At 69.3% G+C, this 57,671-nt stretch carries 46 protein-coding genes and 1 pseudogene (1 of these 47 running past the window's edge); 32 read left to right on the forward strand and 15 right to left on the reverse strand.

The features are described from left to right. Nucleotides 1-165 precede the first annotated feature (165 nt). From ACIPEK_RS12135 to ACIPEK_RS12175, 9 genes and pseudogenes are all read left to right on the forward strand, one after another. Entirely contained in the window at nt 166-3,231 is a 3,066-nt protein-coding gene (locus ACIPEK_RS12135; protein ID WP_401994081.1) for a lantibiotic dehydratase, read from the forward strand. Further along, the gene (locus tag ACIPEK_RS12140; RefSeq protein WP_401994084.1) at nt 3,228-4,460 is read left to right on the forward strand and encodes a lanthionine synthetase C family protein; all 1,233 of its coding nucleotides are present in this window, start codon (nt 3,228-3,230) and stop codon (nt 4,458-4,460) included. Before ACIPEK_RS12135 ends, ACIPEK_RS12140 begins: the two co-directional genes overlap by 4 nt. Beyond that, entirely contained in the window at nt 4,442-5,431 is a 990-nt protein-coding gene (locus ACIPEK_RS12145) for a thiopeptide-type bacteriocin biosynthesis protein (RefSeq protein ID WP_401994087.1), read from the forward strand. Before ACIPEK_RS12140 ends, ACIPEK_RS12145 begins: the two co-directional genes overlap by 19 nt. 100 nt (nt 5,432-5,531) lie before the next feature. Beyond that, nucleotides 5,532-6,659, forward strand: a complete 1,128-nt coding sequence (locus ACIPEK_RS12150; protein ID WP_401994090.1) for a hypothetical protein — start codon at nt 5,532-5,534, stop codon at nt 6,657-6,659. Next, entirely contained in the window at nt 6,656-7,882 is a 1,227-nt protein-coding gene (locus ACIPEK_RS12155) for a hypothetical protein (RefSeq protein ID WP_401994093.1), read from the forward strand. Before ACIPEK_RS12150 ends, ACIPEK_RS12155 begins: the two co-directional genes overlap by 4 nt. Then, nucleotides 7,879-9,654, forward strand: a complete 1,776-nt coding sequence (locus ACIPEK_RS12160; RefSeq protein ID WP_401994096.1) for an Hsp70 family protein — start codon at nt 7,879-7,881, stop codon at nt 9,652-9,654. The genes ACIPEK_RS12155 and ACIPEK_RS12160 overlap by 4 nt, the downstream gene beginning before the upstream one ends. A gap of 1 nt (nt 9,655) precedes the next feature. Continuing rightward, complete coding sequence (locus tag ACIPEK_RS12165) at nt 9,656-10,993, forward strand: hypothetical protein (RefSeq protein WP_401994099.1); 1,338 nt, start codon at nt 9,656-9,658, stop codon at nt 10,991-10,993. A gap of 189 nt (nt 10,994-11,182) precedes the next feature. Then, nucleotides 11,183-12,333 (forward strand): annotated as a pseudogene (locus ACIPEK_RS12170) (IS256 family transposase); the annotation flags it as partial. A gap of 406 nt (nt 12,334-12,739) precedes the next feature. Further along, on the forward strand, nt 12,740-13,345 hold the full coding sequence (locus tag ACIPEK_RS12175) for a DUF6542 domain-containing protein (RefSeq protein WP_401994102.1): 606 nt from the start codon (nt 12,740-12,742) through the stop codon (nt 13,343-13,345). 82 nt (nt 13,346-13,427) lie between these two features. Here the strand turns inward: ACIPEK_RS12175 and ppgK are convergent, their stop codons facing one another. Next, the gene (ppgK, locus tag ACIPEK_RS12180; RefSeq protein WP_401994105.1) at nt 13,428-14,168 is read right to left on the reverse strand and encodes a polyphosphate--glucose phosphotransferase; all 741 of its coding nucleotides are present in this window, start codon (nt 14,166-14,168) and stop codon (nt 13,428-13,430) included. A gap of 67 nt (nt 14,169-14,235) precedes the next feature. Next, nucleotides 14,236-15,225 (reverse strand): 4-hydroxy-3-methylbut-2-enyl diphosphate reductase, encoded by a 990-nt coding sequence (locus tag ACIPEK_RS12185; RefSeq protein WP_383075843.1) that lies wholly within the window; start codon nt 15,223-15,225, stop codon nt 14,236-14,238. 74 nt (nt 15,226-15,299) lie between these two features. Between ACIPEK_RS12185 and ACIPEK_RS12190 the strand changes: the two genes are divergently transcribed. From ACIPEK_RS12190 to ACIPEK_RS12205, 4 genes are all read left to right on the forward strand, one after another. Next, nucleotides 15,300-16,691 carry an APC family permease gene (locus ACIPEK_RS12190; RefSeq protein ID WP_401994108.1) on the forward strand — a complete coding sequence of 464 codons (1,392 nt, stop codon included), beginning with the start codon at nt 15,300-15,302 and terminating at the stop codon, nt 16,689-16,691. A 71-nt stretch (nt 16,692-16,762) separates the two neighbouring features. Beyond that, nucleotides 16,763-17,974: an exodeoxyribonuclease VII large subunit gene (gene xseA, locus ACIPEK_RS12195; protein WP_383075847.1), complete on the forward strand. Its 1,212-nt coding sequence runs from the start codon at nt 16,763-16,765 to the stop codon at nt 17,972-17,974. Nucleotides 17,975-18,090: 116 nt separating this feature from the next. Continuing rightward, on the forward strand, nt 18,091-18,357 hold the full coding sequence (locus ACIPEK_RS12200; protein ID WP_401994112.1) for an exodeoxyribonuclease VII small subunit: 267 nt from the start codon (nt 18,091-18,093) through the stop codon (nt 18,355-18,357). A 289-nt stretch (nt 18,358-18,646) separates the two neighbouring features. Next, complete coding sequence (locus tag ACIPEK_RS12205) at nt 18,647-19,237, forward strand: malonic semialdehyde reductase (protein ID WP_093896807.1); 591 nt, start codon at nt 18,647-18,649, stop codon at nt 19,235-19,237. Between the two features lie 95 nt (nt 19,238-19,332). Here the strand turns inward: ACIPEK_RS12205 and ACIPEK_RS12210 are convergent, their stop codons facing one another. Continuing rightward, the gene (locus ACIPEK_RS12210) at nt 19,333-19,851 is read right to left on the reverse strand and encodes a DUF4245 domain-containing protein (protein ID WP_401994115.1); all 519 of its coding nucleotides are present in this window, start codon (nt 19,849-19,851) and stop codon (nt 19,333-19,335) included. 142 nt (nt 19,852-19,993) lie between these two features. Here ACIPEK_RS12210 and glpX point away from each other — a divergent pair, with 142 nt between their 5' ends. After that, nucleotides 19,994-21,025 (forward strand): class II fructose-bisphosphatase, encoded by a 1,032-nt coding sequence (gene glpX / locus ACIPEK_RS12215; protein WP_093896805.1) that lies wholly within the window; start codon nt 19,994-19,996, stop codon nt 21,023-21,025. 117 nt (nt 21,026-21,142) lie between these two features. On the opposite strand, the gene ACIPEK_RS12220 is transcribed toward glpX, so the two are convergent. Together ACIPEK_RS12220 and ACIPEK_RS12225 are read right to left on the reverse strand one after the other, a co-directional pair. Beyond that, the gene (locus tag ACIPEK_RS12220; RefSeq protein WP_383075315.1) at nt 21,143-21,526 is read right to left on the reverse strand and encodes a WhiB family transcriptional regulator; all 384 of its coding nucleotides are present in this window, start codon (nt 21,524-21,526) and stop codon (nt 21,143-21,145) included. Nucleotides 21,527-21,725: 199 nt separating this feature from the next. Continuing rightward, a complete protein-coding gene (locus ACIPEK_RS12225) occupies nt 21,726-22,388 on the reverse strand; it encodes a DUF1707 domain-containing protein (RefSeq protein ID WP_401994120.1) in 663 nt (220 codons plus the stop codon). Between the two features lie 187 nt (nt 22,389-22,575). Between ACIPEK_RS12225 and ACIPEK_RS12230 the strand changes: the two genes are divergently transcribed. The 4 genes from ACIPEK_RS12230 (at nt 22,576) to ACIPEK_RS12245 (ending at nt 28,778) form a co-directional block, all read left to right on the forward strand. Then, nucleotides 22,576-24,249, forward strand: a complete 1,674-nt coding sequence (locus ACIPEK_RS12230; protein WP_401994123.1) for a fumarate hydratase — start codon at nt 22,576-22,578, stop codon at nt 24,247-24,249. 136 nt (nt 24,250-24,385) lie between these two features. Next, nucleotides 24,386-25,684, forward strand: a complete 1,299-nt coding sequence (locus ACIPEK_RS12235; protein ID WP_401994126.1) for an RNA-guided endonuclease InsQ/TnpB family protein — start codon at nt 24,386-24,388, stop codon at nt 25,682-25,684. Between the two features lie 151 nt (nt 25,685-25,835). Further along, nucleotides 25,836-27,008, forward strand: coding sequence for an MFS transporter (locus ACIPEK_RS12240; protein WP_401994674.1), 1,173 nt, complete (start codon nt 25,836-25,838; stop codon nt 27,006-27,008). A 468-nt stretch (nt 27,009-27,476) separates the two neighbouring features. Beyond that, nucleotides 27,477-28,778, forward strand: coding sequence for a M18 family aminopeptidase (locus tag ACIPEK_RS12245; RefSeq protein WP_401994129.1), 1,302 nt, complete (start codon nt 27,477-27,479; stop codon nt 28,776-28,778). A 62-nt stretch (nt 28,779-28,840) separates the two neighbouring features. Here the strand turns inward: ACIPEK_RS12245 and ACIPEK_RS12250 are convergent, their stop codons facing one another. Further along, on the reverse strand, nt 28,841-30,370 hold the full coding sequence (locus ACIPEK_RS12250; RefSeq protein ID WP_401994132.1) for a ricin-type beta-trefoil lectin domain protein: 1,530 nt from the start codon (nt 30,368-30,370) through the stop codon (nt 28,841-28,843). Nucleotides 30,371-30,476: 106 nt separating this feature from the next. Between ACIPEK_RS12250 and ACIPEK_RS12255 the strand changes: the two genes are divergently transcribed. The 4 genes from ACIPEK_RS12255 (at nt 30,477) to ACIPEK_RS12270 (ending at nt 36,782) form a co-directional block, all read left to right on the forward strand. Next, nucleotides 30,477-31,901, forward strand: a complete 1,425-nt coding sequence (locus ACIPEK_RS12255; protein WP_383075324.1) for a class II fumarate hydratase — start codon at nt 30,477-30,479, stop codon at nt 31,899-31,901. A 278-nt stretch (nt 31,902-32,179) separates the two neighbouring features. Next, the gene (locus ACIPEK_RS12260; RefSeq protein WP_401994136.1) at nt 32,180-32,878 is read left to right on the forward strand and encodes a DUF402 domain-containing protein; all 699 of its coding nucleotides are present in this window, start codon (nt 32,180-32,182) and stop codon (nt 32,876-32,878) included. A 371-nt stretch (nt 32,879-33,249) separates the two neighbouring features. Further along, on the forward strand, nt 33,250-35,181 hold the full coding sequence (locus ACIPEK_RS12265) for a SpoIIE family protein phosphatase (protein ID WP_401994139.1): 1,932 nt from the start codon (nt 33,250-33,252) through the stop codon (nt 35,179-35,181). A gap of 131 nt (nt 35,182-35,312) precedes the next feature. Then, nucleotides 35,313-36,782, forward strand: coding sequence for a catalase (locus tag ACIPEK_RS12270; protein WP_401994142.1), 1,470 nt, complete (start codon nt 35,313-35,315; stop codon nt 36,780-36,782). 73 nt (nt 36,783-36,855) lie between these two features. Here ACIPEK_RS12270 and ACIPEK_RS12275 read toward each other — a convergent pair whose 3' ends face one another. Next, a complete protein-coding gene (locus tag ACIPEK_RS12275) occupies nt 36,856-39,108 on the reverse strand; it encodes a transglycosylase domain-containing protein (RefSeq protein ID WP_401994145.1) in 2,253 nt (750 codons plus the stop codon). A 223-nt stretch (nt 39,109-39,331) separates the two neighbouring features. On the opposite strand from ACIPEK_RS12275, the gene ACIPEK_RS12280 reads away from it, so the two are divergent. The 5 genes from ACIPEK_RS12280 (at nt 39,332) to ACIPEK_RS12300 (ending at nt 44,252) form a co-directional block, all read left to right on the forward strand. Next, a complete protein-coding gene (locus ACIPEK_RS12280; RefSeq protein ID WP_401994148.1) occupies nt 39,332-40,303 on the forward strand; it encodes an SPFH domain-containing protein in 972 nt (323 codons plus the stop codon). After that, nucleotides 40,300-40,545, forward strand: coding sequence for a hypothetical protein (locus ACIPEK_RS12285; protein ID WP_401994151.1), 246 nt, complete (start codon nt 40,300-40,302; stop codon nt 40,543-40,545). Before ACIPEK_RS12280 ends, ACIPEK_RS12285 begins: the two co-directional genes overlap by 4 nt. A gap of 103 nt (nt 40,546-40,648) precedes the next feature. Then, nucleotides 40,649-41,173, forward strand: coding sequence for a PadR family transcriptional regulator (locus ACIPEK_RS12290; protein WP_361442573.1), 525 nt, complete (start codon nt 40,649-40,651; stop codon nt 41,171-41,173). Continuing rightward, nucleotides 41,170-41,856 carry an ABC transporter ATP-binding protein gene (locus ACIPEK_RS12295; RefSeq protein ID WP_383850597.1) on the forward strand — a complete coding sequence of 229 codons (687 nt, stop codon included), beginning with the start codon at nt 41,170-41,172 and terminating at the stop codon, nt 41,854-41,856. Before ACIPEK_RS12290 ends, ACIPEK_RS12295 begins: the two co-directional genes overlap by 4 nt. Continuing rightward, the gene (locus ACIPEK_RS12300; protein ID WP_401994155.1) at nt 41,853-44,252 is read left to right on the forward strand and encodes an FtsX-like permease family protein; all 2,400 of its coding nucleotides are present in this window, start codon (nt 41,853-41,855) and stop codon (nt 44,250-44,252) included. The genes ACIPEK_RS12295 and ACIPEK_RS12300 overlap by 4 nt, the downstream gene beginning before the upstream one ends. Before the next feature lie 62 nt (nt 44,253-44,314). On the opposite strand, the gene ACIPEK_RS12305 is transcribed toward ACIPEK_RS12300, so the two are convergent. Further along, complete coding sequence (locus tag ACIPEK_RS12305; protein ID WP_401994157.1) at nt 44,315-45,274, reverse strand: hydrogen peroxide-inducible genes activator; 960 nt, start codon at nt 45,272-45,274, stop codon at nt 44,315-44,317. Nucleotides 45,275-45,405: 131 nt separating this feature from the next. On the opposite strand from ACIPEK_RS12305, the gene ACIPEK_RS12310 reads away from it, so the two are divergent. Together ACIPEK_RS12310 and ACIPEK_RS12315 are read left to right on the forward strand one after the other, a co-directional pair. Beyond that, nucleotides 45,406-45,960 (forward strand): peroxiredoxin, encoded by a 555-nt coding sequence (locus tag ACIPEK_RS12310; protein ID WP_031083404.1) that lies wholly within the window; start codon nt 45,406-45,408, stop codon nt 45,958-45,960. Nucleotides 45,961-45,972: 12 nt separating this feature from the next. Continuing rightward, the gene (locus ACIPEK_RS12315) at nt 45,973-46,506 is read left to right on the forward strand and encodes an alkyl hydroperoxide reductase (protein WP_401994160.1); all 534 of its coding nucleotides are present in this window, start codon (nt 45,973-45,975) and stop codon (nt 46,504-46,506) included. A 69-nt stretch (nt 46,507-46,575) separates the two neighbouring features. Here ACIPEK_RS12315 and ACIPEK_RS12320 read toward each other — a convergent pair whose 3' ends face one another. From ACIPEK_RS12320 to ACIPEK_RS12335, 4 genes are all read right to left on the reverse strand, one after another. Next, the gene (locus ACIPEK_RS12320; protein WP_401994163.1) at nt 46,576-48,000 is read right to left on the reverse strand and encodes an AI-2E family transporter; all 1,425 of its coding nucleotides are present in this window, start codon (nt 47,998-48,000) and stop codon (nt 46,576-46,578) included. 135 nt (nt 48,001-48,135) lie between these two features. Then, on the reverse strand, nt 48,136-48,843 hold the full coding sequence (locus ACIPEK_RS12325; protein WP_401994166.1) for a transglycosylase SLT domain-containing protein: 708 nt from the start codon (nt 48,841-48,843) through the stop codon (nt 48,136-48,138). Between the two features lie 390 nt (nt 48,844-49,233). Next, nucleotides 49,234-50,556 (reverse strand): PhoH family protein, encoded by a 1,323-nt coding sequence (locus tag ACIPEK_RS12330; RefSeq protein ID WP_401994169.1) that lies wholly within the window; start codon nt 50,554-50,556, stop codon nt 49,234-49,236. A gap of 478 nt (nt 50,557-51,034) precedes the next feature. After that, nucleotides 51,035-51,796 (reverse strand): isoprenyl transferase, encoded by a 762-nt coding sequence (locus ACIPEK_RS12335; RefSeq protein WP_327273203.1) that lies wholly within the window; start codon nt 51,794-51,796, stop codon nt 51,035-51,037. A gap of 200 nt (nt 51,797-51,996) precedes the next feature. Between ACIPEK_RS12335 and mgrA the strand changes: the two genes are divergently transcribed. Both mgrA and ACIPEK_RS12345 read left to right on the forward strand, forming a co-directional pair. Next, nucleotides 51,997-53,037, forward strand: a complete 1,041-nt coding sequence (mgrA, locus tag ACIPEK_RS12340) for an L-glyceraldehyde 3-phosphate reductase (protein ID WP_401994173.1) — start codon at nt 51,997-51,999, stop codon at nt 53,035-53,037. Nucleotides 53,038-53,842: 805 nt separating this feature from the next. Further along, on the forward strand, nt 53,843-54,994 hold the full coding sequence (locus tag ACIPEK_RS12345) for a winged helix DNA-binding domain-containing protein (RefSeq protein WP_401994176.1): 1,152 nt from the start codon (nt 53,843-53,845) through the stop codon (nt 54,992-54,994). Between the two features lie 99 nt (nt 54,995-55,093). Here ACIPEK_RS12345 and ACIPEK_RS12350 read toward each other — a convergent pair whose 3' ends face one another. From ACIPEK_RS12350 to ACIPEK_RS12360, 3 genes are all read right to left on the reverse strand, one after another. Next, a complete protein-coding gene (locus ACIPEK_RS12350; protein WP_401994179.1) occupies nt 55,094-55,552 on the reverse strand; it encodes a hypothetical protein in 459 nt (152 codons plus the stop codon). 67 nt (nt 55,553-55,619) lie between these two features. Beyond that, a complete protein-coding gene (locus tag ACIPEK_RS12355; RefSeq protein WP_401994182.1) occupies nt 55,620-56,423 on the reverse strand; it encodes a class I SAM-dependent methyltransferase in 804 nt (267 codons plus the stop codon). 78 nt (nt 56,424-56,501) lie between these two features. Next, nucleotides 56,502-57,311: a prepilin peptidase gene (locus tag ACIPEK_RS12360; protein ID WP_401994677.1), complete on the reverse strand. Its 810-nt coding sequence runs from the start codon at nt 57,309-57,311 to the stop codon at nt 56,502-56,504. Nucleotides 57,312-57,414: 103 nt separating this feature from the next. Here ACIPEK_RS12360 and ACIPEK_RS12365 point away from each other — a divergent pair, with 103 nt between their 5' ends. After that, a protein-coding gene (locus ACIPEK_RS12365) for a DUF192 domain-containing protein (protein ID WP_401994185.1) crosses the window boundary here: on the forward strand, nt 57,415-57,671 show its 5' portion. 127 nt of this gene lie beyond the right edge of the window; the window shows 257 of its 384 coding nt (coding positions 1-257); it begins with the start codon at nt 57,415-57,417; its stop codon lies beyond the right edge, outside the window.

Here is a 57,671-nt window from a genome sequence, read left to right on the forward strand (position 1 = left end):
ATATATAATATTTTGTTTTTTTTTTTTTTTTTTTTTTTTTTTTGGGGCCCCCGGGGGGGGGGGGGGGGGGGGGCGGGGGGGGGGGGGGGGGCGCCCGGGCCCCCCCCCCCCCCCCGGCCCCTCTCCCCCTCTCCCCTCCCCCGCGCCGCCTGACGGAAGGGCCTCATGGCTTCCCGAACAGTCGCCGGCTACCAGTGGCAGGGCGTGGCGATGCTGCGCGCCACCACCAGCCCCGGACCGGCAGACATCCCCCGCACCCTCAACCTGGACAACGTGGCCGTCACCCGCGGATGGCTGAACCGCATCTGGCAGCGCGAGGACTTCCGCAGCGCGCTGGAGCTGGCCACCCCCGCCCTGTCCGACGCCATCGAGGCCGTCGTACGGGGCCGGCAGGCCGAGCCCCGTCACGTCCGCCGCACCGCGCTGTCGACGGTCTCCTACCTCCTGCGGTGGCAGCACCGCCCGACCCCGCTCGGCCTGTTCGCCGGCACCGCCCCGGTGACTGTCGGGCCCCGGGCGAGCGCGCGGTGGCGCGACAAGCACCGCGCGGTGATCCGGCCGGACGCCGAATGGGTCACCGACATGGTCCTGCGGCTCCAGCGCACCCCCGCGTTGCTGAAGCGGTTACCGCTCGTCGCCAACAACGCCGCTCACACGCGCGGCGACCGGCTCGTGGCGCCCGGCCCGCCCTCCGACGGCCACGCCGTCCTCCTGGCCCCTGTCGAGATATCCGTCCGCAACGCCCGGCCTGTGGCCGCCGCCATGGACGCGGCCCGCACCCTCATCTCCTACGGCGACCTCCACGGCCACCTGCGCGACAGCTTCCCGCAGGCCACCCCGGAAAAGATCGACGCTCTCCTCCGGGGCCTGGTCGAGCAGCAGTTCCTCATCACCAGCCTGTGGGCGCCCATGACCACCGTGGACGCCTTCCAGCACCTGTGCCGCGAACTGGGCCGGCACCAGGCGGACAGCGTCCCCGAGGTACGGGACCTGGTCCACGCTCTGTACGCGCTGCGCGACGTCGTGTCCTCCCACCAGCCGACACTCTCCGACACCAGCGTGAGCACCCTCGCCGCGCGGATGCGCGCCCTCACCCCCGTCACCCCGACACCGCTGCTCATCGACACCGCCCTCGACTGCGAGACCCAGCTCCCGCAGGCCGTGATCGCGGAAGTGCAAGCAGCCGTGTCGGCCCTGTACCGGACCACCCCGCAGCCCTACGGCTACCAGCACTGGCGCGACTACCACCGCCGGTTCCGGGCCCGGTACGGCGTCGGCGCCCTGGTGCCGGTGATGGACCTGGTCTCCGACAGCGGCCTCGGCCTGCCCGCCGGATATATCGGCTCCGAACGCGGCGCCGCCCTGAAGCTGCGCACCGACCGCGACGAACTGCTGCTCGCCCTGCTGCAACAAGTCCTCCTGGACGGACGCGATGAACTCCGGCTGACGGACGACATGGTCGACGCCTTGGAGAAGGCCGCCGGAAGCGACGAGCGGCTGTTCGTGCCCCGTGTGGAGGCCGCCTTCGAAGTCCACTCCCCCAGCACCACGGCTCTGTCCCGCGGTTCCTTCAACGTCCTCCTCACCGCGGCACCTCGACCCGGCAGCAGCATGGCCGGCCGGTTCGCCCACATCCTGCCGCCCGAGCATCAGGACGCGCTCGCCGCCACGTACCACGGGGAGCCAGGCGTCCTTACAGCGCAGCTCGTGTTCCCGCCGCGCCGACACCGCAACGAGAACGTCACCCGTACATCGCGGCTGCTGCCGCACGTCATCGAGCTGTCCGGCCACCGGGACACGGACGAGACGACGATCCAGCTCGCCGACATCGCCGTCACCGCGGACCCGCGCAGCTTCCACCTCATGCAGCTCTCCACCGGTCGGCGCATCGACGTGCGGGTCCTGCATGCCCTGGAAGGCGGGACCCAGACCCCGCCGCTGGCCCGGTTCCTCTCCGAGGTGGCGAACGGGCGGTTCGCCGCCTACAAGCCGTTCGACTTCGGTGCAGGTTCCCGGCTCCCGTTCCTCCCGCGGGTGCGCTACCGCCGCACCATCCTTTCTCAGGCCCGATGGCTGCTGATGGCCGATGACCTGCCCGGCCGTAAAGCCCCGACCGCGGAGTGGGAGCACGCCTTTGACGCCTGGCGGGACCGGCTTCGGGCCCCGATGCAGGTCGCCGTGATCGAGTACGACCAACGTCTCCCCCTCGACCTGTCCCACCCGATCCACCGCCGGACCCTGCGCGCCCACCTCGACAACGCCCGGAGCCTGGAACTGCGCGAGGTCCCGGACGCAGACGCCCACGGCTGGATCGGACGGGCACACGAGATCTGGCTCTCCCTGGGCCGGTCGCAGCCGGACACCGCCGTAGTGCCCCGGCCGCGCCCCGTCAAGGTGACGGTCCCTGGGCGGCATCTTCCGGGCGCGGGCGACGTCCTGTTCGCGCAGCTCCACGCCCACCCGCGCCGCTACGACGAGATCCTGAGCCGCCATCTGCCCAGCCTTCTCGCCGCGTTCGGCGACACCCCGCCGGTCTGGTGGTTCACCCGGCACCGGGAGATGGCCCGCCCGGACGCCGACCAGCACCTCGACCTCACGCTGCACCTGCCGCCGGACGCATACGGAACTGCCGCCCAGCACGTTCGTAGGTGGGCGGACAGCCTGCACGGGATCGGCTTGGCGGCCGGGCTCGTCCTGGCTCCCTACCAGCCGCAGACCGGGCGCTTCGGCGGCGCGGCGGCCATGGACGCCGCGCACCAGGTGTTCGCAGCGGACTCCGCCGCCGCCCTCGCGCAGATCCACCTCACCGAGCGCACCGACGCCGTCGTCCCGCACGCCCTCGCCGCGGCCAGCGCCCTGCACATCGTCGCCCCCTTGGCACCGGACACAGCGGCGGCCGAAGAGTGGTTGGTGCGCAACCTCCCCCAGGGCACAGGGCGACTGGACCGGGCCCTGCGTACCCAGGTGCTCGAGCTCGCCGCGCCGACCGGCTCCTCCGCGCTCGCGGCCCTCCCCGGCGGTCCGGCGGTCGCCGAAGCATGGCGGGCCCGCGCCGCCGCCGTGGATGCCTACCGGAACACCTTGACCGGTCAGCGTGATCCGCTCGACGTCGCCCGGTCGCTCCTGCATCAGCACCACGTCCGGGCTCTGGGCGTAGACCCGCGCGCCGAGGAGACCACGATCCGGCTCGTACGAACCGCGGCCCTTCAGCACCGGATGGCGTCCCGATGACCGCGCCAGCCGTCACCACCGCGACGATCCTGGACCAGTACACCGCCCACCTCGCACAACCCGCTCCGCCGCCCCCGGACGAGCCGTGGGCGGTGCAGTCCCTCGCCGACGGCGCCGCCGGAATCAGCCTGCTGCACATCGAGATGGCCAGCCGTCACGGCGGCTCTTGGCGCCCCGCCCACCGGTGGATCACCGCCGCAGCCGCTGGGCGCATCAGCGCGGCCGACACCACAGGTCTGTTCCTCGGCGCCCCGGCACTCGGCTTCGTCCTCACCACCGTTCCGCCGTCCTTCCAGCACCTGTACAAACCAGCGCGCCGGACCCTGCACCAGCACATCATCGGCATGGCCCACCGCCGCGTGGACGCCGCGCTCACCCGCATCCGCAAGGGCGACCTGCCCACGTTCGCCGAGTACGACCTGTTCTACGGCCTCACCGGCATCGGGGCGTACCTCCTGCGGACGGACCCCGAAGGGCTCCCCCTGGAACGAGTCCTGCAGTACCTCGTTGCCCTGACCCGCCCCCTCGTCCCCGACGGCCGCGGTCTGCCGGGCTGGTGGGTCCGCCACGACCCGGTTCGCGGTGAATCCCCCCACTTGCCGGGCGGCCACGGCAACTTCGGTGCAGCCCACGGCATCACCGGCCCGCTCCTCCTGCTGGCCCAGGCCATGCGCCGCGGCATCACCGTCAGCGGCCACCGCGAAGCCATATGGAGCATCTGCGAACACCTTGACGCCTGGTGCCAGCTCAGTCCCTCCGGCCCCTGGTGGCCCGAGCACATCTCGCGCCGCGATCTCGACCTCGGGCGCCCGCACCACGACGCTCCCACCCGGCCGAGCTGGTGCTACGGAACCACGGGCATCGCACGAGCCGGGCAACTCGCCGGGCTCGCCCTGCGCGCCCCCGACGTCCAGGCGTTCTACGAGAACGCCCTGTACAGCGCCCTGACCGACCCCGAACAGCTTGCCCACGTCACCGACTCGGGTCTGTGCCACGGCTGGGCAGGCATCTACCAGACCGCCACCCGAGCAGCCGCCGACGCTCTCGACCCCCGCCTCCGTACCCTCCCAGCACGCCTCGGCGGCGCTCTCGCAGCGCACGCCCAGATGCCCGGCCTCCACGCGGCCGGGCTGATCAACGGCGACGCCGGCACCGCGCTCGCCCTCACCACCTACGCCTCACAGCAGGCTCCGATCACCGGATGGGACTCATGTCTCCTGATCAACTGACCCAGACGAAACCGAGCCGGGTCCAAGGCGCGGTCCTCGCTGTCCTCGCCGGACTACCGATCGCCGACGCCGCGCACCAGTACGGGATGGACATCGTGGCCCTGTCCGACGCTGTCAAGCTCTACGACCAGGCCGGCAGAGAAGCCCTCGCCCGCTGCTCCACCACCACCGACTGGTGGCACGCATACCTCCACTTCACCGACTGGGCGAACGCCGACAACACCTTCACCACACACGTCCTGCCTGCCCTGCGAGACGCTGAAGCCGCCGGCGCCATCGACGGCTGGTGGTACACACGCAAGCACCCCTGCTGGCGCCTTCGTCTGCGCGTACGACCCACGATCGGCGCCGAGTCGACTGTCGGTGACGAGTTGGACCGCCTCGTCGCCGACGGGCATCTCCAACGATGGTGGCCCGGCATCTACGAGCCGGAGACCGCGGCATTCGGAGGCGCGGCCGGCATGACAGCCGCGCACACCCTGTTCATCACTGACAGCCGGGAAGCACAGCAGTTACGGCAGCGCGGCGACCTGGCCGTGGGGCCTCGCGAGCTGTCCGTCCTTCTCTGCACGCTCATGATGCGCGCTGCCAAACTGGAGTGGTACGAGCAAGGGGACGTCTGGCACCGCGTCATCACGGACGAACACCGCTCGGCCATCAACGATGTCCCAACTGGCATCCTCCACGCCCGCGCCCGGGAGATCCGGCCCCTGCTCTTCGCCGACAGCAACGCCCTGCTGCGCCCCGGCGGATCGCTGGAGCCCGTCGCCGAGTGGGCTGCCGCCTTCCGCGAAGCGGGGCAGAAACTAGGCCACGCCGTCCAGGACGTAACGCTCGACCGCGGGTTGCGACAGGTGCTCAGCTACCACGTGATCTTCCACTGGAACCGGCTCGGACTGTCCATGCGCGGACAGAGCCTACTGGCCTGGGCAGCCAGGGCAGCGATCCTCCACACAGAGAACGGGGCGTGACCCGCTACGGACAGAGCCTTTTACCTCGCAAAGTCCCCGCGCTCCGACTAGCCTTCCGAAGGCGTAGGGGACGCGGATCAGGAAGCGACAGGAGGGGTTCATGGGGTTCTGGCACACCGGCTACATGGAGTTCCATGAGCCGATCGGATTTGAATCGGTCGGACTGCCAGCCCCGCCAAAGCCCCCTGAGTTTCCCTGCACTGAGTGTGGACTCGTCTTCTCGTCCAAGCGCGCCCGCCGAGCACACCGCTTCGACGGTCATGCGACCAAGCGGCCGGCCCTCCTCTTCAGGGGACGAGAGTGCGGGCGCACACGCTTGATGGTCACGAGCTCCAGTGGCTCCGCCGATTGGGTTACCTCGGATGTCGAATCCATCGCCGTCAACGGCCGCGAAACCTCAACGTCTGAGGCCGCCGGCTTCCTCGCGTCGGTGAAGGTTGGCGTCCAGACAGTGAGTGTTTCCAATGGCCCGCTGGAGCGGACGTTCGAGTTCGACTTCTGCCTTGCAGAAGAAGACGACCTCTGCCTCGTAGACCATGCCTTGGAAAAACTCATCTCCAGCCGTGAGTTGAGTCGCAACGCAATCGACACCTTCATCATGCGTGCCGGCCGCGGGGTGACGGCCCGCCGTTACCGCGAAGGTCTGGCGACATACCTGTACGGCGTGCTTGCACGTGAGGCGGTCGAGGACCCCGGCCGGGTGGACGGGTCGGGTGCGCCGCTCTACGAGCAGCGGTACAACAGCGCTGTCTCTCTACTGTCGACCTTCGACCGGCCTGCAGCGGAGGCGATCTGCGGTTTGGTCGCGTTGCACTACAATCAGTTCGAACTTGCGGTGCGCAAGACCAACAGCCACCGCGTCTCCGATGTCGCAGCGCGGTTCCGATCCCTCCTCACAGGCGGCGTATTCGCCACGACAAGCCTGGCCGACCGGTCGCACGGAAGCCTCGATCAGGCCTTGAGCGACTCCGTTACCGAGGACCTCCTGGACGTCGGTGCAACGGCTTTGGACGGGACACAGTCGTCCATGGTTGCCCATCTGCTGCCCTCACTGGGCGAGCTCCGGCCCCAGGACCAGTTCAAGGTCCGGCTCATCGCAGCTGAGGCGCTGCTCGCCGTGGGAGACATTGATGGTGCATCACGACACGGCGAGGCGCTCAGGCACTCTAAGGAGACCGGCGCCTGGTACGCAGGATTTCGGACCCGATTGCAAGAGGTAGGACGTTGAGCAACGAGACCATTCCAGAGCCCGGCGCGGAGTCGGGGCCGGGCGACCCCGTATCGGCTACCGCCACCGGCGATGGCATCGCCTCGGCCACGCCTACTGACAATGCGCCGGCGGCATCCGTTGCAGAGGAGGGGCCACATCAGGCCAAGTCCAAGGCGAAACCAAAGCCGATCATTACCTCGGTCGAGGACTTGCTGACGTTCGCCTACGAGTCGAACACTCGACTGCTTGAGTTCTCGAAGGAGGCCCTCAAGAAGCTGGCGATTACCGATGAGGGCATCGCGTCACAGAGCGCGCTGGTCCGGTCTCTCGCGCCGACAGACCCAACGTTGTCGACCCCGTTCAAGCTGCTTCAGTACGCGGCGCGTCAGGGGGTCCCGCTCAAGCGCGCCGAGAATGGTGACCTCGCACCGGCGTTGAACCGGCTCTTTGACCTCGCGGTAGTCGCACTGGGCCACAGCCCGGTGTTCCGGGTCTGGGTGAACCAGCTGGTCGATCCCCGCAAGGGTCCGCAGCTCTCGACCGAACACCTGCGCAACATGGCCCGGCAGGTCTGCGCCGACGATCTTGGACTGTCCCCGGAGCAGTTCAAGACCGCTGAGAGTGAGCGCCTCGTCAAGAATGCGATCGCGTGCTACGGCCTCCTCCGCGTGCTCCAGCGTGAGTGGACCCTGGATCAGTTCATCGATGCGTCGTACGGCTCTGTCTGGAGGTACGAGGCCCCGGAGGCAACAGGGCTAGAGCGAGCCGCCAGCGAGGTCGGGGCAAGCCGCGATCTCGACGTGCTCGGGATCGTGGGCGCGAACTACCTAACCCGGATCGCCCGCTTGGAACGGCAGGTCACACAACTCGAGCGTGAGGCTAGCGCTGCTCAGAATCGCGAGACTCGGCTCCGCGGTGAGCTTTCGACCGTCAAGGAGCGTGAGCAATCTGCGATGGCTCGCGCCGACGCGTTTTCGGCCGACGTGGTGCGGCTGCAGAAGGAGCTCGCGGCTGAGCGCGATAACAGAGTGGTCGACAAGAGCCATATGACGGACGACTACGAAACGCTGCGAACGCGCATCATCCGGCGTCTCGGGGGTGAGATCGATCTACTTACCGATGGTCTGCACGCACTCCGGAACGGTGCGCCCAACGTCGCGGAGGAGTTCCTCGACCGTTCCCTGCTTGCCCTCACCCGTGAGGTCGAGCAGCTGAAGGACGCGTCTGGAGGCTTCGCATGATCGTCGGGTTCGACTTCGGAACGACCAACAGCCTGGTTTCGGTGGTAGTTGGTGACCGCGTGATCGACGTGATGGACGTCGAGACTGGCCGGCCACATCCCTCGATCGTCCGGTACGAAGGCGAGCAGGTTGTCGTCGGCCGCGAGGCCAAGGACGCGTTGGGTGCCGCGGGCATCGGGGTGCACGGCAACACGGTGAAATCGCCGAAGTTCCTCCTCGGCGAGGAGGCAATCGCCGTCGGAGGCGTCGACCGGAGCCCGGTGGACATCGTTGCGGACGTCGTGCGCCACGTCCGATCGGAGTCCCTGCGCAGTCCGCAGCGGAACGTGCTCGGCGGCCTCGACAACGCTGTGGTCACGATCCCCGTGACCATGAACGGGCACCGACGCGCGGCGCTGCGAGAGGCGTTCGCGGGGGCCGGGATGGGTGTGGCCCAGTTCGTCCACGAGCCGCTCGCCGCCATGTACGGGTTCATCCGAGGAGCGAACGACCCAGAAGAGATGGCGCGGCGGCTTGCACGACGAAACGTCCTGGTTGTCGACTGGGGCGGCGGAACGCTGGACCTGACTCTCTGCCGGGTCGACGAAGAACAGGTGCGACAACTTCGCAACGGTGGCTCGGCCCAGGTCGGCGGCGACGAGTTCGACAAGGTGATTCGCGACGAGGTCGTGAAGCGCGTTCGGGCTCGCGGAAGTGCCACTGACGACGACCTTGCGATCCCTGAGGCTGAACTCCGGCTCCTCCAAGACGCGGAGCGCAACAAGATCGAGCTCTCGGCCGACCGCGTTGACGTGACGTTTTACCGGCCAAGTTACTTCCAATCAGGTGCGACCTTGCAGTACCAGCTCACGCGTCAAGAGCTGGAAGAGATCACACGGCCGCTCGTGACGGCAGGTATTGACGAGATCGAGTCGCTGCTCGGCAGCTTGTCGATGGCTCCCGGCCAGGTCTCGCTGGTCGTAGTGGTCGGTGGCATGGCGGCCATGCCCGCGATTCGGAGCCGACTGTACGAGATGTTCGGTCCGGACCGAGTCGAGGTGCCGACGAACAGTGCCACGTTGATCTCACAAGGAGCTGCGTGGATTGCACATGACAGGCAGAGGCTCCGGCTGGCAAAGCCCATCGAACTCGAGCTCGCCCGTGGGTCGTTGTTGCCGCTCCTCGCAGCGGGCACTGAAATGCCTCTCGGTGGAGAGGTCAAGCACGAAACGCTTCACCTATACTGCGCGGATCCCACGGACGGGAAGGCGAAATTTCCGATCGCTACTCCGACCGCGTTGTCATCACATCCGCAGGCGAGCGAGCGGCGAACGTCGCTGGGAATGATCACACTCGGCGTCGACGAGACCGCGCCGCCACTGCACGAGCGCCTCGAGCTGAAGGTCGCTCTCGACGACGACTTGGTGTTGTCGGTCGAGGCAACATCAAGCCAGAAGCACGATCGGGTCAAGGAGTCGTACTACGACCTGGAGTTCGGTCTTGGCCTCCCGGCTTTGGCTGTGCCCGCAGGCGCTGCCGCGAACCCAAAATCGCCTGAGGAGTCCATAGCCGTGCCACAGGCGGGACTGGTCGTCCGTGCGAATGTGGCCAGGGACAAGGACCAAGCGACCGTTCCCGGCGACGTGCTGTATCTGCGCAATTCAGGGGCCTTCGCCCGGCACGTGCGTGACGGAGCGACACAAGCCCAGGTACTGGAACACCTGTACTACCAGCCGTGCGCCGTCTGCAAGCGCCAGTGGGGGCACCCGGAGTGTCGATGCGGATCGGCGTGACATGGCGAGCGGCAAGGCACTCGTGCGAGTGCTTGACCACGGAACGGAAGTCGAGTCCGGAGTCCGACGTCCGATTCGTCTGACTCCCGATGGATATGCGGGCGTCGCGTATGCGGGCTCCGTCTACCCGCTCCGGCAGGGCAATCTCATCGACTTGGACGGATCGAGCTGGGAACTGGCGGACTGCGATCGTTTCCTGTTCACCGGAGCAGAGGTTCCGTACGCTCCCATTGTCGGCGAACCGCTGGAGACAGCCAGCGGTTTCGACGTCGAGTGGCACCTCGAAACCAACCAGTACGGGCATTACGTCGTCTTCAACGCGTCGGATCGCGTTGCCAGCAGCTTGGTGTCAGCGCTTGAGGACGCAGATGTCAGCGTCCAGCGCTGGGACGTCAGCCATCGTCCAGCAGATGACGGCAACTTCTACGACTGGTTCGCGCGCCTTCGGTTCAAGGGCAGCCAGGCCGAAGCACTTGCGCTCGTCGGCGCTGTCATCGCACCGCCGTCGTCTCTCGCGCCGGCGGTGCCAGTCACGGATCCGACGACCGCTCGACTCGCTGATGCCGAGGCTCGGATCGAAGAGCTGCTCAACCAGCTGTACGTCGCGACACGCAAGGGCGAGGCGGCTGAACGTGAGCTCGCGCAGCTCCGTCACGATCTTGCGAACGCCGAAGCGAGCGAGCATCGATACCGAGAATCCCTTGCCCTCGCAGAACGCCATCATGCAGATCTGCAAGAGCAACTCGCCGTGCTCCGACAAGGCCTAGGAGGCACGGCTAACACGGCGGAGCTGGTGAAGAGCCTCGCTGACGCCGAGGAACTTCGAGAACTCGCTCTTGCCGAAAACTCCTTGCTGCTGGAGCGTGTGCGAGCGGCCGACTCGGAGACCGCAGAAAGCGGAGCACGCGCAGACGACTTGGCGGCGCAGGTAGACGCACTCCTTGGGAGAGTGACGGAACTCGAGGCGCTGGAGACTGAGCGACTTCGCGTCGCGACCGCGCAACGGCCACGGCGCGGGGGTGTCATTGAGTTCCTGCCTCAGGCGTTCAGCCGCCTCGATTTTGTTCTCGATGCAGTCGATGTGATCGCCAACCTCGACTCGCCGGCATCCACGATGAGAGCACTTACTGAGATCGACTCTGGGCGCCTTGTCGGAAGGGACCTTGAGGGAATGCCTGGCTGGTATGAGGTGACGAAATTGGCGACGGGCATCGCGGGAAGCGAGCGGCTTGGCCGCATCTACTACAAGCCGGACGGCCGTAGAGTGCTTGTCAGTGTGCACATCAAACAGGACGACAAACAGCAGAGACGCCACATCGAGAGGCTGCGAGCCTTCTGACCCCGGTTACCGGCGCCTGAGGGCCCTCGAGGCGGGACAGGTACTCCACGACCGTGGCGCGGGACGTCGAGCGTAGCAACGTAGGTGACCAACGTGAAGCCTCTGGTGGTTACGGACATCCGTCCTACCAGGGGCTTTACGTCTGCCCAGAGCCGGGCCGCCCGGGCTGATCCATCCGGGCATGTCCCGATCAGCCCGCTTCACGGAGATCATTTCGCTGAGAAAACCTCTCTGCGTACGGCGGACGGAAACGAGTTGATCCGTGCCCTGGCCCAGAGGACCCCACGGGAACTCATCGAGGCCGAGGCCACCGCCCACATCGGTGCCGCACCGGGCGAGCACACCGATACCCGCACCACGATGCGCAACTGGCACCGCGAGAAGGCACTGACCACGCAGGCCGGGGACCTGGACCTGGCGATCCCCAAGCTCCGCACCGGATCCTTCTTCCCGTCACTGCTGGAACGCCGGCGTCGATCGACCAGGCCCTCTACACCGTGATCATGGGGAGACGTACGTCCACGGGGTATCCACTCGCAGCGTGGACGACCTGGTCAAGGCCCTGGGCGGGGACACCGGCATCTCCAAGAGCGAGGTCTCCCGCATCTGCGGCGCCCTGGACACGGAACTGAACGTGTTCCGCACCCGGCCCCTGAACCCATCCGCTTCCCCTACATCTACCTCGACGCCACCTACTGCAAGGCTCGGGTCTCCCATCAGATCGTCTCCCAAGCCGTGGTCATCGCCACCGGCATCACCGAGGATGGCGGACGCGAAGTCCTCGGACTCATGGTCGGCGACAGCGAGACCGATGTGTTCTGGACCGAGTTCCTGCGCTCCCTGCGTGAACGCGGCCTGACCGGGGTCCGCCTGGTCATCGCCGACCATCATTCCGGGCTGGTCAAGGTGGTCCGCAAGGTCATGCTCGGCGCCGCCTACCAGCGGTGTCGCATTCACTTCCTGCGCAACGTCATCTCTGTGCGATCAGCAAAGACTCCGGCGAGATGGTGGCCGCGACGATCCACACGATCTTCGCCCAGCCCACCGCCGAACTGGTCCGTTCCAGTTCGACACCGTCGCCGACATGCTCGGACGGCAGTTCCCCAAGGTCAAAGCCATGCTCCTGGAAGCCAAGACCGACCTGACCGCCTTCGCCGAGCGACATTGGAAGAAGACGGGAGATCAAGCGCAGCGTCGACGTCGTCCAGATCTTCCCCAACCCCGCCGCCCTCGAACGGCTCACCACCGCCGTCCTCATCGAGATGCACGACGAATGGATCGCCTTCGCCCGCAGCTACCTCCCCACGGGCGGCAGGGACTCGATCTACCCCACGACCGAAGATCCCCGACGCGGTTACACCACCGCAAGGGACCGGGCTCATGATGCACGACCTGGAAGGCTTCCTCCGCGAGCACTGCCCAATCCGCTCGACGCCGGGGCAGACAGCGGCTCAAGTTTGCGCCTAAGGCTCACCGTCCCGATCGTGAGCGACACGTTGGCGACTTCCTGAGGAGTGAGGAGGAGGGAGGAGGGAGGAGGTGGTGGTGGTGGGACGGGCGGAAAAGCGTCGGGCCCGGGTGGGCCGATTCTCCAGTTTACGGGCGGGGGCAACCGGGCAGCCACGGGTCCGGCCGGGCGTCGATTCGGTTCCCGTTCGGCCGTGTGGCATCGAACTCACCCCTAAGGTCGCCCAAAGCGCGTGTCCCGCACCCGTTTCCTCCCGCCCGGCGACCTACGTTGTCCCGGTGGAGCAGCACAGGACACGTCCCCCGCAGCGCAGGCAGTCTCGGCAGGCCCCGCTGTCCCCGCAGGGCACCATCGACGAAGCCGCCGCCGTCTATCGGGTGATGGACGCGAAGCCGGAGGGCCGGTCCCGGCCGGTACCGCCCGCCGTTCTCGCGCTGCGCAGGCTGCCGAATCCCCGGCTGACCGGCATCGGTGCGGGGCTCTTCGCCGCCGCTTCCATGTTCCTGCTGGCGTGCCTCGACTGGCTGCTCCTCGACGGTTCATCGACCGTGTTCGGGGTGCTGTTCCTGCCGGTCAGCGCGCTGACCGCGCTGTGGGTACGGCCTGCGGACCTGGTGACCGCGCCGATCATCGTGCCGATCGCATTCGCCGTCGGCGTGATCCCGATCTCCGGCGGCACGGGTGGCTTCGGCGGCCAGACCATGGCGCTCGTCACCGCGCTCGCCGTACATGCCGGGTGGCTGTACGGCGGGACACTCATCGCCGGGCTCATCGCGACCGTACGGAAGGTACGGCTGATGCGGCAGCGGCAACGTCAGCGTCGGATGCTGCTGGCCTCGCAGGCGGCGCGGCCCGCCCAGCCGCCCCGTCGCCCCCAGCGGTGACCCGGGACCGATAGAAGGGCGGCCGCGTCGCCCCAGGCGGTGGCCGGGGGCCGCAGGGCAGGGCGAGGCAGCAGGGTGAGCCCTACGCCGTGTTCGCCGCCGCCATCGCCGCTCCCACGATGCCCGCGTTGTTCTGCAGCTCCGCCGGCACCATCTCGGCCCGTACATGCTCGATCAGCGGCAGGAACTTGTCGGCCTTGCGGCTGACTCCGCCGCCGATGATGAAGAGCTCGGGCGAGAACAGCATCTCCACATGGGTCAGGTACTTCTGCACCCGGTGCGCCCAGTGGTGCCAGCTCAGCTGCTCGTCCTCCTTGACCTTGGTGGAGGCGTGCTTCTCCGCGTCGCGGCCGTTCAGCTCCAGGTGACCCAGCTCGGTGTTGGGGACGAGCTTGCCGTCGATGAAGAGGGCGCTGCCGATTCCCGTACCGAGCGTCAGCACGATCACCGTCCCCTTGCGGCCGCGCCCCGCGCCGAACGCCATCTCCGCGATGCCGGCCGCGTCGGCGTCGTTCAGGACGGTGACGGGAAGGCCGAGTCTGTCGCCGAGCAGTCCGCGGGCGTCCACGTCGATCCAGCCCTGGTCGACATTGGCCGCGGTGCGTGTGCAGCCGCTCGTGACGACGCCCGGGAAGGTGATGCCCACCGGGCCCGACCAGTCGAAATGACCGACCACATCCGCCACACAGTCGGCCACGTCCTTGGGCGTGGCCGGGTGCGGTGTCAGTACTTTGTGGCGCTCCTGTGCCAGGTCTCCGCGGTCCAGGTCCACGGGAGCGCCCTTGATCCCGGATCCGCCGATGTCCACGCCGAAGATCTGCATGCAATCCACGGTACGGGCAGGTGGCCCGGCTCACTTCCCGGAACGGGAAGCCGTCGACACGAAGCCGTCACTTCTCCATGAGCGCCGCGGCCTCGGCGCGCAGGTCGCGGCGCAGTTCCTTGGGCAGCGAGAACGTGATGGACTCCTCGGCCGCCTTCACGATCTCCACGTCCTCGAAACCGCGCTCCGAGAGCCACGCCAGGACGCCGTCGACCAGGACCTCGGGAACGGACGCGCCCGAGGTGACGCCGACCGTGGAGACACCCTCCAGCCAGGCCTCGTCGATTTCGTCGGCGAAGTCGACCAGATGGGCGTCGTTCGCACCGGCGCCGAGGGCGACCTCGACCAGGCGGACCGAGTTCGAGGAGTTCTTGGAGCCGACGACGATCACGAGGTCGGCGTCCGCGCCCATCTGCTTCACGGCGATCTGGCGGTTCTGCGTGGCGTAACAGATGTCGTCGCTGGGCGGCGAGATCAGGAGCGGGAACTTCTCCTTGAGCGCGCCGACCGTCTCCATCGTCTCGTCGACGGAGAGCGTGGTCTGGGAGAGCCAGACGACCTTCGACGGGTCGCGCACCTCGACACCCGCGACGTCCTCGGGGCCGTCGACCAGCGTGATGTGCTCGGGGGCCTCGCCGGAGGTGCCGATGACCTCCTCGTGGCCCTCGTGGCCGATCAGGAGGATGTCGAAGTCGTCCTGCGCGAAGCGGACGGCTTCCTTGTGGACCTTGGTGACCAGGGGGCAGGTCGCGTCGATCGTGGCGAGCTTCCGCTCGGCCGCCTCCTCGTGCACGGTCGGTGCGACGCCGTGCGCGGAGAACATCACGATCGAGCCCTCGGGGACCTCCGCCGTCTCCTCGACGAAGATCGCGCCCTTCTTCTCCAGGGTCTGTACGACGTACTTGTTGTGGACGATCTCGTGGCGCACGTACACCGGGGAGCCGTACTGCTCCAGGGCTTTCTCCACGGCGATCACGGCACGGTCCACGCCCGCGCAGTAGCCACGGGGAGCGGCGAGCAGGACGCGGCGGGGTGTCGTAGCAGTCATGCGTCCCATCGTAAGGCCGAGCCGAACGCGCGGAAGATCGGCGGGGTCGCAAGACTGATGCGTACGCGATCGACGGAGGGCTCATGTCGGGGACGGGCAGCGGCAGCGGCGGCGGCGGCGGGGTCACGGAGGCGGAGGGGGCGCACCAGGAGGAAGGCAGGCTGCGGCGGACGCTCGGCTTCCGGGATCTGGTGGTCTACGGGCTCCTCTTCATCGCTCCGATGGCGCCCGTCGGCGTATTCGGCACCCTTGATGCGAAATCCGACGGTGCGGTCGCGCTGGTCTATGTCGCGGCGACCGTCGTGATGGCGTTCACGGCCTTCAGCTACGCCCAGATGGTGCGGGTCGCCCCGCTGGCGGGCTCGGTCTTCGCGTACGCACGCAAGGGGCTCGGGGAAGGGCCGGGGTTCATCGCCGGGTGGATGGCGATGCTCGACTATCTACTGATCCCCGCGGTCGCCTATCTCTTCTCCGGGATCGCACTGAACTCGCTCGTGCCGTCGGTGTCACGGTGGGTGTGGACGGCGCTCGCGGTCGTCGTCACCACGCTGCTCAATCTCTGGGGTGTGCGGGCTGCCGCCCGGGTCGGCTTCGCGGTGCTCGCGATGGAGATCGCGGTGCTGCTGGTGTTCCTGGTCTCGGCGGTGGTGGTTCTTGTACGGGACGGGGCGCAGCGCGGCTGGCTGACCCCGCTCACCGGCGATTCCGGCTTCTCCGCTCCGGCGGTGCTGGGGGCGGTGTCGGTGGCCGTGCTGTCGTATCTGGGCTTCGACGCGATCGCCTCGTTCGCGGAGGAGGTGACGGGGGGCTCGTCGAAGGTGGCGCGGGCGGTGCTGTTCTGTCTGGTGCTCGCGGGTGTGCTGTTCGTGGCGCAGGGCTATCTGGCAGCGCTGCTGGAGCCGATGACGTCGGCGGAGCTGGCCGCCGATCCGGCCGCGCAGGGGGCGGCGTTCTACGACACGGTGGACTTTGCGGTCGGGACCTGGTTGCACGATCTGGTGGCGGTCAGCAAGGCGATCGGGGCGGCCTTCGCGGCACTGGCCGGGCAGGCGGCCGCGGGGCGGTTGCTGTTCGCGATGGCCAGGGAGCGGCGGCTGCCCTTGCTGCTGTCCAAGGTCGACCCGCGGTCCGGGGTGCCGCGGGTCGCGATCCTGCTGGCCGCGACGGTGACGCTGGTGGCGGCCGTGTGGGCGGCCCGGCGCGCCGACGGTCTCGACCGTCTGGTGTCGGTCGTCGACATCGGTGCGCTGACGGCGTTCGTGCTGCTGCACGCGTCGGTGGTCGGCTGGTTCGCCGTACGCCGGATGGAGGGGCCGCCCAGCTGGTGGCGGCATGTGCTGGTGCCGGTGGCGGGTGCGGGGGTGCTGATCGCGGTGATCGTGGAGGCGACCGCGAGCGCTCAGGTGGTGGGGGTGTGCTGGCTGGGGGCGGGGCTGGTGGTCCTGGCGCTGCAGTGGGGGCGGCGCACAGCCTGAGGCGGGGGCGAGTCGGAGTGGCTGTTGTCGTGGGCGGCTGATTGTCGGTGGGGGCGGATACGCTCGCTCGCATGGCTCTCCAAACGTCCGCGGAAGCTCCGCTGCCCGTCGGTGATGTGTCGCGGCTGATCGGGGGGTGGATCGACCGGCTCGGCGCCGTCTGGGTCGAGGGTCAGATCACCCAGTTGTCACGGCGGCCGGGCGCCGGCGTGGTGTTTCTGACGCTGCGCGACCCGTCGCAGGACATCTCGGTGAGCGTGACGTGCTTCCGTCAGGTCTTCGACCGGATCGCGGATGTCGTGACGGAGGGAGCGCGGGTCGTCGTGCTCGCCAAGCCCGAGTGGTACGCGCCGCGCGGCCAGCTGTCCCTGCGGGCCACGGAGATACGGCCGGTCGGCATCGGTGAGCTGCTGGTCCGTCTTGAGCAGCTCAAGAAGTCGCTGGCCTCGGAGGGGCTCTTCGCGCTCGACCGGAAGAAGCCGCTGCCGTTCCTGCCGCAGCTGATCGGGCTGGTCTGCGGCCGGGCCTCGGCGGCCGAGCGCGACGTTCTGGAGAACGCGCGGCGGCGGTGGCCCGCGGTGCGGTTCGAGGTGCGTAACACGGCGGTGCAGGGGGTGCACGCGGTGAATCAGGTCGTCCAGGCCGTGAAGGAGCTGGACGATCTCCCGGACGTCGACGTGATCGTGGTGGCGCGGGGTGGCGGCAGCGTGGAGGATCTGCTGCCGTTCTCGGACGAGCAGCTGATCCGTACGGTCGCCGCGTGCCGTACGCCGGTCGTGTCGGCGATCGGTCATGAGCCGGACTCCCCGCTGCTCGACCTGGTCGCGGACCTGCGCGCCTCCACTCCGACGGATGCGGCGAAGAAGGTCGTGCCCGATGTGGGCGAGGAGCTGGACCGGGTACAGCAGCTGCGGGACCGTGCGCTGCGGACGGTACGGGGGCTGCTGGACCGGGAGGAGCGGGGGCTGGCACATGCGCTGGGCCGGCCCGCGATGGAGCATCCCCAGCGGATGGTGGACGAGCGGGCGTCGGAGATCGATGCGCTGATCGGGCGGGGCCGACGGGTACTGGGGCACCTGCTGGACCGGGCGGACTCGGAGCTCGCCCACACCCGGGCACGGGTGGTCGCGTTGTCGCCCGCGGCGACGCTGGAGCGCGGGTATGCGGTGCTGCAGCGGGCGGACGGCCATGTGGTGCGGGCTCCCGCGGACGCGGGGGCGCCGGGCGATCTGCTTCGGGCGCGGGTTTCGGGGGGCGAGTTCGCGGTGCGGGTGAGTGAGTGAGCGAGCGGGGGTTCGGTGCGGGGGGGCGGACGAGGCGGACGGGCGCCGAGGCGGCTCGAAAGCGATGACGGACGAGGTAGGAGGCTCCTGATGAGCCGGAACGTAGGGTGGGGCACATGACGGACGACGGGACTACGACGGCTGGTGCCGCGGGCACGCTCGGATACGAGCAGGCCCGTGACGAGCTGATCGAGGTGGTGCGCCGCCTGGAGGCGGGCGGTACGACGCTGGAGGAGTCCCTCGCGCTGTGGGAGCGGGGCGAGGAGCTGGCGAAGGTGTGCCGGCACTGGCTGGAAGGCGCGCGCGCACGGCTGGACGCGGCCCTGGCGGGGCCGGCCGCCCCCCAGGAGAGCGACGGCGGCACGACAGCCGACAACGGCTGAGGCCTCCCCGACTTCCGACTTCCCCGGCCGGCCCGGCTTCCGGCTCCCTGGCCCGCCCGGCTGCCCGGCCCCTGCTTTTCGGACGAGGCCGACCACGGCAAGGCAGGCGGGCGCAAGGCAGGCGGGCGCCCGCGATCGGGAGATCCCCCCCTGCCGACGAATGGCACAAGAGGCCCGCGCTGTGGAACAGATCACTCCGTTCCGGTTTTAGTTGAAAGTTAACCTACCTCTCCCGTACCGTGGTCGGCGTTGCTTGATCCCCGTGTACGCCCGGAAGGTAATACGCAAGATGTCCCTCGTTCTTGACCCCGCCGCCCAGGACCTCCTCTTCCGTGAGGCCCGCACCGCCAACACCTTCACCGACGAGCCGGTGACCGAGGAGCAGGTCCAGGCGATCTACGACCTGGTCAAGTACGGCCCCACCGCGTTCAACCAGTCGCCGCTGCGCGTCGTCCTGGTCCGCTCCGACGACGCCCGTGCACGCCTCGTCAAGCACATGGCCGAGGGCAACCAGCCGAAGACCTCGACCGCCCCGCTGGTCGCCATCCTGGTCGCCGACAACGAGTTCCACGAGGAGCTCCCGGCCCTGATGCCGCACTTCCCGCAGGCCAAGGACGCGTTCTTCTCCGAGCGCCCGGTCCGCGAGTCGTCCGCCGCGCTCAATGGTGCGCTGCAGGCCGCGTACTTCATCATCGGCGTCCGCGCCGCCGGCCTCGCCGCGGGCCCGATGACCGGTTACGACGCCGCCGGCATCGAGAAGGAGTTCCTGGACGGCGACCACAAGGTGCTGATGGTCGTCAACATCGGCAAGCCGGGCGAGGACGCCTGGTTCCCGCGCCTGCCGCGCCTCGCCTACGACGAGGTCATCACGACCGTCTGACCGTCGCCGCGCGTACGCAGGAGGCCCTGGAGCATCACGTTGCTCCAGGGCCTCCTCCGTGCGCCTTGTACGAGGCAGATGCCCCGTACAGGACATCAGGACGACTTGAGTGCGGCGGCCATCTCCGCCAGCCGCTCCGTCGAGGCGGAACCCGTGACCACCGTGGTCGCACCCTTGCCCTGACGCACGAGGGCGTCGTACTTCTCGCCCTTCCAGTGCTGCCAGGTCTCGCCCGCGACCTGCTGCGTACGCCCGGTGTTCTTGGCGTCCTGACTGACCTCGGTCACATACTTCTGCGCCGGGGACGTGGACTGCTCCACCGCGACGTACTTGCCCTCCGGGTCCAGGAAGCCCAGGTGCCAGCTGTTGCCCGCCCGGCGGTCGTAACTGACCGAGGTCGGCTTCCACTCCTTGGCCAGTCCGTCCGGGGCGGCCACCGGGTACGGTGCCGCGCGCCGCGCCGTCAGGAGCTCCACCCGGTAGTCGACCGCCTTGACCGGGTTGGCGTTCTCGTCGTGCGGAATGAAGATGTAAACGAGCCCTGCCGCAGCGGAGATCACCGCCATCGACAGGAACATGTCCCGCACTGTCTGCTTGCCTCGCTTGCTAGCCACGGGTCCATGGTCGCATTAGGCCTGACGGGCCCGGCCCGGGGGCAGCCCGCTCATACGTGACCCGGCCTGCTCATTCTGTCGACCTGACGATAGAGTCAGAGCACCCTCTTCCGGTCGTCGTCGTACAGAAAGGTGCGCTCCGATGTCCGAGCATCATCTGCCGTCTCAGCTAGAGGTCTCTCCGGAGGCCCCCGACCGTAACCTCGCCCTGGAGTTGGTCCGGGTCACCGAGGCCGCCGCCATGGCAGCAGGGCGCTGGGTCGGCCGCGGCGACAAGATCGGCGCCGACGGCGCCGCCGTGAAGGCCATGCGGACCCTCGTCTCCACCGTCTCGATGAACGGCGTCGTCGTCATCGGCGAGGGCGAGAAGGACGAAGCCCCCATGCTGTTCAACGGCGAGCGCGTCGGTGACGGCACCGGTCCCGAGGTCGATATCGCCGTTGACCCGATCGACGGTACGACCCTGAACGCCAAGGGCATGCCGAACGCGATCGCCGTACTGGCCGCCGCCGACCGCGGCGCCATGTTCGACCCGTCCGCGGTCTTCTACATGGACAAGCTGGTCACCGGCCCCGAGGCCGCCGACTTCGTCGACATCAATGCACCCGTCGCGGTGAACATCCGCCGCGTCGCGAAGGCGAAGAACTCCGCCCCGGAGGACGTCACCGTCGTCATCCTCGACCGCCCCCGCCACGACGGCATCGTCAAGGAGATCCGGGAGACCGGCGCCCGGATCAAGTTCATCTCCGACGGCGATGTCGCGGGCTCGATCATGGCTGCCCGCGAGGGGACCGGCGTCGACCTGCTCATGGGCATCGGCGGCACCCCCGAGGGCATCATCTCGGCCTGCGCCATAAAGTGCCTCGGCGGCGTCATCCAGGGCAAGCTCTGGCCGAAGGACGAGGCCGAGCGGCAGCGCGCGCTGGACGCCGGGCACGACCTGGACCGGGTCCTGTCCACCGACGACCTGGTCAGCGGCGACAACGTGTTCTTCGTCGCGACCGGCATCACGGACGGTGAACTGATGCGCGGCGTGCGGTACCGCGCGGAGACGGCGACCACCGAGTCGATCGTCATGCGGTCCAAGTCCGGCACCATCCGGAAGATCGACTCGACCCACCGGCTGTCGAAGCTGCGCGCCTACAGCGCGATCGACTTCGACCGCGCGAAGTAGGTCCCGTCCCCGAGGTTCGGGGAGCAGAACGCGAAGAGGCGCCCCCGTGTGCGGTGGGGGCGCCTCTTCGCGGTACGGGCGCGAGGGGACCGTTTCAGGCAGGCCCCCGTCGGCCGGTCAGCCCGCCGCGGCTATCCGGCCCGTCGCGGCGGAGGACGCGGATGATGCCTTGAGTTCCATCTCGCGCCGTCTGCGACGGGCGAGCACCACACGGCGTTCGGCGGCGGTGAGGCCGCCCCACACCCCGTACGGCTCCGGCTGTATGAGGGCGTGTTCCTGGCATTCGACCATCACCGGGCAGCGCGCGCAGACCCGCTTCGCGGACTCCTCGCGCGCGAGTCTGGCAGCAGTCGGCTCCTTCGACGGGGCGAAGAACAGCCCGGCTTCGTCCCGGCGGCACACCGCCTCCGAGTGCCAGGGGCCGGCCTGGTCCTCCCGCGCGGGGGTGCGCTGGGGAGGGCCGGCGGCGACCTGCAGGGGCTGATGCGGCAGTTGCAGCACGGTCCACTCCTGACGACGGCTTCGCGAGCGAGAGACGATGCAGCACTCCCTACCCGCTGTGCGCGCGCCTATGCACTGAGTGGCACGTGGTTCCGGATGCGGAATAGCGACCGTCAGGAATATGGCTTGTTCTCGAAGGAGTTCAGAGCGGTTCGGAAGAGTTCGCACCAGGACGGACCGCGTCGTTCCCGGCCGGGCCCTAGCCGAGGTATTTGCGCAGCCGGTCCTGGAGATCCGCAATGAACTTCCCGCGCTTGGGCTTCGCCTCGACGCTGCCGAACACCGAATAGCCGTTGACGACCACCACTGGCGCTTCGGGGTCCGCGGATTCCAGTGTGGCGACTTCGAAATTACCGAAGACGCCCGTGCCGCTGCCGCGCAGCGAAATGTTCTCGGGGACCTTGATCTCGACACTTCCGAAGATGGCGGTCGCATTGATCACTGTGAGCCTTTGACCGAAAAGCGCCTCGGTCAGATCGATCTCCACGCTGCCGAAGAGCGCAAAGGCGTTCGTACGGCCGCCGACCCGCCAACGGCCCTTGCGGGTGGAGCTGCTGAAGATCGCCACCAGGTTCTCGGCCGGGCCCGTGGGGCTCTCGTGGCCGACGGCGCCGGGCTCGGCGGCCGACCGGGAGGCACCCCCCGGTGCAGGCAGATCCCGTACCAGCGGCTCCAGTTCGCCGATGGTCTTGGCGCGGTAGACCACATCGACCCGCTCCGCGTGTTCCTCGGCGGTGAGCCGGCCCTCGGCCATCGCCTCGCGCAGGATGTCCGCGATCCGGTCACGGTCCGCGTCGGAGGCGCGGATACCGGCCGGCTCCGCCGGGGCTACGGGCTGCTGGGGGTGCTTTTCGAGGTCCACCGGCCCAGCGTACCCAAACGCGATAGATCGCGACTAGCCCCCACCGCGCCTCCGCCGTGTCGCCCCCGCGTCGCTCCTGTGCGGATGCCGAACTGAGCCTTACCTCACAGCTTCGGCGTCCGCGCGGCGTTCTACCCTGGTGCGTGCGCTGCCCAAGGGAGGCCAGCCGCTGTCTGCCGAGTGAGGAATGGCCGTAATGCCAGAGTTTGCGTACTCCGATCTGCTCCCTCTGGGAGAGGACACCACGCCGTATCGTCTGGTGACCTCCGAGGGTGTATCCACCTTCGAGGCCGACGGCCGTACGTTCCTCAAGGTCGCCCCGGAGGCGCTGCGCACCCTGGCTGCCGAGGCCATGCACGACATCTCGCACTACCTGCGCCCCGCCCACCTGGCGCAGCTGCGGCGGATCGTGGACGACCCCGAGGCGTCGTCCAACGACAAGTTCGTCGCGCTCGACCTGCTGAAGAACGCGAACATCGCCGCCGCGGGTGTCCTGCCGATGTGCCAGGACACCGGCACCGCGATCGTCATGGGTAAGCGCGGGCAGAACGTACTCACCGAGGGCGGTGACGAAGAGGCCCTGTCGCACGGCATCTTCGACGCGTACACCAAGCTCAACCTCCGCTATTCGCAGATGGCTCCGCTCACCATGTGGGAGGAGAAGAACACCGGCTCGAATCTGCCCGCGCAGATCGAGCTGTACGCCACCGACGGTGGCGCCTACAAATTCCTCTTCATGGCAAAGGGCGGCGGCTCGGCCAACAAGTCGTTCCTCTTCCAGGAGACGAAGGCCGTGCTGAACGAGGCCTCCATGATGAAGTTCCTGGAGGAGAAGATCCGTTCGCTGGGTACGGCCGCCTGCCCGCCGTACCACCTGGCGATCGTCGTCGGCGGTACGTCGGCCGAGTTCGCGCTGAAGACCGCGAAGTACGCCTCCGCGCACTACCTGGACGAGCTGCCCGCGGAGGGCTCCTCCACCGGTCACGGCTTCCGGGACAAGGAGCTGGAGGAGAAGGTCTTCGAGCTGACGCAGAAGATCGGCATCGGCGCCCAGTTCGGCGGCAAGTACTTCTGCCACGACGTACGTGTCGTCCGCCTCCCCCGCCACGGCGCCTCGCTGCCCGTCGCGATCGCCGTGTCGTGCTCGGCGGACCGCCAGGCCACCGCGAAGATCACCGCCGAGGGTGTCTTCCTGGAGCAGCTGGAGAAGGACCCGGCCCGCTTCCTGCCCGAGACCACGGACGAGCACCTCGACGAGGGCGACGTCGTGCGGATCGACCTCAACCGGCCGATGGACGACATCCTCGCCGAGCTGACCAAGTACCCGGTCAAGACCCGGCTCTCACTGACCGGTCCGCTGGTCGTGGCCCGCGACATCGCGCACGCCAAGATCAAGGAGCGGCTGGACGCGGGCGAGGAGATGCCGCAGTACCTGAAGGACCACCCGGTCTACTACGCGGGCCCGGCCAAGACGCCCGAGGGGTATGCCTCCGGCTCCTTCGGCCCGACGACGGCCGGCCGGATGGACAGCTATGTCGCGCAGTTCCAGGCGGCGGGCGGCTCCAAGGTGATGCTGGCCAAGGGCAACCGGTCCAAGCAGGTCACGGACGCGTGCGACGCGCACGGCGGTTTCTACCTCGGCTCGATCGGCGGACCGGCGGCGCGCCTCGCTCAGGACTGCATCAAGAAGGTCGAGGTCGTCGAGTACGAGGAGCTCGGCATGGAGGCGGTCTGGAAGATCGAGGTCGAGGACTTCCCCGCGTTCGTCGTCGTCGACGACAAGGGCAACGACTTCTTCACCGCGCCCGCCCCGGCACCGACGTTCACCAGCATTCCGGTGCGGGGTCCGGGCCTCGCCTGATGAGCTGAGGCGTGCCGAGGCACGACAGGTACGGTCCCGCGGGGGCGTTCCGGCCGCATTCCATCGGCCGGGGCGCCCCCGCGGGCCGTTCCCACCCCAGCGGGCGTTGTCAGTGGGGGCGGCCAGGTTGGGGGTCATGACGACAGGAGCGCAGAGCGGGGAGAGTGCCGGGCACGCCCGGTACACCTACCGGCTTCGTGTGTCGTCCACCGCAGCCGCCGCGCTGGAAGCGGAGCGGGCGCGGTGCCGGTGGATCTGGAACGAGAGCTGCGCCCGGTCGAAGAAGGCCCATGCCGAGGATGAGAAGTGCGGCCCGGCCGGGCTGGACAAGATGCTGACCGAGGCCCGGACCGTGATGTCCTGGCTGCGTGAGGGCAGCAGCGTTCCGCAGCAGCAGTTGATCCGCGACTTCGGCAAGTCCCGGGCCAAGGCGCTCAACGACATCAAGGCCCGGTTGCCGATGCGACAGCGTGCCGGGATGCCGAAGTACAAGAAGAAGCACGAGACGGACCCCACGCTCAACTACACGCAGCGCGGCTTCCGGTTGAAGGACGGTCGCCTGCACCTGGCCGGGGGTATCAGCTTGACCGTGGTGTGGTCGCGCGATCTTCCCGAGCCGCCGTCGTCGGTGCGCGTGTACCGGGACAGCCTCGGGCATTGGTACGCCAGTTTCGGCGTCCCCACCGCCACCGAGACGCTGCCCTCCACAGGTGCGGTGATCGGGATCGACTGGGGCGTGAAGGAGACGGCCACCACCACGTCCGATGACCATGACCTGCCCCACGCCGAGTACGGCAAGAAAGCCGCCGGCGGCCTCGCGCGCTACCAGCGGATGATGGCCCGACGCCGCGCGCCCCGGGGCAAGGCCCGGTCGAAGGGCTACCGCAAGGCGCAGCGGCAGGCCGCCAAGCTGCACAAGAAGGTGGCCCGGCAGCGGCAGGACACTGCCCGCAAGTGGGCCAAGGCCGTGGTCCGCGACCACGACGCGCTGGCGGTCGAGGACTTCAAGCCGAAGTTCCTCGCCAAGTCCACCATGGCCCGAAAGGCCGCCGACGCCGCGATCGGCGCGACCAAGACGGCCCTGATCGAAATGGGCCGCAAACACGGTCGGCCCGTGCACCTTGTCCACCCCGCGCACACCACCACGGACTGCGCGCAGTGCGGAGCGAGAACCAAGCACGCACTACCTCTCTCGGAACGAACCTACTCGTGCACCACGTGCGGAGCCGTATCCCCCAGGGACAAGAACTCCGCCCGCGTGATGCTCGTCCGGGCTGGTCTCAACCCGGCTGGTGCTGATCGTGCAAGAGCTGACGGACCGCCGGTCCACAGCCAACGTGAGCCAGGAATCCCTCCTTCCAGGGAGGGGAGGATGTCAAAACCATGCAGATTACATTCGTGCAACCCGGAGGCCATGGGTGAGCACGACTGGTGACTATGGGCCGGTGACACAAGACATCGAACAGGCGGACGACTGGCCGGACCGCGCACCGGATATCGATCCGGCCGGCACGGCGCGCGGCGAGCGCCGTTATCGATTCCTGGTCGCCGGATACGCGTTCTCCTCGTACGGCACCTTCCTGAATATGGTGGCGCTCAATCTGTTCGTCTACGAGACGACGGGCAGGGCGCTCGCAATGGGCCTGTTCATGGCCGTGCGGCTCGGGTCCGGATTTCTCGCCGGACTCGCTGCCGGCGGTCTCCTCGCCCGATTCACGGCCAAGAGCCTCATGCTGTGGACGAATGTGGCGCAGGCGACGGTGATGCTGTTGCTGGTCTTCGCGCCGGAGGGGATGCGGACGGCCGCACTGATGGCCGTTTCCGTGGTGGTGGGTGCCTGCGGGACGCTTTTCATGGTGTCGCTGCGCAGCTCCATTCCCGAGATGGTGGGCGACGAGCGGCGGTCATGGGCCAACTCCCTTTCCATCACGGGGCGTTCACTGGCCATGGTGGCCGGTTTCGCTTCGGCAGGTGTGGTGGTCTCGCTGGTCGGCTACACCGCCGCGTTCGTGGTGGACATGGCCACCTTTGTGGTCTGCGCCGTGACGGTGGCCCTGCTGCCGATCGCGGGCGGGGGCGGAGGGAAGGGCGCCCGGCCGGAATCGGAGGGGGATTCCTGCGGCGGTACGCAGGAGGGTGAGCGGGGGACCGGGACGGGGCGGCGGCGGATGCCGGGGGCGTTCCTCAGGTCGGCCGCCGCGCCCGGTCTCGGTCTCATGGTGGTGCTGCGGGGTGCGGACGCCTTCGGTTCGTCCTCCCACAACGCCGCGCTGCCGGTCTACTCCGCCGGGCTCGACGCCTCGCACCCTGCCGTGTTCGTCAGCGCGTTCTGGTGTCTGTGGGCGCTGGGGAACGTCGTCGCGCAGCAGTTGATCCAGCGGTACATGAAGCGCACCGGGCGGGCGGTGGGTGCACCGGGGTTCGGGTACGGCACGTGTCTGATGTCCGGGGCGTTCATTCTGGCGTTCGCCGGGTTCCCGTCGGCGGCGACCGCCGTGATCGCACTTGTCGCGGGGGCGGCCGACGGGCTCACCGAGGTCTCGTACACCTCGCATCTGCAGACGCTCCCCGCCGATCTGCGCGGTCATGCGTTCGGGCTCTCCGCGACGGTGGAGAATCTCGGGTTCGGCGTCGGCATGATCCTGGTCGCGGCGGTACTCGACAGCCACAGTCCGCTGACCGTCGTCGCCTGGTCGCACGGGGTGGCCATCGTGATCGCCGTGATGTTCCTGATCAGGGTGGCGGGGTCACGGAGGTGAGATCGCGTCCCGCGCCCCGCTCCGGTGCCGATCGCGGTGGGCAGCTGCGGTGAGGGTTCGCGTACGACGGAATTCAGCCAATCTTGAGGCGCACTCGTGCGTGGCCGACGAACACGGGCGGTGCCGGAGAGCGGGGTGTCGCGTGCCCCGGCCCTCCGCAGCGTCTTCCCGGACGCCCCCGGTACGGGCCCCGTGCACCCCTGGTCATCTCGGACGCGCGCGCCGGGCGGCCGGTCCGGCAGCGCCGATTTCACGCAGCGGGCCGCGCCGCGGACTTGCGCCTTGCCGGGCCGCTGCGGTGAGTTGTCGGACGTTCCTGCAGCGCTCCGCCGACCCGGGGCATCAGGAAGCAGTCCTGGGGAACCAGGAACTGCCGCCACCCCCCGGACACCGCGCCGCGCCCAGCGGCCCGGCGCGGGTTCACCCACCCTCACCCTCACCGTCGAACACCGGAAAGGCGGACGCCGTATGACGCCGCTTCCCCACCGCAGCCACGCCGACGACCTGCTGTCCTTCATCAGGGCCAGCCCTTCCCCGTACCACGCGGTGGCGAGTGCCGCCCGGCGCCTGGAGAAGGCCGGCTTCCGTGAACTGCGCGGCACGGACGACTGGACGGGCACGACCGGCGGCGGCTTCGTCTCTCGCGGCGGAGCCCTGATCGCCTGGTACGTCCCCGAGGGCGCCCCCGCGCACACCCCCTTCCGGATCGTCGGCACACACACGGACTCCCCGAATCTGCGGGTCAAACCCACCCCCGACACCGGGTCCGCGGGCTGGCGGCAGATCGCCGTGGAGATCTACGGCGGCGTTCCGCTGAACACCTGGCTCGACCGCGATCTGGGCATCTCGGGGCGGCTCGCGCTGCGCGGCCCCGGCGGCGGGGTCGAGTCCCGGCTCGTCCAGATCGACGAACCGCTGTTGCGGGTGCCCCAGTTGGCCATCCATCTGGACCGTACGGTCAATGAGGGGCTCACCCTCGACCGGCAGCGCCATCTCGCCCCGCTGTGGGCGCTCGGGGCGCCCGAGGAGGGCTCGCTGCTGCGCCGGGTCGCGGCGGCCGCGGAGGTGGACCGGGACGACGTCCTCGGCTGGGATCTGATGCTCCATGACATCCAGCAGCCCGGATATCTCGGCGCGGACCGGGAGTTCGTGGTGTCCGCGCGGCTGGACAACCTGGTGTCGGTGCATGCGGGCGTCACGGCCCTGTCGGGTGCGGCGACCGCGGACGACGGTCCCTCGTGCATCCCCGTCCTGGCGGCCTTCGACCACGAGGAGGTCGGCAGCGGTTCGGAGACGGGCGCGCAGAGCCCCCTGCTGGAACGGGTCCTGGGCCGTTCGGTCACCGCGCGCGGCGGCAGCTCCGAGGACTTCTCCCGCGCCCTGTCCGGCGCCTTCTGCGTCTCCGCCGACATGGCGCACGCGGTGCACCCCAACTACGCGGAGCGGCACGATCCGGGCCATCATCCGCTGCCCAACGGCGGCCCCGCGATCAAGGTCAACGTCAATCAGCGGTACGCCACCGACAGCACCGGCATGGCGGTGTTCGCGGCGGCGTGCGAGCGGGCGGGTGCGCCGTGGCAGCCGTTCGTCTCCAACAACGCGATGCCGTGCGGCACGTCGATCGGCCCGCTCACCGCGGCCCGGCTGGGTGTCCCGACGGTCGACGTGGGGGTGCCGGGGCTGTCCATGCACTCGGCGCGCGAGCTGTGCGGGGCCGACGACCCCGGTCATCTGGCGGCCGTCCTGGGCGCGTTCGTGACGTCCGGCTGACACACCGGCCGGGGCGGGGCGGCCGAGGCCGCCCCGCCCCCTCCCTGCACCGCGGGAACGAGTTACGCGAACCGCTGCTTCGCACTGCCGTCGCAGCTCTGCAGCTTCAGCGGGTCCTTGGCTGCCGCGAGCGTCAGGCACAGCCCGGTCGAGGCCGCCGGGCGCAAGGTGCCCGACTGCTTGACGAACTGCTGGTTGGCCGCGCCCGAGCAGTTCCACACGATGAGCGTGGCGCCCGCCTTGTAGTCGGCGCCCGGCACATCGAGGCACCGGTCGTGGCTCAGCTCCGTCACGATGCTCTTCGTGCCGGAGTCGTACCACCAGCCCTGGTTGCGGCCGCCGTGACAGTCCCAGCCGCCGATCTCGGTGTCGTTGCGGGTCACCGAGGCGGGGACGTCCACGCAGGTGCCCGTGGCCTCGTTCCTCAGGGGCTTGAAGGCGTCGTCCCACGCCGCGGCCTGCAGGACGGGCGATCCGGTGCTCGCCGGGTCTGCGCAGCCCGCCTCGCGCAGGGACGCGTTGTAGATCTGGGTCAGGCAGGAGGCGAAGGCGGCGTGGCCGCGCGCGTTCGGGTGGAAGGACTGCCGTACGGAGTTGGAGTCCGGCGGGAAGTGCGACAGGTCGATGTAGAGGCCGCGGGCCCAGGTGTTGTCGCTGCAGACCTCGTGGCCGTGGAAGAGCCGGGAGTTGTCGAGGTAGACGGCTCCGGTGTCGGCGGCGGCCTTGCGCATGCCGCGCTCGAAGGCGGGGACCGCGACATTACGGCCCCAGGCGGCGTCGGAGTCGTATCCGGCGCAGCCACCGGGAAGCTTGCCGGGGAAGTTCGGGTTGTCGTAGAAGTCCGGGCCGATCGGGCTCGGGTAGCCCATGACCACGAGCTTGTAGTCGCTGTCGGCGTATCCGGCGCCCGACATGACGGTCTTCAGATCACGCACCGTCTTCTCGACCTTGGGGACGAGTCCGTCGACGCGCGCCTGCCAGCCGCCCTCGTACTTCGACTGGCACGCGCCCTGGAGGAGGACCCAGCGCTCGACGCAGTCCGTCATGACCGGGCCGAACTGGAGGTCGTCATTGGCGCCGGCGACCAGCACGATCATCTTGATGCGGGTGTTGCGGGCCTTGATGGCGAGGTTGTCGCTCTGCACGAGTTCGTCGGCGTACTGCTTCGATCCGCCGATCACGATGTTGCCGGTGTACGCGCCGGAGCAGGAGACGTTGTACGTGACGTCGGCCGGGATCCCGGTGCGGTGGATGGCCGAGTCGGGCGAGCGGTGGCACCAGTTGTCGGGGCCGTTCGTGCCCGCCTCGTACGTGCCGACGCCCTCGCCGGAGATCTCGCTGTCGCCGAGCGAGATCAGCCCGGTCTTGCGGTCGGCGAGCGGGCGCTCGGCCGGGTCGCCGTACAGCCGGGTGGCTTCGGCGGCGCGGATGGCCTCCAGTTCGGGCGACAGGGGGGTGGATGCGGTAGTGGTGATACCGGACCGGTCTGCCGCGCCCGCCGGTCCTGCGGCGGCGGCCATGCCGCCCAATGCCGCCGCCATGGCCGCGGCGGCCGCGACCGTACAGCGAAGTCTGTGCCTGGTGCGCCTCATTGCGCCTCCCCGGGTTGTGGTTACCCCCGGTATTTACTGGCCGGTAGGCGACTTGGGAATACACAGAACAAGACAAGTGCTCAACTTTTTCAGGAGGTTGAACCCCATGGACGACGCACAGGCCACCGCACAGACCCCCGCGGACGGCACGGATTTCCGCATCGAGCACGATTCGATGGGCGAGGTGAGGGTGCCGAAGGACGCCAGGTGGCGGGCCCAGACACAGCGCGCGGTGGAGAACTTCCCGATCTCCGGCCAGCGCCTGGAGCGGGCCCACATCGAGGCCCTGGCCCGGATCAAGGCGGCCGCGGCCAAGGTGAACGCCGGGCTGAAGGTGCTCGACCCGGACATCGCCCTGGCCATCCAGGAGGCCGCCGAGGAGGTCGCCGAGGGGCGCTGGGACGCACACTTCCCGATCGATGTCTTCCAGACCGGGTCCGGCACCTCGTCCAACATGAACACCAATGAGGTCGTGGCCACCCTCGCCACCGAGCGCCTGGGCCGCGAGGTCCACCCCAACGACCACGTCAACGCCTCGCAGTCGTCCAACGACGTCTTCCCGTCCTCCATCCACATCGCCGCGACCGCGGCCGTCACCGGCGAACTGATCCCGGCGCTGGACCATCTGGCTGCCGCCCTGGAACGCAAGTCCGCCGAGTTCGCGACGGTCGTGAAGTCGGGACGTACGCATCTGATGGACGCCACGCCCGTCACTCTGGGCCAGGAGTTCGGCGGCTACGCGGCACAGGTCCGGTACGGCATCGAGCGGCTGCGCGCTTCCCTCCCCCGCCTCGCCGAGCTGCCGCTGGGCGGCACGGCCGTCGGCACCGGCATCAACACCCCGCCCGGCTTCTCCGCCGCCGTCATCGCCGAGGTCGCCCGCGCCACCGGGCTGCCGCTCACCGAGGCCAGGGACCACTTCGAGGCGCAGGGCGCGCGGGACGGGCTCGTGGAGACGTCCGGCCAGCTCCGTACCCTCGCCGTCTCGCTCACCAAGATCTCCAACGATCTGCGCTGGATGGCGTCCGGGCCGCGCACCGGTTTGGCCGAGATCAGCCTTCCCGACCTCCAGCCGGGCTCGTCGATCATGCCGGGGAAGGTGAATCCGGTCATTCCCGAGGCCGTTCTGATGGTCGCGGCCCAGGTGATGGGGAACGACCAGACGGTCGCCGTCGCGGGCGCGGCGGGCAATTTCGAACTGAATGTGATGCTTCCGGTCATCGCGAAGAATCTGCTGGAGTCGGTGCGGCTGCTGGCCAATGTCTCCCGGCTGCTCGCGGACCGGACGGTCGACGGGATCACCGCGAACGTGGAGCGGGCCAGGGAGTACGCGGAGTCCTCGCCGTCCGTCGTCACCCCGCTGAACAAGTACATCGGTTACGAGGAGGCGGCGAAGGTCGCCAAGAAGTCCCTGGCCGAGCGCAGGACGATCCGCGAGGTGGTGCTGGACTCGGGATATGTCGAGCGCGGCGATCTCACGGTGGAGCAGCTCGACGAGGCGCTGGACGTGTTGCGCATGACCCGCCCGTGACATGCGTCGCGGCAACCGGGCCGCGGCATCTCCGAGAGGGGCCGGTAATGGGGGGTGGGAGAAGGAGCGGGGCTGGGTGCGTGCAGCTGCAAGGCGGAGGAGGAAGGCAACGCGAAGGGGGTCCCCCCATGCCTTCAGGGCTATGGAGGAGTTGGTGACCGACCACAACGCCGGAGGGGGTCCCCCTGGCCCTCAAGGCGTCCCTTAAGGCCTCGGGGGAGTGCGTGCCCAGCCGCGTGACGCCGCCCCCCGATTACCGGCCCCTCTAAGATCTGCCCATGGCAGGTAGTGGATACAACGAGCACTGGGCGCCGGGCGATCAGATCCTGTGGCGCTACCGCGGCAACGGCCCGCTGCGGCGGGACGCCGCGCCGGATCACGCTCAGGGCCCGGTCCACATCTGCCGCCCCGTCACCGTCGTCCAGGACACCGACGAATTGCTCGCCGTGTGGGTGGCACCCGGCACCGAGTGTGTGAAGCCGGTGCTGGCGAACGGCACCGAGGTGCACGACGAGCCGCTCGCCACCCGCTACACCGCCCCGCGCACCACCGCCCGCTCGGCATGGCTCGGCAACGGCGTGCTGAAGCTCGCCCGTCCCGGTGAACCCTGGTCGGTCTGGCTGTTCTGGGAGCCCGGCTGGCAGTTCCGCAGCTGGTACGTGAACCTGGAGGAACCGCGCACCCGCTGGGCGGGCGGCATCGACTCCGAGGATCACTTTCTCGACATCTCCGTGTACCCGGACCGCAGCTGGGTCTGGCGCGACGAGGACGAGTTCGCCCAGGCGCAGCGGGTCGGTCTGATGGCCCCGCAGACCGCGCAGCGGGTACGGGAGGCGGGCCTCGCGGCCGTCGAGGTGATCCGGAACTGGGGCACGCCGTTCCGGGACGGCTGGGAGGACTGGCGGCCCGATCCGCACTGGCAGGTTCCCGCACTCCCGGATGACTGGGACCGTACCCCCTCGCATATGCCGTCGTGAGACCCTTGATGCACCCCAGGGGGGCAAACGTAGGATCGTCCTCCGGAGGGCCGCTCCGCTCCAACCGGCGCACGCGGCACCGGACCTGACCGCAAGTCATCGCACGAGCACAACGCACTGCATGAGCTGTATGAGCAGCATCAGTCGTATGAATCGCATGAGCCACTACGAGGGGGTGGAGACGTGCTCGCTTTCGCCCGCCCCGTCGCCGGAAACGTTGTCACCGAACTACGCGTCGGGCATCCGGTTTCGGCCCCTCGTTCGAGGGCATCCGGTGACAGCCGTTGTTATCGCCGCTCTTGCCGGGGCACAGTAGCGCCCCACGAGGTGATTGCCTCATACAACCGGCCCGGACGGACGGAACCCCACGCGTGACGGAGCATCCCACCTCCCACGAAGGCCGGCAGCCTCTTGCCGCCCGGTCGCAGGAACGCACCCGGCCACGGCAGCAGGATGCCGCGCCGGCCGCTTCCCCTGCCACCGCCGCGATCCCCGGCCCGGCCACGGCGCCGGGCGCGGGAGCGAATCCGGCGGCTTCCGCGGCGAACCCCGGCCCCGCAGGACTCGACCCACAGGCCGCGGCCCGTCGCGAGGGCGACCGGCTGCGCTTCGTGGGGGCCGCCACCCGGCGGATCGCCCGCGGCATAGACCTGGACGAGATCGTGCTGGGCCTGTGCCGGGCCAGCGTGCCGACGTTTTCCGACGCCATACTGGTCTACCTCCGCGACCCGCTCCCGGTCGGCGACGAGCGGCCGGTCTCCCCGTTCGTGCTGCGGCTGCGCCGGTCGGACCGGCTGCGTTTAAACGAGGCGGAGACCGAGACCTCGTCGGAGATCGAACGGCTGCGGCTGCCCGCCATCGATCCGCACGGCGATCTGACCCCGGCTGCCGAGCTGTGCGAGGTCCGCTCGGGCGGCGCGCTCGCCGAGGTGCTGCGCGGTGTACGGCCGGTCTTCGGGGACTCCGCAGCGGCCCGCGCCGCGCTGCCCGAACTGCTCGGTACCGGACGGGCCGTACCCACCGGGCACCGGGCGATCCTCGCCCCGCTGCGCGGACGGCGACGGGTGATCGGCGCCGCCGTCTTCCTGCGCGGGACCGAACGGCCGCCCTTCGAGGCCAATGACCTGCTGGTCGCCGCCCAGTTGGCGACGCACACCGCGCTCGGCATCGACAAGGCCGTGCTGTACGGACGCGAGGCGTACATCGCCGACGAGCTGCAGCGCACCATGCTGCCCGACTCGCTGCCGCAGCCGACCGGTGTCCGGCTCGCCTCCCGCTATCTCCCGGCCGCCGAGACGGCCCGGGTCGGCGGCGACTGGTACGACGCGATCCCACTGCCCGGGAGCAGGGTCGCCCTGGTCGTCGGCGACGTCATGGGCCACTCCATGACGTCCGCGGCGATCATGGGGCAACTGCGCACCACCGCGCAGACCCTCGCCGGGCTCGACCTGCCGCCGCAGGAGGTGCTGCACCACCTCGACGAGCAGGCGCAGCGGCTCGGCAGCGACCGCATGGCGACCTGCCTGTACGCGGTGTACGACCCCGTCGCGCACCGCATCACCATTGCCAACGCCGGACATCCGCCGCCCGTCCTGCTCCATCTGGGCGGCCGCGCGGAGGTGCTGCGGGTGCCGCCCGGCGCTCCGATCGGCGTCGGCGGTGTGGACTTCGAAGCCGTCGAGCTGGACGCTCCCGCGGGCGCCACGCTGCTCCTTTACACCGACGGTCTGGTGGAGTCCCGGCTGCGGGACGTCTGGACCGGGATCGAGCAGCTGCGCGAACGTCTCGCCGCCACCGCCCGGCTCACCGGCCCGGATCATTCGCCGCCGCTGGAGGCCCTCTGCGACGACGTGCTCGACATGCTCGGACCCGGCGACCGGGACGACGACATCGCGCTGCTGGCCGCACGGTTCGACGGGATCGCGCCAAGTGATGTCGCGTACTGGCACCTGGAACCGGAGGAGACAGCTCCGGGACAGGCCCGCAGGCTGGCCCGCCGGGCGCTGAACCGTTGGGGGCTCGACGATCTCTCCGACTCGGTGGAGCTGCTGGTCAGCGAGGTGGTCACCAACGCGGTGCGCTACGCGGAGCGGCCGGTGACACTGCGGCTGCTGCGCACCGACATCCTGCGCTGCGAGGTCGGCGACGACGCACCACAGCTGCCCCGGCAGCGCCGGGCCCGGGACATGGACGAGGGCGGCCGCGGCCTGTTCCTCGTGAACCGGCTGGCCAGACGGTGGGGGGCGACGCGTCTTTCGACCGGCAAGGTGGTCTGGTTCGAGATGCCGACCCGGGGCCAGTAGGGGGCCGGGCAGGGGCGGAGAAGAGCCCTGCACGGACGGTAGCCAAATGTTGCCGACCTCCTGTCGGCGGAGTTGACTTCAGTCGTGAACGAGACGACCTGACCGAAACCCCCACCGACGGGAGGACGCTCGTGCCTGAGGAATCGAAGACCAGGAACACCCCCTACACCACGAACAACGCCGGAATCCCGGTGGAGAGCGATGAACACTCGCTCACTGTCGGATCCGACGGTCCGATCCTGCTCCAGGACCACTACCTCATCGAGAAAATGGCCCAGTTCAACCGGGAACGGGTCCCCGAGCGAGTGGTCCACGCCAAGGGCTCCGGTGCCTACGGCATTTTCAAGGTGACCAGCGACGTCAGCCAGTTCACCAAGGCCGACCTCTTCCAGCCGGGCAAGCAGACCGCCATGCTCGCCCGCTTCTCCACGGTCGCCGGTGAACAGGGCTCTCCCGACACCTGGCGCGACCCTCGTGGGTTCGCCCTGAAGTTCTACACGGAGCACGGCAACTACGACATGGTCGGCAACAACACGCCGATCTTCTTCGTGCGCGACCCGATGAAGTTCCAGGACTTCATCCGCTCGCAGAAGCGCCGCCCGGAGAGTGCCCTGCGTGACCACGACATGCAGTGGGACTTCTGGACCCTCTCCCCCGAGTCCGCGCACATGGTCACCTGGCTGATGGGCGACCGCGGCATCCCGAAGACGTACCGCAACATGAACGGCTACAGCTCGCACACCTATATGTGGGTGAACGCGGGCGGCGAGAGGTTCTGGGTCAAGTACCGCTTCAAGACCGACCAGGGCATCGACTTCTACCCCCAGGCCGAGGCCGACGAGATCGCGGGCAGCGACGGCGACATCCACCGCCGCGACCTGTTCGAGTCGATCAAGCGGGGTGATCACCCGAGCTGGACGCTGTACGTCCAGATCATGCCGTTCGACGATGCGCCGGACTACCGGTTCAACCCGTTCGACCTCACGAAGGTGTGGCCGCACGGCGACTACCCGGAGATCGAAGTCGGCCGGATGACGCTCAACGAGAACCCCGAGGACTTCTTCGTCCACATCGAGCAGGCGTCCTTCGAGCCGTCGAACCTGGTGCCCGGCATCGGTCCGTCGCCCGACAAGATGCTGCTCGGCCGGCTCTTCTCGTACCCGGACACCCACCGGTACCGGATCGGCCCGAACTACGCGCAGCTGCCGCCGAACCGTCCGCGGTTCGGCCGGAACTCGTACGCGAAGGACGGCCCGATGCGGTACGAGCCGGCTCGTACGGGAGCGGTCTACGCACCGAACTCGTACGGCGGTCCGGCCGCGGACACCGAACGCTACGGCGACCCGGCGGGCTGGGCCACGGCGGGCGAGATGGTGCACGAGGCGTACAAGCTGCACCGCGAGGACGACGACTGGGGCCAGGCGGGCACGATGGTGCGCAAGGTCCTGGACGACGCGGCGCGTGATCGGCTGGTGTCGAACATTTCCGGCCATCTGCTGGACGGGGTGAGCGCCCCGGTCCTGGAGCGGGCGCTGCAGTACTGGCGCAACGTGGACAAGGACCTCGGCGACCGGATCGCGAAGAAGGTCAACGGCGGCTGACACCGTCGTGCGCGGACGCATGAGTGAGGGGCGGTACCGGCCGGCACCGCCCCTCACTCATGTCCTCACGTCCTCACTGTCCGGGCGGGTTCTTCGCCACGTTGTTGCCGACGACGTTGTTGCCGTTGCCCGGCGGGCCGGGGTCCCCTCCCTCGCCCGGAAGACCCGGGGACTGGCTCGGCGGCGGCTCCGGGGACTGGCTCGGCGGCGGCTCCGGCGACTGGCTGGCCGGCTGGCTGGGCCCGTCGCTCGGGCTCTGCGCCGGCCGGCTCGGTTCCTTGGACGGGGGCTGCGTCGGGCTCTCCGGTGCCGAGGGGGTGTTCGACGGGGTCGTCGGTACGGTGGCCTCGCCGCGCTCGACGTCCTGCAGGTCGAACTGGGCACTGGAGCCGCCGCCCAGCGCGCCGAGGGTGTAGTCCGCCCAGATCTGCGCCGGGAAGCCGCCACCGTTGGCACGGCCTGAGTTGGCGGTACCGGTCAGACTGACCTGGCCGCCGCCGTCCTTGGGGGATTCGCCGAAGAGCGCCACGACCGTGGTGAGCTCCGGGGTGTAGCCCGCGAACAGAGCGGCCTTGTTGTTCTCCGAGGTGCCCGTCTTGCCCGCCGCCTCGTAGGCCGAGGTGTTGGCCGCCCGGCCGGAGCCACTGTCCACGACGCCCTTCAGGACGGAGGTCACGGTGTCGGCGGACTTACGGCTGATCACCTGGTCGCCGATTCCCTTGACCGGTTCGTATGTCCGGTCGCGGTTCTTGGCGGACTTCACGATGAACGGGGTGACCTTCTTGCCGTGGTTGTCGAGCGTGGCGTACGCGCCCGCCATGTCCCAGGTCGAGGCGTTCATCGTGCCCAGCGAGACGGCGGGACGCTCGGGGAAGTTCTGGTCCGGTACGCCGAGCGCCAGCGCGGTCTTCTTCACCTCGGGCGGGCCGACGTCGACCACCATCTGCGCGAAGACCGAGTTGATCGACTTGTTCATCGCGGTCTGCACGGTGACGTCGCCGTAGCTCTGGTTGTCCTCGTTCTCCGGGGCGAACGGGGTGTCGCTGCCCACCACCGGCCGCTTGCTGGTGCCGTCGTAGCGGGTGTTGACGCCGATCAGATCGCCGTCCTGGGTCTTCGACTCGTTCTCCAGCGCGGAGGCGAGCACCAGCGGCTTGAAGGTGGAGGCGGGCTGGTAGTCCCGACGTGTGGCGTTGGAGTAGTAGTGCTTGACGTAGTCCACGCCGCCGTAGAGCGCGACAACGGCTCCGGTCTTCGGATCGACGGAGGTGGCACCCGCCTGGACGGTCGCGTCGACCTTGTTGCCCTTGCGGTCCAGCTTGGACTCCAGCTGCCGGTCGACCGCCTTCTCCAGCTGCTTCTGCCGCTTCTTGTCGATGTTGAGGGTGAAGGTCCAGCCGCCGGCCCGCCGCACGTCCTCCGTGATGCCCTGCTTGTCCAGCTCCTTGTTGGCGGCCTCGACGAGGTAACCGGTCTGGCCCTCCATGCCCTTGGCGGGCTTGGGCTTGTCCGGGTACGGGAACGTGAGCTTGTCGCGCTCGGCCTTGTCGAGCCAGTGCATCTCGACCATGTTGTCGAGCGTGTAGCCCCAGCGCTCCTTGACGAGCTTCTTGCCGGTGTCCGTCGCGCTCGCCCAGTCGTACTGGCTGGGGGCCTGGAGCAGCGCGGCCAGATAGGCACCCTGGGAGACGTTGAGGTCCTTGGCGTCGACCCCGTAGTAGGCCTGCGCCGCGGCCTGGATCCCGCTCGCGCCGCGTCCGTAGTACGCGGTGTTGATGTACCCGGCGAGGATGAAGTTCTTGTCCTTCTTCTGGTCGACCTTGAGCGAGATCACCAGCTCTTTGAGCTTGCGGCTGACCGTCGGGTCCTGCGTCAGGTAGTAGTTCTTCACGTACTGCTGGGTGATGGTCGAGCCACCCTGCTTGCCCTTGCCGGAGAGCGTGTTGAGGAGGCCGCGAGCGGTGCCCTTCAGGTCGATGCCCTGGTCCTTGTAGAACGTCTTGTTCTCGGCGGCGACGAAGGTGTGCTGCACCTCCTTGGGAACCTCGGCGAGATCCACGATCTGGCGGTTGACCCCGTCACCGGTACGGGTCAGCACGGTGCCGTCGCTGTACTGGTAGACGTTGCTCTGCCGCTCGGCCAGGGCGTTGGCCTTCGGTATGTCCACATACATATAGAGCGCCACGAAGGCGCCCATGATCAGCAGGCAGAACCCGAAGAACGTGCCCAGCATCTTCCGCCAGGTGAAGAGTCTGCGTATGCCGCCGCTCTTCGCAGCCCGCCGCGCTCCGCGCCGCTGGGCTCGTCGCGCATCCGCTCGACCCATTGCTGTGTTGCTCCTGTTTCTCTGCTCGACCAGATCAGCTCAGCCCAGCCAGCTAACACTGTCGGCTGGGACAAAAAGCAAGCGATGCGGCCTTTTCCGGACGTGACAATCAGCACCCGCTCTCTAGGGAACCGACTCACGAGAGGTGCCCATGGTTGCGAATCCAGATAATGTGTAATCACATTGCTAGCACCACGCAGGTCTTTCGAAACGGGGGATCCCCATGTCCGACCAGCACGATCCGCACGCCGTGGCCACCCTGGCCGCCGATCTCACGCCCGACGCCCCTCAGATGCCCGAACCGCAGGTGAGGGAGGTGACGGCACACAGCATTCCCGGCGGCCTCGGCCTGCTGCTGACCGTGATCGGAGTGATCGCCGGAATCGGTCTCGCCATCGTCGGCGGCGTCGTCGGCTCGAACGGGAACAACGGCGTGGGCGTCCCGGTCCTGATCCTCGGGGTCCTGCTCGTCATCGCCTCGTTCTTCTGCATGACGGGTGTGAAGATGGTCGCACCGGGCGAGGCGCGGGTGATCCAGCTCTTCGGGCGGTACGTCGGCACGATCCGTACCGACGGGCTGCGCTGGATCAACCCGCTCACCAGCAGCCGGAAGATCTCCACCCGGGTCCGCAACCACGAGACCGCGGTCCTGAAGGTGAACGACGCCTACGGCAACCCGATCGAGCTCGCCGCGATCGTCGTCTGGAAGGTCGAAGACACCGCGCAGGCGCTCTTCGAGGTCGACGACTTCCTGGAATTCGTCGCCACCCAGACCGAGGCGGCCGTCCGCCACATCGCGATCGAGTACCCGTACGACGCCCACGAGGAGGGCGGCCTCTCCCTGCGCGGCAACGCGGAGGAGATCACCGAGAAGCTGGCCGTGGAGCTCACCGCCCGGGTGCAGGCCGCCGGCGTGCGGATCATCGAATCTCGCTTCAGCCACCTCGCGTACGCCCCCGAGATCGCCTCCGCGATGCTTCAGCGCCAGCAGGCCGGCGCGGTGGTCGCGGCCCGGCAGCAGATCGTCGAGGGTGCGGTCGGCATGGTCGAGATGGCGCTGACCCGGATCGCCGAGCAGGACATCGTCGAGCTGGACTCGGAGCGGAAGGCCGCCATGGTCAGCAATCTGATGGTGGTGCTGTGCGGTGACCGCGCCGCGCAGCCGGTCCTCAATACGGGCACTCTTTACCAGTGACGGAAGAGACCCCCGGGCGCAGGCAGCCGCAGCAGCGCAAGCAGATGCTGCTGCGGCTGGATCCCGCGGTGCACGATGCGCTGGCCCGCTGGGCCTCCGACGAGCTGCGCAGCGCGAACGCCCAGATCGAGTTCCTGCTGCGCAGGGCGCTGGCGGAGGCGGGCCGCCTGCCGGGCACGGCCCGCCCGATCCCCCGCCGGGGGCGTCCGCCGAAGGAGAGGCCGAGCCCGCCCGGCGACTGAGACCCGGGGGCGAAGGGGCGGACCGGGAAGGGCGCGCGAGCCCTCCCCGGTCCGGCACCCCGGGTATACACCCGAGGTATACACACCGTGTACAGTGCTCCGCATGTCTATCGGCCACACCCTGCTCGGGCTCCTGGAGTCCGGCCCCCGCCACGGCTACGACCTCAAGCGGACATTCGACGAGAAGTTCGGCCACGACCGCCCCCTGCACTACGGGCAGGTCTACTCGACCATGTCCCGGCTGCTCAAGAACGGCCTCGTCGAGGTCGACGGCGTCGAGAGCGGCGGCGGCCCCGAGCGCAAGCGGTACGCCATCACCGAGGCGGGCATCACCGATGTCGGCACCTGGCTCGCGCAGCCGGAGAAGCCCGAGCCGTACCTCCAGTCGACGCTGTACACCAAGGTCGTCCTGGCTCTGCTCACCGGCCGGAGCGCCGAGGCCCTGCTGGACACCCAGCGCGCCGAACACCTGCGCCTCATGCGCATCCTCACCGACCGCAAGCGCCAGGGCGACCTCGCCGATCAGCTGATCTGCGACCACGCGCTCTTCCACCTCGAAGCCGATCTGCGCTGGCTGGAACTGACCGCCGCTCGGCTGGACCGACTCGCCGCGGAGGTACGCGCGTGAACCCCGCCGGCTCCCTGCTCAGCGCCGACAACCTGTACAAGTCGTACGGATCGACCCCCGCGCTCGACGGCGCCTCGTTCTCCATCCACCCGGGCGAGGTCGTCGCCGTGCTGGGCCCGTCCGGCTCCGGCAAGTCGACCCTGCTGCACTGCCTCGCCGGAATCGTCACCCCCGACAAGGGCACGATCACCTACGCGGGCCGCGAGCTCTCCGCGATGTCCGACGCCGAACGCAGCGCCCTGCGCCGCACCGAGTTCGGCTTCGTCTTCCAGTTCGGCCAGCTCGTCCCCGAGCTGACCTGCGTGGAGAACGTCGCCCTGCCGCTCCGCCTGAGCGGCACGAAGCGCAAGGACGCCGAACGCACCGCCCGCCACTGGCTGGAGCGTCTGGAGGTCGACACCGTCGGCGCCAAGCGCCCCGGCGAGGTCTCCGGCGGCCAGGGCCAACGCGTCGCCGTGGCCCGTGCGCTGGCCGCGTCGCCGAAGGTGATCTTCGCCGACGAGCCGACCGGCGCCCTGGACTCCCTCAACGGCGAGCGGGTCATGGAGCTGCTCACCGAAGCGGCCCGGTCCACCAATGCCGCCGTGGTCCTGGTGACCCACGAGGCCCGCGTCGCCGCCTACTCCGACCGCGACGTCACCGTGCGCGACGGCCGGGCACGCGACCTGGAGCACGCGGTATGACTCTGCTCGACCACAAGAACGCCCCGGTCGACGCGCCGCCCCGGGCCACCGGACCCACCGGCCTCGCCGCCCTGCTGCGCGACCTCGGCCTCGGTGTCCGGTTCGCCGCGTCCGGCGGGCGCGAGGGCTGGATCCGCACCCTGCTGACCGCCGTCGGCGTCGGCCTCGGCGTGGCGCTGCTGCTGGTCGCCGCCTCCGTGCCGAATCTGCTCGACCACCGTTCCGCGCGCGACCAGGCCCGCTCCGAGACCAAGATCTCCGAATCGCCCGATGCCCCGGTCGAGAAGACCGACACCTCGGTGCTCCGGATCAACACGGAGACCGAATACCGCGGCCGGATCGTCGGGGGCTACCTGATGCGTGCGGACGGTACGCGTCCGGTCGTCCCACCGGGTGTCGCACGCTTCCCCGGCGCGAACGAGATGGTGGTCTCCCCCGCTCTGAAGAAGCTGCTCGATTCCTCGGAAGGCAGCCTCCTCAGGGAGCGGCTGCCGTACCGGATCACCGGCACGATCGCCGACTCCGGCCTGATCGCTCCGGGAGAGCTGTACTACTACGCGGGCAGCGACACACTGACTCCCGCCAACGGCGGCCACCGGATCGCCGGTTACGGCGACCCGGGCCCGTCCGATCCCATGTCGCCGATCCTCGTCGTGCTGACCATCATGATCTGCGTCGTCCTGCTGATGCCGGTCACGATCTTCATCGCGACGGCCGTGCGGTTCGGCGGCGAGCGGCGCGACCGCAGGCTCGCCGCGCTGCGTCTGGTCGGTGCGGACATCCGGATGACCCGTCGGATCGCGGCCGGCGAGGCGTTCTTCGGGGCGGTGCTCGGACTGCTGGCCGGCCTCGCCTTCTTCCTGGTGGGGCGTCGCTTCATGGGCTCCGTCGAGGTGTGGGACGTCAGCGCCTTCCCGGCGGACCTGGTCCCCGACACCTGGCTGGCGGCGCTGATCGTGGTCGCGGTTCCGGTGGCGGCGGTTCTGGTCACGCTGGTCGCCCTGCGTTCGGTGGTCATCGAACCGCTCGGAGTCGTGCGCAGCGGCCGCAACCGCAGGCGCCGGATCTGGTGGCGCCTGCTGGTTCCCGTCGCGGGCCTGGCGGTGCTCGTGCTGTCCGGCAAGGCGGACACCGAGGTGAACCCGTATCCGATCGCGGGCGGTGCCGTGCTCGTGCTCGTCGGGCTCGCCCTGCTGCTGCCGTGGCTGGTCCAGGCGTGCGTGAACCGGTTGCACGGCGGTCCGGTGCCCTGGCAGCTCGCCACCCGCAGGCTCCAGCTGAGCAGTGGCGCGGCCTCCCGCGCGGTCAGCGGCATCACGGTCGCGGTCGCGGGCGCCGTGGCGCTGCAGATGCTGTTCGCCGCGGTGGGCGACGAGTTCAGCCGGATGACGGGACAGGACCCGACGCGGGCCCACTTCTACACGTACTCCGAGACCGTCACCGGCGACGCGGCCACGCGGACCATCAAGAAGTTCCGGGCCACCGAGGGGGTGACCGGGGTCATCGGGATGGTCGAGACGTACGTCGTCAAACCCGGCAAGTACAAGGGCGACGACGTCCAGCCCACCACCTCGCTGACCGTCGGCGACTGCGCGACCGTGCGCGAGATCGCCCGGATCGGCTCCTGCAAGGAGGGCGATGTCTTTGTCGTCCACCCCCGGGACAAGGACACGGCCGACTGGACGGACCAGACGGCCCGCAAGGGCAAGCCGGTCGAGCTCAACTACATAGTGGGGGAACCCGGCGAGAAGTCGAAGCTGTGGACCCTGCCCGCCGACGCCCGGACCGTTCCGGCCCGCCTCGATCCGATGGGCCAGGAACACTTCGGCATCGTGGCCACGGTCGGCGCGATCGACCCGACCACCCTGCCGCACGCCCAGACCAACGCGCAGATCCGGGTGGACCGGAGCGTCGAGGACGTCTCCGAGTACGTACGGAACACGGCGGCCGAGCTCGACCCGGGGATGCGCATCGCCGCCGTGAACTCGGTGGTCCGCGACCGGCAGTACGCCAGTGTGCAGAGGGGTCTCCAGGTCGGCGGGACCGCGACGCTGCTGCTGATCGCCGCCGCGATGCTGGTCTCGCAGCTGGAGCAGTTGCGGGAGCGCAAGCGCCTGCTGTCCGTCCTGGTCGCCTTCGGCACCCGGCGGACCACGCTCGGCTGGTCGGTGCTCTGGCAGACCGCCGTTCCCGTCCTCATCGGACTGGCGGTCGCGATCGCCGGGGGGCTCGGCCTGGGGGCCGTGATGGTCCGCATGATCGGCAAGAAGGTGACCGACTGGTGGCTGTTCCTGCCGATGGCGGGGGCGGGCGCGGCGCTGATCGCGCTGGTCACCCTGGTGTCGCTGCCACCGCTGTGGCGCATGATGCGTCCGAACGGACTGCGCACGGAGTGACGTCGCCGTAGCCGCGAGGGGTGCGGTCCCCGCAACAGGGGACCGTACCCCTTTCCCGCGCCCTACCTGCCCGCCGTCACCCGTACCGGCAGCGCCTTCATCGCCTCCCGCAGCGCCGCCGCGAATTCCTCGAACTCCTCGCGCCGCGCCGCCCCCGTCCGCATCCCCAGCGCCACCCGCCGCGACGGCGCGGGTTCCGCGAAATACCCGGTGGCCAGCGCATCGTTGCGCCCCGTCTCGACCGTCACCGCGGTACGCGGCAGCAGCGTCACCCCGAGCCCGCCGGCGACCAGCTGCACCAGCGTGGAGAGCCCGGCCGCGGTCGTGGTGACCGGCGCACCCTCCGTACGCCCCGCCTCCCTGCATATGTCGAGCGCCTGGTCGCGCAGGCAGTGCCCCTCGTCGAGCAGCAGCAGCGGCAGCTCGCGCAGGGACTCGCGCGGAATGTCGGTGCGCCCGCCCAGCCAGTGGTCCCGCTCCATCACCAGCACGAAGTCCTCGTCGAAGAGCGGAAGTTCGGCCACTCCCGGCACCCCGAGCGGCACGGCGAGCAGCAGCAGATCCAGCCTTCCCGCGGCCAGCCCCTCCAGCAGCGAGGAGGTCTGCTCCTCGTGCACCTGGAGGTCCAGCTCCGGGTAGCGCTCGTGGACCAGCCGCAGCACGGTCGGCAGCAGATACGGCGCGACGGTCGGGATCACGCCGAGCCTGAGCACTCCGGTGAACGGCGCCCGGACCGCCTCGGCCTCCTCCATCAGCTCACCCACGGCTTCCAGCACCACCCGGGCCCGGACCGCGAGCCGCTCCCCGGCCGGCGAGAGCAGTACCTTGCGCGTCGTACGCTCGATGAGCTGGACACCCAGTGCCTCCTCCAGCGCCGACACGGCTCCGGACAGCGCCGGCTGACTCATCCCGATTGCTGCCGCGGCGTCCCTGAAGTGCAGATATTCGGCGACGGCCGCGAAGGCGCGCAGCTGCGACAGGCTGGGCTGTTTGGTCCGATTGCCCTGATTACTCTGCACCACTGATAGGCACCTCCGATCATCACGACCGAGTGTAGCTATTTCCGCTATCAATGCACTCTGTGCCAAGGTGGAGATCGTCCAACCCTCAGGAACTCCCGTAAAAGGGAATTCCTACGCTATAAGGAGAGCGCGTGCTCACTGTCGGTGACAAGTTCCCCGAGTTCGACCTGACTGCTTGTGTCTCGCTGGAGAGCGGCAAGGAGTTCGAGCAGATCAACCACAAGACCTACGAGGGCAAGTGGAAGATCGTCTTTGCGTGGCCGAAGGACTTCACCTTCGTGTGCCCCACCGAGATCGCCGCCTTCGGCAAGCTGAACGACGAGTTCGCCGACCGTGACGCCCAGATCCTCGGCTTCTCCGGTGACTCCGAGTTCGTGCACCACGCCTGGCGCAAGGACCACCCGGACCTGACCGACCTGCCCTTCCCGATGATGGCCGACTCGAAGCACGAGCTCATGCGTGACCTCGGCATCGAGGGTGAGGACGGCTTCGCCCAGCGCGCCGTCTTCATCGTCGACCAGAACAACGAGATCCAGTTCACGATGGTGACCGCCGGTTCCGTGGGCCGTAACCCCAAGGAGGTCCTGCGGGTCCTGGACGCCCTGCAGACCGACGAGCTGTGCCCCTGCAACTGGACCAAGGGCGAGAACACCCTCGACCCGGTCGCGCTCCTCTCGGGCGAGTGAGCTGACAGCGACATGGTACTCGACGAACTGAAGGCCGCCGTTCCGGACTTCGCCAAGGACCTGAAGCTGAACCTCGGTTCGGTCATCGGGAACAGCGAGCTTCCGCAGCAGCAGCTGTGGGGCACCGTCCTCGCCTGCGCGATCGCCTCGCGCTCGCCGAAGGTGCTGCGCGAGCTGGAGCCGGAGGCGAAGGCCAACCTCTCCGCGGAGGCGTACACCGCAGCGAAGTCGGCCGCCGCGATCATGGCGATGAACAACGTCTTCTACCGGACCCGGCACCTGCTGTCGGACCCCGAGTACGGGACGCTCCGTGCGGGCCTGCGGATGAACGTCATCGGCAAGCCCGGCGTGGAGAAGATCGACTTCGAACTGTGGTCGCTCGCCGTCTCCGCGATCAACGGCTGCGGCCAGTGCCTGGACTCCCACGAGCAGGTGCTGCGCAAGGCCGGCGTGGACCGTGAGACCATTCAGGAAGCCGTCAAGATTGCCTCGGTGATCCAGGCGGTCGGCGTGACCCTCGATGCCGAGGCCGTGCTCGCCGAGTAGGACCAGCAGTACCCCTTGTACGAGAAGGGCCCCGAGGACGACCGACCGTCCCCGGGGCCCTTCTTCTGTTCACTTGGTTTTCGTGCCGCCGCTGTCCTCGGGCGGCGATCCCGGCGCGGGCGTCGGGGCGACGTCGATCGCGGTCGCCCCGCGCGGGGACGGCGCGTGCCGCAGGGCTTCCTCCTGCCCGTACGACCGCAGATAGCCGACCACCGTATTGGTGACCGCGACCAGCGGCACCGCGACCACCGCTCCGCCGATGCCCGCGACCATGCCCCCCGTGGCGACCGAGAGGACGACGGCGAGGGGATGCACCCGCACCGCGCGTCCCAGGATGAACGGCTGCAGCACATGGCCCTCGATCTGCTGCACGGCGAGCACCACGAGCAGCACCATGAGCGCGGTGAACACGCCCTCGGTGACCAGCGCGACGACCACTGCGAGCGCTCCGGAGATCACCGCGCCGACCAGCGGGATGAAGGCGAAGAGAAAGATGAAGACGGCGAGCGGCACCGCCATCGGCACCTTGAGGAACCAGATCCCGAGCCCGATGAAGATCGCGTCGATCAGCGCCACCAGGACCGTGCCCCGCACGTAGGCGGTCAGGGTCCGCCAGGCGCGCGGCCCGGCGCCCGCGACACCCGGCCGGGCCTGTGCAGGCACCAGCTTCAGCGCCCAGTGCCAGATGCGCTTCCCGTCGTACAGGAGGAAGAGCGTCGAGAACATGGCCAGCAGCATCCCGGTGAGGACCTCCACCATCACGGTGACGCCCTGCAGCCCGGCGGAGGTGATCTGTTCGGTGTTGGTGCCGATGGTGTCGCTGAGGTTCTTCGCGACGTCGTTGATCTGCTGCTCGGTGACATGGAAGGGGCTGTCGAGCAGCCAGTTCTTCAGGTCGTCGATACCCGTCCGCACCTTGTCGGAGAGAGTGTCGATGTTGTCCATGACCTGCCAGACCACGAACCAGCCGACCAGCCCGATGATGACGAAGCCCAGGATCGCCGTGACCGCGGTGGCCAGTCCGCGCGGCAGACCGTACCGCCTCAGCCGGGCGACGGTCGGCTGCAGCATCGCGGTGACGAGCAGCGCGGCGACGAAGGCCAGAACCACCAGCTGCACGGCGCTGATGACCTTCATCAGCACATAGAGCGTGCCCGCCAGGACGAGCAGCCGCCAGGACGCCTCGGCCGCGACGCGCATTCCCCAGGGGATCGCCGCGACCGGATCGGGCCGGGCCGCCACGGAGGGGGCGTACGCGGGAGGCGGCGGTACACGGTCGGCCACGGCGCCACGCCGGCCCGCCTCGGCCGGTACGGCTCCGGCAGGCACGGCAGAGGGTACGGCAGCCGCGGGTACGGCGGCGGTCTCCGGCGGCTCGATCGGCGCGGCCTCGCCCCCCTCGCCCTCGGCCTCGGCCCTGCGCTGTTCCAGCCGCTCGCCCAGTTCGGTGAGTTCGGCGCCCAGACGGCCGAGCCACCCCGGAAGCTTCGACATGATCGTCCCTTTCCCCCGTTTTCTCTCCCCACCGCTCCCCCGCCGAACCGGCCGGAACGACCGTACACGCGCGAAGCCCCTCACCGTAGGACGGCGAGGGGCTTCGAGAGGTTGAGACCGGAACCTCGGAAGGTTCTAGTACCAGTGGTTGGCCTGCCAGAAGGCCCAGGCACCGCACGGGCTGCCGTACTTGGCGCCGTTCATGTAGCTGAGGCCCCACTTGATCTGCGTGGCCGGGTTGGTCTGCCAGTCGGCTCCGGCACTCGACATCTTCGAGCCTGGCAGCGCCTGGACGAGGCCGTAGGCACCGGAAGACGGGTTGCTCGCCCGGTAGTTCCAGCTCGACTCGACGTTCACGATGTTGCTGAAGCACTGGAACTGGTCGGCGGGAACGATCTGCCGCGCGATCGCCTGGATTTCGGCCACGGTGTACGAGCCCTGCTGCGCGAACGAGGAAGCGCTGCGGATCTCGGAACGGCTGGCGCGCTCGGCCGCGTCCTTCTTGTCCTGGCGCTCCTTCTCCAGCTTGTCCTCGGCCGCCTGCTTCTTCGACTTGGCGTCCTTGGCAGCCTGGATACGGGCCGCTTCCTCCACGGACTTCTTCGCCGACGCGTCGGCCGCGGATGCCTGGGCGTCGGCCTGCTGGGTCAGCGAGGCGGTCTGCACCTGGGCCTGCTGGCCCGCGGGGATGTCGGCGAGCAGCGTGGTGTCGGCTGCGGTCGCCTCGAAGTTGTTGTCGTCGACAGCGGGAGTGCTGCCCGAGGCAACGCCTACGACGGCGCCAACGGTGGTTACGGCAGTGGCTGACGCCACGGCGAACCCCCGGACCGAGATCCGGCTCACACGGTGTCCTTCCAGCATCGCCCGCTTAGGTGACCTCGCGGACGCAATCGTGCCCCTGGCACTGGCCTCCCTACTGCTTGGGTCACGGGAGGCACGGGCCCGGTGGGCAACTCCCCTGGGGGAGTGCCGCGTGATGCTCGCGGGCGGCATACGGACGGCGATTGTTGAGTTGTGTGGTGCGTGGCACCTCTGGAGGTGCGGGTGTGCCGTATGCGGGGCCTGACGGAAGCAAGACTCTGCCGGAACGGCACGCCGGTAGGCAATTCTCTGTTGCGTGTGAAAGCTCACACCTCGTTCGGAGCAAGTGTTTTACGCAAATGCCACCGCAGCACGGTGCCGCCCGGCTAAGCTGCTTCGCTCGCCGGGCGGCACCAACTGTCGCATCCCGTATCAGATCTGGCCTTCCTCCAGCATTTCGGTCACCAGCGCGGCGATCCGCGAACGCTCGGAGCGGCTGAGCGTGACATGCGCGAAGAGCGGATGGCCCTTCAGTTTCTCGACCACGGCGACGACTCCGTCGTACCGGCCGACCCTGAGGTTGTCCCGCTGGGCCACGTCATGTGTGAGCACCACCCGGGAATTCGCCCCGATCCGGGACAACACGGTCAGCAGTACGTTCCGTTCGAGGGACTGCGCCTCATCGACGATCACGAAGGCGTCGTGGAGCGAGCGGCCCCGGATGTGGGTGAGCGGCAGGATCTCCAGCATGCCGCGCCCCAGCACCTCCTCGATCACCTCGCGTCCGGCGACCGCCGAGAGCGTGTCGAAGACGGCCTGCGCCCAGGGACTCATCTTCTCGGCCTCGGTGCCGGGGAGATAGCCCAGTTCCTGCCCGCCGACCGCGTACAACGGGCGGAAGACCATCACCTTCTGGTGCTGCCTGCGCTCCAGGACGGCTTCGAGACCGGCACAGAGCGCCAGCGCCGACTTTCCGGTGCCGGCCCTGCCGCCCAGCGACACGATGCCGACGTCCTGGTCGAGGAGCAGATCGAGCGCGATGCGCTGCTCGGCACTGCGGCCGTGGATGCCGAAGACCTCCCGGTCGCCGCGCACCAGGCGCACATTTCCCTCGGCGGTGACCCGGCCGAGCGCCTTGCCGCGCTCGGACTGGAGGACCAGTCCGGTGTGCACGGGCAGTTCGGCGGCTTCGGGTACGTACAGCGTCTCCTCCCCGTAGAGCAGATCCACCTGCTCGGCGGCGAGGGACAGTTCCGACATTCCCGTCCAGCCGGAGTCGGTGATGGCGAGTTCGGCACGGTACTCCTCGGCGAGGAGGCCGACCGAGGATGCCTTGATACGCAGCGGCAGGTCCTTGGAGACGACCGTGACGTCGTACCCCTCGGCCTGGAGGTTGCGCGCGACCGCGAGGATCCGTGAGTCGTTGTCCCCCAACCGGTAGCCGGCGGGCAGTACGCCGGGGTCGGAATGGTTGAGTTCGACGCGCAGCGTCCCGCCCAGATCCCCGAGCGGGATCGGGGCGTCCAGCCGGCCGTACCGGGTCCGGAAGTCGTCCAGCAGGCGCAGGGCCTGCCGGGCGAAGTACCCCAGCTCCGGGTGGTGCCGTTTGGCCTCCAGTTCCGTGACCACGACGATCGGGAGCACGACTTCGTGCTCGTCGAACCGGGCCATGGCGTTCGGATCGGCCAGCAGGACGCTGGTGTCGAGAACATAGGTGCGCCTGTCGGACATGCGGCGCTTTGTGCTGGTCACCACGGAAGGACGTACCCCCTCGGACGAGGTTGGGGTGCGACGGCGTCGCGGAGCATCCCAATGGGAGAGGACGGACCGGGCTGCGGCCCCGATGCACGGGCCGAGCGCCGGCCCTCCGCGTCGGCCGCACTGTATGTACGGTCCTTCGTGTGCAAGAGGCCTCCCGGGCGAGCGGACTCCATGCCGCTCACTTGGACACGACGTCCGCCTGGTTGGTGACCGGACATCGACCTGTCAGGGGTATTCCCTCGAACACGCGAAGCCATGCCGCCCTGGGGCGGGCGGTGAGACGGGAGCAGTGGCCCGGGCCTGTGGGTTCGGGCACACCACCCGAATGGCTCCGTCCTCGAACGCCGGACGGGCTGGAAAGCGAAACGGTGCACGGCACCGCTCAAGCCCGTCCGGCGACCGCCGACGGGAACCCGGTGCCGCCGGGGACGTCGCCCTCTCCGGGGGACGGGAGCCCTGTAGGGCGGCGGTGTCAGCCGCCGTAGCGGCGGTGGCGGGCTGCGTAGTCGCGCAGGGCTCGCAGGAAGTCGACGCGGCGGAACGCCGGCCAGAAGACCTCGCAGAAGTAGTACTCGGAGTGCGCGCTCTGCCAGAGCATGAAACCGGACAGCCGCTGCTCGCCGCTGGTACGGATCACCAGGTCCGGGTCGGGCTGGCCCCGGGTGTAGAGGTGCTCGGAGATCAGGTCGGTGGAGACGATCTCCGCCAGGTCCTCGAAGGACGTCCCCTTGGCGGAGTGGTCCAGCAGCAGCGAGCGGACCGCGTCCGCGATCTCCTGGCGCCCGCCGTAGCCGACGGCGACATTGACCAGTATCCCGTCGATGCCGGCCGTGGCCTGCTCGGCCTCCTTGAGCACGGTCTGGGTGTGGGCGGGCAGCAGATCGAGCGTGCCGACGTGGTGGACCCGCCAGCGCCCGTCCGCCGCGAGGTCGCGCACGGTGTTCTCGATGATGCCGAGGAGCGGCGTCAGCTCGGATTCGGGCCGGTCGAAGTTGTCCGTGGAGAGCAGCCAGAGTGTGACGACTTCCACATCGGTCTCACTGCACCAGCCGAGCAGCTCCTGGATCTTGTCCGCGCCGGCCTGGTGCCCCTGCGCGGCCGTGCCGCCGGACGCCTTCGCCCAGCGCCGGTTGCCGTCGAGGATGACGCCGATGTGCTTGGGCACCTGGGTGTGGTCGAGGCGGGCCTCCACCCGGCGCGCGTAGAGCCCGTACACCAGGTCGCGCAAGTTCACTGAGTTCACCTCTCGGTTCTGTGCGGGCCCGCCCGCCCCATTGCCCGGGGTCCGGGGTCGTCCCCCTGGGGATCGCCGCACTAGTCCGCAGAGTCCGTCGCCCCGCCGTGCCGTGGCAGTCCCCGAAGCCGCCACATTACTGCGCAGGCGGCGCACCGGCCCAACCCGGCCTGTCACAAGTCCGTGATAAGGAGAGAAACGTGACTGATTCTCCTTTCTTCTACCGGGCCGCCGGTTCGCGCTACGACTCCATGGAATACCGCCGCACCGGCCGCAGCGGTCTCAAGCTCCCGGCCATCTCTCTCGGGCTCTGGCACAACTTCGGCGACGACCGCACGCTGGACTCCCAGCGGGCGATCCTGCGCCGCGCCTTCGATCTCGGGGTGACCCACTTCGATCTGGCCAACAACTACGGGCCGCCGCCCGGCTCCGCCGAGCTCAATTTCGGCAAGATGTTCCGGCAGGACTTCGCCCCGTACCGGGACGAGCTGATCATCTCCACCAAGGCCGGCTACGACATGCACCCCGGCCCGTACGGCGAGTGGGGCTCCCGCAAGTACCTGCTGTCGTCGCTCGACGCCTCGCTGAAGCGGATGGGGCTCGACTACGTCGACATCTTCTACTCCCACCGCTTCGACCCGGACACTCCGCTGGAGGAGACGATGGGGGCGCTGGCCTCCGCCGTACAGCAGGGCAAGGCGCTGTACGTGGGTGTGTCCTCGTACAACGCGGAGCAGACCGCCGAGGCGGCCCGGCTGCTCAGGGAGATGGGTGTACCGGCACTGATCCACCAGCCGTCCTACTCGATGATCAACCGCTGGATCGAGGACGACGGGCTGCTCGACACCCTGGAGACGGCCGGCATGGGCTGCATCTCCTTCGTGCCGCTCGCCCAGGGCCTGCTCACGAACAAGTACCTGACAGGCATCCCGGCGGGCTCGCGCGCCACCCAGGGCAAGTCCCTGGACCCGGGCCTGCTCTCCGACGAGGTGCTGCGCCGGCTGAACGGGCTGAACGACATCGCCCGGCGGCGCGGGCAGTCACTCGCCCAGCTGGCACTCGACTGGGTGCTGCGGGACAGCCGCATGACGTCGGCGCTGATCGGCGCTTCGAGCGTGAAGCAGCTGGAGGAGAACGTCGCGGCGCTTGCCGGGGCGCCGCTGTCCGCCGAGGAGTTGAAGGAGATCGACACCTTCGCCGTGGACACCGCGGGCACCAACATCTGGGCCGGACGGAGCTGACCGGGGGCGGCCTTCGCGGGGCCGGCACGCAGTCGGCACGCGGCCGCCACACGGTGCGCACAGCGGGCCCACAAAAAAACGGGCCGGTCCGTGGGGGGGGGATACGGACCGGCCCGAGGGGGGGTTTCCACCATAACCCTTCGTAAGTGATGCTGCGTGCCACGCCACTCCACAATTACTCTCCGGATTCGCCGGACTCCGGTGCGAGCACGGCATCCGGTGGGGCCTCGGTGGCCGCCGACCGGCTTTACGCAGCCGGTTCCTTCGAGGTAGCGGCCGTGGGCCTCGGCCTTGACGGGCCCGTTGACCATGCCGTCCGGGGCCCCCTCCACACAGATCGGGCCGAGGTCGACCACGAACGTGTTGCGGTGGGGACCGAAGGTGCCGGTGGAGATGGCCTCGGGGCCGTTTCCCAGACCGGCGAGTGCCTCATGGAGCTGGGACTCGGTGGTCCTGCGGCCCTCCGCGATGCCGGCCAGGCCCGCCTCGACCTTCTTCACTTCGGCAGCACCCTTGGCCCGGTCGTCCGGGGACAGCTCGGCGGTGGACCGGAAGGCGTGGTTCTCCCGATAGTGCGGCGCGCCGTCGCCGGCGTCCGGTTCGACGTAGGGGGAGGCGCCACGGCCGGAGGGCGGTATCCCGCACCGGGTCCGGCGGCCCCGGCCCGCTCCGTGCCGCAGCCGGCGAGGGCGGGCGCCAGGAGGAGCACCGACGCGGTGGCGAGAGTCCTGGCTGTACGTCTCGCAGAGGTCATGGGCCGAGTATGGGACAGGCCCTGACCTGATGGGCCGCTAGTTTCCGCATCATGACGACACGAACCGCGACCGTGACCTGGACCGGGGCGAACGCGCGCCGGATGGAACGCCAGGGGCTCGCCGCTCCGGTGCACCTCACCCCGGCCGATGCGGTCGGCGCACTGCCGGCCGCGCACGCCCAGGTGCTGTCGGCCGCCGAGCTCTCCGTCGGGCTGCGGACGGCAGGCGCGACCCGTACCGATGTGCGCGAGGCGCTGTGGACCGAGCGCACCCTGGTCAAGACGCACGGGCCGCGCGGCACCGTCCATCTGCTGCCGATGGCCGAACTTCCCATGTGGACCGGCGCGTTGTCCGCCGTACCGGCCGGACGCAATCCGTTCCCCGAGGATGTCCGGATGACGCCGGAGCAGACCGAGGCCGTGCTCGCCGCGATCGCGGACGCGCTGACCGGGGCCGAGCTGACCGTCGACGAGCTCTCGGATGCGGTGGTGGAACGTGCCGGGGCATGGGCCGGGGACCGGGTGATGCCCGCGTTCCAGGACATGTGGCCGCGCTGGCGGCAGGTAATGCATCTTGCGGGTCACCGCGGCGCGCTGTGCTTCGCGCCCGGTCGCGGCCGCAAGGTCACCTACACCCGCCCGGACGCCGTCCCGCTCGACGGTCCCGAGGCGCTCGCCCGTCTCGTACGCCGCTATCTGTACGCGTACGGTCCGGCCACGCCCCAGCACTTCGCGAAGTGGCTCGCGGCGCCGCAGCGTTGGGCGGCGGAGCTGTTCGCGGGGATGGCCGCGCGCGGGGAGATCGAGGAGGTGGCGTACGAGGGGGAGCCGGCCTGGCTGGTGGCGGGCGACACGGCGTTTTTGGTGGAGCCGGTGCGCGGGGTGCGGCTGCTCCCCTACTTCGACGCGTATCTCATCGCGTCCCAGCCGCGCGAGAAGCTCTTCCCCGGGGTGGCGTACACCCGTGCGCTGGCGGGTGGTCAGGCGGGGAACTTCCCGGTGCTGCTGATCGACGGGACCGTGGCCGGGGTGTGGCACCAGCGCCGGTCGGGCCGGCGGATCGCCGTGACGGTGGAGCCGCTGTCACCGCTCACGGCCGGGCAGCTGCGGGGGCTGGAGGAGCAAGTGGCGCGAGTCGGCGAAGTGCTTGAGGGCACGCCGGAACTGACGGTGGGGAAGGTGACGGTGGGCCCGCACGCGTAGCGCCTGCCGTCGCGGCCGGTGCGGTGACAGCGTTGGTTCACCGGGCCCGTCCGGTCGCCAGCCTGTCCTCAAACGCCGGACAGGCTGGAAAGCGGCGAATCAGCCCCTCGCCGGTGCGCCCCGGTGGCCGCGGGTGAAGCGGATCGACACGGTGTCGCCGCCGACGACCACGAAGCGTCCGCCCTCGCACCGGATGACGGCCTCGTGCACCTCGCCCTTCTCGTCCCTGCGCTCCTCGGTGCGGGTGACGGTCCAGCCGCCGTCGGGCGGCTGCGGCAGGTTCGACATTGCGGCGAACTCCCACTGTCCCGACGGTACGCACCAGTCGGGCAGCCTCGGCCAGGCACCGGGGCCGACATGCAATGTCCGGTCGGAGGCGCAGGTCAGAAGCACCGACTGGCCGTCGGCCAGCAGGAATTCGACGGCTTCCGGCTCCCCCATCCGCCCCTCCGGCCGGTAGAAGACTCCGAGCACTCCGACGATCCGTGCGCCTCTGAGCCAGTCGGCCTTCCCCTGCCGCGGGACACGCGGTGCTTCCCCTTCGTTCCCCACCCTCATGGCCGGTTCCCTCCCATGCGCTCACCGTCCAGGGTCGCACCCTCCGGGCGAAAGCAGGCGGCACGGCCTACTCCGGTTTGCCCTCCTCGGTCTTGCGGGCCTCGATCAGGAATCGGGTGGTGTGGGCCACGAACGGCCCCTCGGTCTCGATCCGGTGGTGCAGCGCGGCCAGTTTCGGCCGGTACTCCTCGACGGTGAAGCCCGGCACCATCCAGATCACTTTCCGCAGGAAGTAGACGACGGCCCCGATGTCGAAGAATTCGGTACGCAGCGTCTCCATCCGCAGATCGACGACGTCGAGCCCGGCCGCCTCGGCTTCGGCCCGTGCCTTCTCCGGGTCGCGGGCGCCGCGCACCTCGGGCGGCTGCGGGCCGAGGAAGTACTCGACGAGTTCGAAGACGCTCGCCGGGCCGACCTGTTGCGAGAAGTACGTGCCCCCGGGGGTGAGCACCCGCGCGATCTCCTCCCACCAGGTGGTCACCGGATGCCGGCTGACCACCAGGTCGAAGGCGTTGTCGCCGAACGGCAGCGGCGGCTCGTCCGCATCGGCGACCACGGCCGCACCGAGCGGGTGCAGGAGTGCGGTGGCGCGGGCGACGTTCGGCGGCCAGGACTCGGTGGCGACGGTGAGCGGCGGCAGCTTCGGCACGGAGGCGAGGACCTCGCCGCCGCCGGTCTGGATGTCGAGCGCGGCCCTGGCCCGTCCCATCCGGTCCGCCATGGCACGGGCGTAGCCCCAGGTGGGGCGCTGCTCGGTGGCCCGGCCGTCGAGCCAGGAGAAGTCCCAGCCGTCGACGGAGACGGCGGCGGCCTCCGCAGCGAGGACGTCGAACCGTGCGTGTTCCGCTGCTTCTGCGGGCGCTGTGGGCATACGGGAATGGTGTCAGCCGGGCGGTGGCCCGCGCGACCTCAATACGGCGGGGCGGGCGGCCGACAGCCCGAGCAGCGGTCAGGCGGCCAGTCCGCCGAGCAGTATGCCCAGCAGCGCACCCGTGATCATGAAAGGTCCGAACGGGATGCCGGTCTTGCGCCCGGCCCTCTTCAGGACCATCAGCCCGAACCCGTACACCGCACCGAGCAGGAACCCGGCGAAGCCCCCGGCGAACACCACGGCCCAGCCGTACCAGCCGAGGGCCACGCCCAGCGACAGGGCGAGCTTGACGTCTCCGAAGCCCATTCCGTTCGGGTTGATGAGGAAGAGCAGGAAGTAGAAGGCTCCGAGGGCCGCACCGCCGAGCAGGGCGGACAGCCAGGCTCCGCCGTGCTCCGGGAGCAGCGCCGCAACGCCCAGAAGTACGGTGACCGCCCCCGCGGCGGGCAGGGTCAGCCGGTCGGGCAGGCGGTGGACGCGGCGGTCGATGGTCGCGAGGAGTACGCCGACGGGGGCCAGCAGCAGCCAGACGGCGAGCTCGGGCCGGAGTCCGGTGGCCGCTGCGAGCGCGGCGCAGGCAAGCGCGGTGACGACGGGGACGAGGACGCCGGGGGCGTAGCGCGCCGTGGACTGTGCGGTGTCCTCCCGGTCACTCCGGTCTCCCGGCTCGGCGCCCGGAGCGGTGGGGACCGGCACCGCCGCCGCGCACATGGCGCACCGGGTGGAGCCGAGCCAGCCCCGGGCGGCACCGGTCAGGGCGTGGCCCGCGGGGCAGGTGTCCCGCCAGGTGTCCTCCGGTTCGACGGAGAACCGGTAGGCGGCGCGCGGGACCAGCAGTCCGGCCGCTGCGCCCCAGAGTGCGGCGAGCACTGTCAGCATGGCGTACACGGAGGAGACCCTAGGCGGGTGCCGGGCACGGGTCATGGGTCCTGGGGCCCACTGCGCACCGTTGTGGACCCAGCGGCCGTCACCGGACGCTACCGTCTTGGCCATGGCTCAATGGCGCAATGGGAATGGGACGTTGACGGTCACCGATCCACAGGGAGGGCAGGAGCCGGAGATACCGCTGCGGATCGCGGCCACCTACTGGACCAGGAGCCGCGGGCTGCTCGGGCAGGACGGGATCGACGGCGCCCTGCTGATCACCCCGTGCGGGAGTGTGCACACCTTCCGGATGCGGTTCACCATCGATGTGGCGTACCTGGACCGGAAGTTCAACGTGGTCGCCGTCCACACGATGAAGCCGGG

It is taken from the genome of Streptomyces sp. NPDC088246 (assembly GCF_044741025.1).
Taxonomy (GTDB): Bacteria; Actinomycetota; Actinomycetes; order Streptomycetales; family Streptomycetaceae; genus Streptomyces.

Excerpts from the sequence above, each read along its gene's own strand:
- ACIPEK_RS12160 (WP_401994096.1), top strand. The coding sequence starts at position 7,879 with ATGATCGTCGGGTTCGACTTCGGAACGACCAACAGCCTGGTTTCGGTG.
- ACIPEK_RS12145 (WP_401994087.1), top strand. The coding sequence starts at position 4,442 with ATGTCTCCTGATCAACTGACCCAGACGAAACCGAGCCGGGTCCAAGGC.
- ACIPEK_RS12290 (WP_361442573.1), top strand. The coding sequence starts at position 40,649 with ATGTCTATCGGCCACACCCTGCTCGGGCTCCTGGAGTCCGGCCCCCGC.
- ACIPEK_RS12355 (WP_401994182.1), bottom strand. The coding sequence starts at position 56,423 with ATGCCCACAGCGCCCGCAGAAGCAGCGGAACACGCACGGTTCGACGTC.
- ACIPEK_RS12165 (WP_401994099.1), top strand. The coding sequence starts at position 9,656 with ATGGCGAGCGGCAAGGCACTCGTGCGAGTGCTTGACCACGGAACGGAA.
- ACIPEK_RS12280 (WP_401994148.1), top strand. The coding sequence starts at position 39,332 with ATGTCCGACCAGCACGATCCGCACGCCGTGGCCACCCTGGCCGCCGAT.
- ACIPEK_RS12140 (WP_401994084.1), top strand. The coding sequence starts at position 3,228 with ATGACCGCGCCAGCCGTCACCACCGCGACGATCCTGGACCAGTACACC.
- ACIPEK_RS12350 (WP_401994179.1), bottom strand. The coding sequence starts at position 55,552 with ATGAGGGTGGGGAACGAAGGGGAAGCACCGCGTGTCCCGCGGCAGGGG.
- ACIPEK_RS12315 (WP_401994160.1), top strand. The coding sequence starts at position 45,973 with ATGGTACTCGACGAACTGAAGGCCGCCGTTCCGGACTTCGCCAAGGAC.
- ACIPEK_RS12320 (WP_401994163.1), bottom strand. The coding sequence starts at position 48,000 with ATGTCGAAGCTTCCGGGGTGGCTCGGCCGTCTGGGCGCCGAACTCACC.
- ACIPEK_RS12185 (WP_383075843.1), bottom strand. The coding sequence starts at position 15,225 with ATGGGACGCATGACTGCTACGACACCCCGCCGCGTCCTGCTCGCCGCT.
- ppgK (WP_401994105.1), bottom strand. The coding sequence starts at position 14,168 with ATGCAGATCTTCGGCGTGGACATCGGCGGATCCGGGATCAAGGGCGCT.
- ACIPEK_RS12275 (WP_401994145.1), bottom strand. The coding sequence starts at position 39,108 with ATGGGTCGAGCGGATGCGCGACGAGCCCAGCGGCGCGGAGCGCGGCGG.
- xseA (WP_383075847.1), top strand. The coding sequence starts at position 16,763 with ATGGCTCTCCAAACGTCCGCGGAAGCTCCGCTGCCCGTCGGTGATGTG.
- ACIPEK_RS12230 (WP_401994123.1), top strand. The coding sequence starts at position 22,576 with ATGGCCGTAATGCCAGAGTTTGCGTACTCCGATCTGCTCCCTCTGGGA.
- ACIPEK_RS12235 (WP_401994126.1), top strand. The coding sequence starts at position 24,386 with ATGACGACAGGAGCGCAGAGCGGGGAGAGTGCCGGGCACGCCCGGTAC.
- ACIPEK_RS12200 (WP_401994112.1), top strand. The coding sequence starts at position 18,091 with ATGACGGACGACGGGACTACGACGGCTGGTGCCGCGGGCACGCTCGGA.
- glpX (WP_093896805.1), top strand. The coding sequence starts at position 19,994 with ATGTCCGAGCATCATCTGCCGTCTCAGCTAGAGGTCTCTCCGGAGGCC.
- ACIPEK_RS12345 (WP_401994176.1), top strand. The coding sequence starts at position 53,843 with ATGACGACACGAACCGCGACCGTGACCTGGACCGGGGCGAACGCGCGC.
- ACIPEK_RS12135 (WP_401994081.1), top strand. The coding sequence starts at position 166 with ATGGCTTCCCGAACAGTCGCCGGCTACCAGTGGCAGGGCGTGGCGATG.
- ACIPEK_RS12245 (WP_401994129.1), top strand. The coding sequence starts at position 27,477 with ATGACGCCGCTTCCCCACCGCAGCCACGCCGACGACCTGCTGTCCTTC.
- ACIPEK_RS12260 (WP_401994136.1), top strand. The coding sequence starts at position 32,180 with ATGGCAGGTAGTGGATACAACGAGCACTGGGCGCCGGGCGATCAGATC.
- ACIPEK_RS12205 (WP_093896807.1), top strand. The coding sequence starts at position 18,647 with ATGTCCCTCGTTCTTGACCCCGCCGCCCAGGACCTCCTCTTCCGTGAG.
- ACIPEK_RS12240 (WP_401994674.1), top strand. The coding sequence starts at position 25,836 with ATGGTGGCGCTCAATCTGTTCGTCTACGAGACGACGGGCAGGGCGCTC.
- ACIPEK_RS12300 (WP_401994155.1), top strand. The coding sequence starts at position 41,853 with ATGACTCTGCTCGACCACAAGAACGCCCCGGTCGACGCGCCGCCCCGG.
- ACIPEK_RS12255 (WP_383075324.1), top strand. The coding sequence starts at position 30,477 with ATGGACGACGCACAGGCCACCGCACAGACCCCCGCGGACGGCACGGAT.
- ACIPEK_RS12190 (WP_401994108.1), top strand. The coding sequence starts at position 15,300 with ATGTCGGGGACGGGCAGCGGCAGCGGCGGCGGCGGCGGGGTCACGGAG.
- ACIPEK_RS12150 (WP_401994090.1), top strand. The coding sequence starts at position 5,532 with ATGGGGTTCTGGCACACCGGCTACATGGAGTTCCATGAGCCGATCGGA.
- ACIPEK_RS12250 (WP_401994132.1), bottom strand. The coding sequence starts at position 30,370 with ATGAGGCGCACCAGGCACAGACTTCGCTGTACGGTCGCGGCCGCCGCG.